Below are 43,296 nucleotides of genomic sequence, written 5' to 3' on the forward strand. Positions count from 1 at the left end.
CACGGAAAAGGTTATAAGTTGTTGGTGAGTTAGATCTAGTGGTAAAAGTTGGAATGTTGTAACGTTGAAATGTTCCGCATTATCGTCATTTTGAGCGAAGCGCTACGCAGTTGAGAAATCTATTTAATGTACCTTTCCAGCGTGTCGTCAATCCTGAACTTGTTTCATGATCTTTCAAGCGAGATTAGATCTCTCCGCTACGGTCGAGATGACGGGACGAATTAAATATACAAATCCTCCTGAATAGCAGGAATAATACCGCGTTCCTGGGCCAGTTTAAATAAAGTATCAACTGCTTTGCGACCTTCTTCACCAAGATTGATGCTGTATTTATTTACATATAATTCGATGTGTTTGTACATCACACTTTCTTCCATGGCTTGCGCATGCTGGCGGATGAAATCGATACCCGATTTTGGATGTGCAAACGCAAATTCAACAGATTGGCGGATCAGGCGGTTTACTTTTAACTGTATTTCGCGGTCTAAATTGCGATTAATTACAATACCTCCTAATGGAATGGCACATCCGGTAAGTTTTTCCCAATAATCGCCTAAATCAACAATTTTGGTTAAACCTTTATCCTGATAGGTAAACCTGTTTTCGTGAATGATCAGGCCTAAATCAATCTCCTCGTTAAGTAAAGCCGATTCAATCTCCGAGAACACAAGTTCTTGTTTGTTTTGTAAGTGGGGATAAGCGATCCCCAATAAGAAATTTGCTGTAGTATATTTCCCGGGTATCCCAATTTTGAGCGTATTATTTGGGCTTTGGAGTTGAGGGGCAGCTGCGCCTTCAAAATCATTTTTGCTGATCAATAGCGGGCCAACGCCAAAGCCCAGGGCACTACCGGCATCCAATAAAGCATACTGGCTGGCTACATAGGCAAATGCATGAAAACTTAACTTGGTAATGTCTAATTCGCCCCTAAGTGCTTTTTGGTTTAAGGTTTCAACATCGTCATAAAAAACTTCAAATGTTAATCCTTCCGTATCAATTTTATGGTGAATGAGTGCGTCGAAAATAAATGTATCGTTAGGGCAGGGAGAAAATCCAAGGGTAAGTTTCATCTATTAATTTTTTTGTTTTCAGTTGTTAGATGGAGCCTTTGACAATTAAAATAATTATTTTAATTGTGTTGGGTTCATAATTCAAAATTAAGTACTGCGGTAAACTAATCGGTCATAATCAGTTCATTTCTCCAATAAAGTCGATGGCCCAATCGTTTAAGTTTTTAATGGCAAGGCCAATTTTCCAATTGTCTTTATTTCTAGGTTCTACATAATTAGAGATACTTCTAATCTGTAAACTAGCTATGTTTAGCTGTTTGCAGGCATAAAAAACAGCAGCGCCTTCCATGCTTTCGGTGGTTGGATTTAACCTGCTGATTAAATTTTTGATGCTTTTCTCGCTTCCCGTTACACAGTTTACGGTAATGCCCTTTGCTATGGGCAGGTTAACACCCTGGGATGTTGTTGGGGTATAATGGCTCTCTCCAAAACCTAAATCATTTATGCTCAAAAATTCGGCTCCATTTTCGGCCCCCATTTCGGCAAAAGTATCTTCAGTAATATTTAGTACAGTACCTAAGGCCATATCCCGATTGAAGCTGCCGGCGATCCCTAAATTTAACACGAGGTTATATTTAGATGAAAGGTGTTTGCCTAGTGCAAAAGCTGTTGCTACCATTCCAACTCCGGTAATCAGCAGGTCGAAATTTTTACTTTCTACAAAATCACTGTCAGGTAAATTAAAGTGCTGATAAAAGAAGGTAAGTTCGGCTTTTGTAGCCGCAACAACTAAAGTTTTCATATTGTAAAGTTAGCAGATTATATATAAGGATTTCTTTTAGCTATGGTCTTTAGTCTTTAAGCTTAAACCTTTATCCGTATATTTGCATTTTATTTTATAGTAATGATTTACATAACGAGAAAAGCATCATTTAATGCGGCGCATAAATTGGCGCGTACCGATTGGGATGATGATAAAAATAATGAAGTTTATGGTAAATGTGCCAACCCCAACTGGCATGGCCATAACTATTGGTTATACGTTACCGTTAAAGGCGAAGTAAATCCGGAAACAGGTTTTCTGGTTGATTTGAAATGGCTTAAAGACGTAATGAATGACTATGTGGTGGATAAGGTTGATCATAAAAATTTAAATCTTGATGTAGATTTTATGAAAGGCAAACTGGCTTCTACCGAAAACCTGGCCATCGAAATCTGGAAACAACTTTGGGCTCCGATTGCAGAGAGCGGTGCGATTTTACACTGTGTAAAAATCTACGAAACCGAAAATAATTTTGTTGAATACTTTGGTTAAAAATCTAAATTAATGAGCAATAAAGACGTATTAAAAGGCGAATCGAGAGATGGTTATGTAAAAATAGACCGTTACAACGAGGATAAAATTGAAGCTGTAGCGGCACATTATAAAGATATTCTTGGTCAGTTGGGTGAAAATCCAGCGCGCGAAGGGTTACTAAAAACACCTGAACGTGTGGCTAAAGCATTGCAATATTTAACACATGGCTACGATCTAAAACCTGATGAAATCCTTAAGTCGGCCATGTTTGAAGAGGATTACAGCCAAATGGTAGTAGTTAAAGATATTGAAGTATATTCGATGTGCGAGCACCACATGCTACCATTTTTTGGCAAAGCACATATTGCTTATATTCCTAATGGACATATTGTGGGTTTAAGTAAAATTCCCCGTGTAGTTGATGCTTTTGCGCGCCGTTTACAGGTACAGGAACGTTTAACAAACGAAATTAGGGATTGTATCCAAAATACCCTGAGTCCAATGGGTGTTGCAGTAGTGATAGAATGCAGGCACTTATGCATGTCTATGCGTGGTGTGCAAAAACAAAACTCGGTAACCACAACGTCAGCCTTTACAGGAACTTTTTTAAGTAACGATAAAACAAGAGCGGAGTTTTTGAGGTTAATTACCGCGAGTTTAGACTAATTGGTATCGAGTATTTAGTATCAAGTAGGAAGAAGAAGTTTCTGGTAAAATAGTATTAAGTAGAAAGTATCAAGATAGGCATCTAGATAAAAACGCTAAACGCCAAACACGATACGCCAAACTAATTATAATGAAAGCATATATTTTTCCCGGACAGGGAGCACAGTTTGTAGGCATGGGTAAAGATCTTTACGAAAACCCAAAAGCTGCAGCATTATTTGAACAAGCCAATGAAATTATCGGTTTCCGCATTAGCGATATTATGTTTAGCGGAACAGATGAAGAACTGAAACAAACCAATGTAACCCAACCAGCCATTTTTTTGCATTCGGTTATATTAGCAAAAGTTTTGGGAGATAATTTTAAACCTGATATGGTTGCAGGCCATTCTTTAGGTGAGTTTTCGGCTTTAGTAGCGGCGAACGCATTAAGTTTTGAAGATGGATTAAGGCTGGTTATTGCTCGTGCAAATGCCATGCAAAAGGCATGTGAAGCACAACCATCAACCATGGCGGCTATTTTAGGGCTAGCTGATGATGTGGTTGAAAAAATCTGTGCAGAAATTGATGCCGTAGTGGTACCTGCAAATTACAACTGCCCTGGGCAATTGGTTATTTCGGGAAGTATAGAAGGGATTGATCTGGCTTGCGCCAAATTAACAGAAGCTGGCGCAAAAAGAGCATTGAAATTAAACGTAGGTGGTGCATTTCACTCCCCTTTAATGGAGCCTGCAAAAATCGAATTACAGGCTGCTATTGAAGCCACCAATATTGCATCGCCAATTTGTCCTGTTTATCAAAATGTTGATGCTAAGCCATATACAGATCCAGCTGAAATAAAAGCCAATTTAATTAAACAATTAACCGGTGCTGTGCGTTGGACACAGACGGTAGGCAACATGCTTGCCGATGGCGCAACTGAATTTGTAGAGGTTGGTCCGGGCAATGTGTTACAGGGATTGGTTAAAAAAGTAAGTCGCGAGGTACAGACAAGCAGTGCTGCTATAGTGTAATTTACTCAAATAGAATATTATTGCCAACGCCATAAACTCGAAGTTTATGGCGTTGTTTTTTATCAATATTTAATATCTTTATCCGTAGATGAAAATGAGCTTTGGCATAAAAATTAGATTTCTATTGCTTGTTTTGGGCTGTTGCCTTATTGCAACTTCTATTTCTTTAAGCAGGTTTACCACTAAAAGTGAACTGTTAGAACACGATGCAGCGGAAATCCAACAGAACGTTTTGCTCAAAGAAAAAACCGTTCAAACATTTTTGGCCAATAAGCAGGAGGTGGCCAAAGCCAAACATTTTCATCTAAATCCTAAAGATGCCATCGATTTTATTACCTCCTATCGCGAGAGCAATGGGATAAACCTATTAACCTTTCAAAATAACCAGCTTAAGTTTTGGAGTACTTACAAGGTTTCTGAAATAGATCCGAGTACCATAAAGGAAGGTAGTTCTGTGCTGTTCTTTTATAACGGCTGGTACGAGGTAATTAAAAGTACACAGGGCAATTTCAGTCTTGTTTTCCTAATCTCCATTCAATCCCAATATCCTTTTAAAGAAACAAAGTACTTTAAGAATGATATTGATCCTATTTTATCCAAAACAAAAATACTAACCTTTGCCTCTTTTACAGATAAAGACGTTTATGTTATAAAAAACCTCGAAAATAAGTTTTTATTCGGGCTAAAAGTAAAACCTGGGTATGCAGAAACCCATTATTCGGGTACGCAGTTGTGGTTGTTTGTGGCTGGCATGTTGTGCATCTGCATGTTTTTTAACTCTTTAAGTTCGTTTATTGCCAGGCGCGGACACATTGCCTGGGGTACTTTTTTGCTGTTGTTTTTCTTTCTGGCGTTTAGGCTAACAGACTTGTACTATGGTTGGTTTAACCATAGGTTTAGCTTAGATCTGTTTGATCCGAGGATATATGCAGATAATTTTCTGATGCCTTCTTTAGGCGATTTTCTGTTAAACGTAATTGCACTTACCTGGTTACTCTTGTTTATGTATAACCATAAGGAACAATATAAGTTTCCGGAATGGATTAAGCGGAGTAAAATAATCGGTATTGTTATTCAAGCTGGATTATTGGTGTTGATTGGTCGCATTGTTTGGGATACAGATGATATCTTTTTCGGATTGATCTTTAACTCAAAAATTAATTTTGATATCATTAATATCCTTAAGCTTAGCGGAACCAGTTGGGTAGGTATTGTAATTTTATGTTTGGCCTGGTTCCAGATTTACCTGGTAACTGTCGTCTCTGCAACAGTAAGCAATCAATTAAATGTAAGCAATAAAGAGCGGGTAATTATTTTCTTAATCGGTTTTGCAGGCGTTTTTGTATACAAATTGATGGTTGATTTTAATGCTTTTTTTATCGTTTTTGCACTGGTATTATTTATAGTAGGGAGGGCTGTTTATTTAAAAGAAAAGAATTTTTCAATCGGCATGTTCGCCATCGTATTTTTCTGTTTGGCTTTTAATACTTCTATTAAGTACACCAAGTATAAAGATATTAAAGAAAGAAGTTTGCGCGAACCTTTAGCAAGAAAAGTACAATCATCAGAAGATCCGAATGCGATTGTTGCCTTAGGTGCTTTAGGCGATGAAATTGTTAAAGATAGATTTCTGACAAGCTATTTTAGTCAAAACCGGAAAGGTAGTTATGCGGTGCTCAAAAACCATATCAAGGATTATTTGGATGGCTATTTAAGCCGATACGATTATCAGATTTATCCCTATGATAATATGGGCGAAGCGATAGAAAATGCTGATACACCACCGATTAGTAAATATAAAAATCTGGTAGAAGCAGGCTCGGTTAAAATAGATGGATCTAACTTTTTTTATCAGGTAAACAATACATTCGGTTATCAGGATTACTTTGGGATCATTTCGGTGGTAGGCAAGGGCAGTATACTCGGTACATTGGTGCTCGAACTCCGTTCTAAGCCATATAATTATAACAATCGGCTACCCGATCTTCTGGGTGATCAGAAATTGATCAAAGACGAAGATTTTAAGGGTTATTCTATCGCTTTTTATAATAATAACGAACTGCTTAATCAGTCTGGAAATTATACCTATCCTTTAAATGGAAGCATGTTTAAAGGTAAAAAAGATGATTTCATAACCAGTAACGATGATGAACTTCATTATAGCCATTTAATTTACAAGCCTTCTAATAGTAAAATGGTTGTGATTAGTAAAGAAAAAGTAGGTTATATAGAGCGCCTGGCCGCGCTATCTTTTTTCTTTCTAATATTTATCATTTTCTCCCTATTGCTTTATGGTTTGATATGGTTGATCAAAAACCTTGATGATGATACCGTGGGCTGGTTCAGTATCAATAGGTCTTTAATGATCAATGCCAATAAGATTCTATATAAAACGAGGATTCAGGTATCTATTGTATTAGTGGTAGTGGCCACGCTGGTTATTGTAGGTTGGGGAACTTATTATTATATGAACTACGAGTACCGCGGACAGCAAGATGCGATATTAAAAGATAAAATAAGGAAAGTACAGCAGAATTTTGAAAAGCAGGTTTTCAGGAATGGCATTATTGAAAATGATGAGAATGCGGCAGCAGATTTTAACAATTTTGCCGATATCAATAATGCTGATTTAAATTTATATGACCTGAGTGGCAACCTGATCATGACGACCTATCCAAAGCTCTACAATTACAAAATTATAGGAAAAAAAATGGGTCCCAAAGCTTTCTTTTCATTAGATGGCTTACACCGCTCAGAATATATCAACCTTAAAGAGAATATTGGGAGTTTAATTTATGCTGCTGCTTATGCCCCTATCAGAAATGCGCAGAACAAAACAATTGCTTATATTGGTTTGCCTAACTATTCTAACGAAGAGGAGTATAGCGATAAACTTGCACTTTTTGTAAGTAACCTGATAAATCTTTACGCACTGGTATTTGTGGCTGTAGGGGTATTGGCTGTATTTTTGGCCAATCAGATTACCAACCCCTTAACTTTTATTCAGGAAAGTATTAGTAAAACTAAAATAGGGCAAAAGAATGAACCTATTGTATGGCGTAGACATGATGAGATCGGCTCTTTAATCAGGGAATACAATCATATGATTGCTGCCCTGGAAGAGAGTGCAATAAAACTGGCCAGATCTGAACGGGAGAGCGCCTGGCGCGAAATGGCCAAACAAGTGGCTCACGAAATCAAGAATCCGCTAACGCCTTTAAAGTTAGGCGTTCAGTTATTGGAAAAATCTTGGAAAGAGAAAGATCCTAATTTCGAACTGAAGTTTAATAAGTTCAGCAAATCATTTATCGAACAGATTGATAGTCTTTCGAAAATTGCTTCCGAGTTTTCTAATTTCGCCAAAATGCCCGATACCAATCTGGAACGACTTTCTTTACTTCCAATTATTGAGCAGGCAAGAGAAGTGTTTAAAAGCAGTGAAAATGTGACCATTGATGTACTGAACAAAAGTGAGAAGGAGATCACCATCCTGGCAGACCATGATCAGCTGTTAAGGACATTTAATAACCTGCTTAAAAATGCGATAGAAGCTATAGACGAGGAATCGTTATGTTGCATTACCATTATTGTGTATGCTGATGTGAAGAGTGCATATATAGAAATAAAAGATAATGGAAAAGGTATACCGCCTGCACTGCAAGACAAAATATTCGTGCCTAATTTCACTACAAAAACATCAGGTACAGGTTTAGGTTTAGCTTTTGTTAAGCAGGCTGTAGAAAATGCTGGGGGGGCAGTTAAATTTACCTCAATAAGCGGTTTGGGAACAACGTTCTACCTGAACTTTCCGCTTGCTTAAAATTAAAAATAAGGGTTAGATGGGTTAATCAGATGATGGGCATTACCTCAACTCCACTTGTGCCTTGCCCATGGTATTGCCATCAGCATATAAAATTACGGTATATATGCCCTTTATAAATGGCTTAGGGTTTACCCAATCGATAACATAGGTGCTGTCATCATTATTGTAATCAATAAAAATAGAATGGCTGAACTGCATATCCTGTCCGTCAGCCTCGAAATGGTTTCCCTCATTAGCAAGCAGGTTTCCCGCCGGATCGAATACCCGAAGATAAATGTTATGATGTCCTTTTTCTGCTAACTGATTTGGCACAATGTTAAACCGTACGCTTAACTTTTCGGCAGTTGATGATTTCGTTACTTCGACTTTTTTGCCGCTTGATTTTGTTCTGAAAGCAATAATTTCTGCCGATTGCAGCTTTAAGGCTGCGGCCGTTTTCACTTTCGCGTTTAAATTGGAGTTTTCGCTCTCCAAATTCGAGGCCTTATTAGTTATATTTCTAAGTGTATTCTGTAAACTATCGCGGCTGTTTTTTAGAAAAATATTGTCTTTCTGTAGTTGAATAATCTGATCATTGTAGTTTTTTACAAATGTTTTCAGTTCATTGATCTTTGCATTGGCTTTATCGATTTCGGCCTGGGTAATCTGGTTTTTCTCTAAAGCCTGCTTTAGCTCTTCGATTTTTGTACGGGCAACCTTCTGTTCTTCAACAAGTTTCTCATTTAAATCCAGGTTCAGTGCATTGACCTTATCCAGTTCAACCTCAATCTTTTCTACTTCAAGCCGTAGTTTATCTTTCTCCGCACTAACGGTAACAGATCTGTCGCTTTGCTTTCGATCTTTAAAAATCAAATAGGCATTTGTGCCAATCAAAGCGGCAATAACGATGACCAGGAAGTAAATTTTGTTTCTATCACCCTTATTAATCTTTTGTGGTTCCATTTAATAACAATGTATCTTCTATAAATTAATATACTTTTGTTCTCCATAGGTAAATGGGGTACACAATTAATTTTAGCAGGGCGTAAATTAAATTTTTTAATAAACTTATAAGAGTTTTTAAAAAAAATCGTTTACTTGCTGATGTTCGATTTGTATTCAAATCTACACAAACACACAACCTGAATAAAAAATAAGACAAGAAATAATGCTTAAAAACTTCCTATACGCACTTTTATTGCTAACTGTAGTACCTTATATATTAAATGCACAACCTTTATCAAAAATTGCACCAAAAAGGGAGTTTAGAGGTGTTTGGGTAGCTACTGTTACCAATATAGATTGGCCATCAAGGCCGGGTTTAAGCATTGATCAGCAAAAGCAAGAGTTGATCGGTATTTTAGAAAGGCATAAAAGCCAGGGCATGAATGCCATTATTTTGCAGGTTAGGCCTGCAGCCGATGCATTTTACGCAAAATCCAGAGAGCCATGGAGCCAATGGTTAATGGGCAGGCAGGGTTTGGCGCCGGCACCTGGCTACGATCCTCTGGCTTTTGCCATCAAAGAAGCCCATTTCAGGGGAATGGAACTACATGCCTGGTTTAACCCATATAGAGCCAGCATGAGCAGTTCGACCGTATTAAGCGAAAACCATGCTTATCGTAAACATCCTGATTGGTTTTTTACCTATGGTGGTAAAAAGCAGTTTGATCCGGGCATTCCCGAGGTTAGGGAATATATCGTTCAGGTAATTTTAGATGTGGTAAAAGGCTATGATGTTGATGGAATCCACTTCGACGATTATTTTTATCCTTATAAATTAGAAGGGCAAACCATTAATGATAATAATACTTTTAGCAAATACCCTAATAATTTTTCAGACATAAGAGATTGGAGGCGCAATAATGTCGATCTGCTTATCAAGCAGCTTGACGATAGCATTCACCACTATAAAAAATGGGTTAAATTTGGTATCAGTCCTTTTGGTATCTGGAAAAATAAAAATGAAGATCCTGAAGGTTCTGCAACCAGTGGGCTATCTAATTATGCAGAACTTTTTGCCGATAGCCGTAAATGGGTTAGAGAAGGCTGGGTAGATTATATTAACCCCCAGATTTATTTTACGTTTACCAGAAGAGTAGCGCCATATGGTGTTTTGGTTGATTGGTGGAGCAATAATAACTTTGGCAGACATGTTTACATCGGGCAGGGTGCCTACCTGGTAAACTCGAGGGCTGAAGCCGCCTGGAAAAACCTGAGCGAGATACCCAAACAGATTAGATACCTCAGAGATAACAACAGGATTCAGGGCAGTGTGTTTTTTAGTTCCAAATCATTAAGTACGGTTGCTAAAGCAGTTGGCGATTCGTTAAAAAACGATCTTTACAAATACCCTGCTTTGCCACCACAGATGCCATGGCTGGATGAAGTACCGCCTAATGAGCCTCAGGCATTAACAGCTGATGCATTAAAAGATGGCGTACATTTAAAATGGCAGCTTCCATTGAAGGCTAAGGATGGAGAAACAGCTTCAGGATTTGTAGTTTACAGATTTAATGAAGGAGATAAAATTTCGATACTTGACCCAAAGAACATTGTGAAGATAAGCTTTGAAGATTATCTCTCATTCATTGATACCAGTGTAGAAAGTGGAAAACGGTACAGCTATCTTGTAACGGCATTGGATCGGTTAAAAAATGAAAGTGAGCCTAGTGGGCCGGTTGGTGTTGAAGTTCCTTTAGCAAAGGAATAAAGATTTCAACTGCTTTTATTTGTCGAATCTCTTTCTACGACCCCCGGATCAAGTACAATGTGTTCCATGTTGGCGTATGGGCTTTCCTGATTAATCATTTTCAAGAACATTTTAGCGCACTCTTGTCCCATTTGTGAGGCATGCTGATCAATAGTGGAAAGGTTGGGCGTAATGTATGCAGAGAAGGCTTCGTTCGCAAAACCAATTACACCTATTTTAGGTGGTGTTTCGTTTATTTCTTTTAACTTTTTAATTACGCCTAATGCTGTAAAATCATCGCCGGCAATAATTGCATCAGGTTTATTACTGCTGCGCATTAATTTGCCTGCACCAAATCGGCCATCTTTAATGGATAAACCGCCAAAAATTAGATGGTCTTCTATTATCGGAAGGCCATGATCTGCTAAAGCTGCTTTGTATCCTTCTAGCCGATCGTTAAATATTTTAATCTGGTGAACCGTGGTTACAAATGCAATTTTTTGGTAACCCTGATCGATCAAGTGTTTTGTTGCAATATAACCGGCCTTAAAATCATCGAGTGTAATGGTCGGGACTTTTAAATCTGTATTTACACGGTCAAATAATATCAGGGGCTTATTTTGCTTAATAATTTCTGAAAAATGCGAAATGTCTTTTGTTTCTAAAGACATTGAAGCCATGATGCCATCTACCTGTGCTTCCAATAAGGTTCTTACACCATTAATTTCATTCTCAACTGATTCATTGGATTGATAAATAATCACTCGGTAACCGCTATCTTTCAGGCCATCTTCTATACAATGGATAATAGATGCAAAAAAATGTGCCTGTACGCTGGGCACAATTACGCCAATGATATGGGTTTTTCCAGATTTTAATGCTGACGCAAGTTTATTTGGGCTATAATTTAATTTTTTAGCCATTTCAACAACAGCCTTTCTAGTCGTATCGCTTATTGCCGGAAAGCCACTGAGTGCCCTGGAAACAGTTGATACTGTAATGTCGAGCGCCTTGGCAATGTCGTATATGGTAGTTTTCTTTTTCAATTGAATTGGAGAGTGACAATCAATTATAGCGTTTTTTTACTAAACCTTAATGATAATGTTTTTTTTGTACATAAAATATAATAATACATAAAAACCAAGTACATAGGTGATGGCCCAAACCAGTGATGCATTTATTGGACTAAAAAAGGGCGTATAACAGGTTTCATAGAAGAGAACCAGGAGTCCTGTTTTGGTGCCGTCTGCTTTGGTAACCTGAATGAGGTTTAACACTCTTGGCATTAACCCTGCCAGAAAGAAAACTGTAATGGCATTTACACCATATACAACAAAAGGAGTGGTAAATTTTTTGTAGCCCTGCACATCAATGATCCAGTAGCAGAGTGCTAATCCGATAGCCGCCAGGCCACCTGCATATAACACATAGGAGCTGGTCCATAAGGATTTGTTAATCGGGAACTGCAGGTCCCAGAGTAAGCCTAAAATAACTGCTGAAATGCCTGTGGTAAATAACCACGCTACCTTGGTCGGGTTGTCTACATCTTTTCTGCGCATCCAAACGCCAACCAGGATGCCAAATAAACAGGTCCCAATTGCTGGTAATGTGCTTAAAACGCCTTCAGGGTCCCAGGTTTTTGATGAAGCCCAGGTATGTGCTTCTGTTAAAATGCCGCGATCTATCCAGGCCGCTAAATTGGTTTCCTTTTCCATATTGGGATATCCAACTCCGGGAACCGGGACAAAGCTCATTAGTGCCCAGTAAACGGCGAGTATTACAATTAATGTTTTAAATATGGTTTTGTTAGAAAACTTAACGAAAATGATGCTGCTAATGATGAAAACGATACCTATTCTTTGTAAAACGCCTAATAACCTTACAGTTTGAAAAGCTTCTATAATGGTGCTATCAGTTGTTAATGCACTGATTATTTTCCCAAAAATAGCCAGAAAGAAGCCCAGTAAATAAAGTATAATGCCACGTTTAATGGCTTTAATGATTGTTTTTTGATGTGTAGAGGGATCTGCTTTACTGCTACTCATCGCAAAAGCTATAGAAACGCCAACAATCCATAAAAAGAATGGAAAAATCAAGTCGGTAGGCGTGCAGCCGTTCCATTCTGCATGCTCCAAAGGTGCATAAATATGCCCCCAATCGCCGGGATTATTTACTAAGATCATCGCTGCTACGGTTAATCCTCTAAAAAAATCCAGAGATAGCAAGCGTTGTTTAGGTTCGGTCATGATGAGCTGGTTTGGGTTGAGCAAACTAATTTAGACTATTGTTTTTAGAATGAGAAATTACTTACGAAGTTTGGAGAAAATGATTTGTCATCCTGAACAACGTGAAGGATCTTTTACCAGGTTGGTTTTATATGGTAGTGGTTCTTCGTTAATAGATGCTTCGCTGCGCTCAGCATGACAGTTTTGGGGGAGATATTTATTTTTTGCCACGGAAGCTCAGAAACACGGAACTACGGAAGTCTATGGAAACTGGCCTTTAAGACTGCGGAGGATACTTCGGGAAGGCAAAAAAATCCTGCTTTGCGCTAACAAAGCAGGATTCGAGTATATTTTAAGCTAGTCTTCAAATTTCCAGCGAACAAAAGCTTCCATCGCTTCGTATTCAGCAAGTCCAAGCTCGTCATAAGCTTTCGCTGTATCACGGTTACGGTCTTCAGCCCGTTGCCAAAACTCTCTAGAGTCATCACCGGGGAAAACAGCTCTGTCTTTCTGACTTTGGTGTTTAAAGATCGCATTTCTCTTGCGTTCCAGTTCTTGCGGAGAAATTGGCACCGCCATTTCGATTTCATAAGTTTCAAATTCGTGCCATGCGCCGCGGTACATCCATAACCAGCAATCTTGTGCCCAGGCTTCAGTTTTACGTAAGCGTTTTAATGCTTCCAAGATGATCTTGAAACAAACAATATGTGTGCCGTGTGGATCTTCAAAATCGCCGGCAGCATAAACCTGTTGAGGTTTTACTTGCTGCAATAGGGCAATTGTAAGCTCTATATCGGCATCTGTAACCGGGTTTTTCTGAACTTTACCACTTTCATAGAAAGGAAGTGCCTGGAAATGGATATGGTCATCCGCTAAACCGCAATATCTTGCGCCGGCAATCGCTTCGCCTTTTCTGATCAGTCCTTTAACCGTTTGGATCTCAGGTGTATCAATCTGGTTTGGTTTTTTCTGCTCAATAAAGGCTCTCATTTTATCATAAAGATCTTTTAAGTGCGTATTATCCATGCCCATTTTCTCTGTAAAATCTACGTTAAATTCCACAAAACGAAGGGCATCGTCATCCCATACTGCAGTATTGCCCGAGGTTTGGTAAGCTACATGTACATTATGTCCCTGATCAACCAAACGTAAAAAAGTACCGCCCATGGAAATCACATCATCATCTGGGTGAGGGGAGAAGATAATAATATTTTTCTGTGCTGGTTCTGCCCTTTCCGGACGTTGAGAATCATCTGCATTTGGTTTGCCACCCGGCCAGCCTGTTATGGTATGTTGTAACTTATTAAAGATATGGATGTTGATGTTGTAAACCGGTCCTTTTTCAGTGGCCAGTTGCGCCATACCGTTGTTGTTGTAATCGTCTTCCGTTAATTTTAAGATTGGTTTTTTTAATGTATTGGCCAACCAGATCACTGCCTTGCGGATCAGGGCATCTGTCCAAATACAATCTTTAACCAGCCATGGCGTATCAAAACGGGTAAGTTCTGAAGCCGCAGGCGCATCAAGGATAAATTCTACATGATCAGAAAGCTGAAGGTATGTTGCCGGAACCTCGCCTGAAATTTCACCTTCAACAGCTTTTTTAATAATTGAAGCTTTTTTACGGCTCCAGGCCATTAATATTATTTCTCTTGCTTTGAAAATTGTACCGATACCCATGGTAATGGCCTTTGTTGGTACAAAAGTTTTTCCACCGAAATCGCGTGCCGCATCACGGCGTGTCAAATCATCTAAAGTAACTAAACGGGTACCCGAATTTGGTGCAGAGCCCGGTTCGTTAAACCCGATGTGACCGGTACGGCCAATTCCTAAAATCTGGATGTCAAGACCACCGAGGTCGCCAATTTTCTTTTCATACTCCACGCAGAAAGCTGGAATATCCTCTAGTGCAAGCGTACCATCAGGGATGTGGACATTTTTTTTGTCAATATCGATATGATTGAAAAGGTTTTCGTTCATAAACGTAACATAACTCTGCGCCGCAGTTGGCGCCATTGGATAATACTCATCCAGGTTAAAAGTAATTACGTTTTTAAAACTTAAGCCCTCTTCTTTGTGCAGCCTAACCAGTTCGGCGTAAACTGCAATTGGGGTAACACCTGTTGCTAAGCCCAGTACTGCAGGTGCGTTGTTTGCTTGTTTTGATTTAATGAGCTCGGCAATGCGATGTGCCACATTAATTGAAGCAATTTTTGGATTTTCGAACACGCTTACGGGTAATTTCTCGAAACGTGTCTCCTCCAGTAGATTTAATCTAGCCATTTTTTTTATATGGATTTTAATGTACGGAGCAGTAAATATAGAGAGTTATGCCCAATTTCTAACAAAGGTTATTTACATTTATTGCAAGTATTTACATAAAATTCACTAAAAGGGGCAAACAAACGCTTAATTTTTTAAGATAAATTAATATGAACAGGCAAATCCAAAACTTATATTCCAAAGCAGGCAAGTCAGAACGGTTGATTATTGGATTGATGAGTGGAACTTCTATGGATGGACTGGATATTGCCCTCTGTGCGGTTAAGAAAAGTGGCATAGAAACTGATATCAGGGTTTTAAAATTTAAAACCGGCGATTATACAATCGATTTCAGGGCTAAAATAAAAGCCATATTTTCTAAAAAGGAAGTTGATTTACAATTGGTTTGCCTGATGAACGAGCATATTGCAGACATCCATGCTCAATTGATTAATGAAGCTTTAGAAGAATGGGGTTATAAAAACGAGGATATCGATTTTATTGCCAGCCACGGACAAACCATTTTTCATGCGCCAAAATCTTTGCACCAATTGGCCGATTATCCAAATGGCACACTCCAGATTGGCGATGGAGACCACATAGCCATTAAGACCGGGATTATTACCCTTTCTGATTTTAGGCAGAAACATCTGGCTGCGGGAGGTGAGGGTGCGCCTCTTGCCGTATATGGAGATTATTTGATGTTTTCTAAAGCGGGAGAAGACCGGGTAATGTTGAATATTGGGGGAATAGCAAATTTCACTTACTTGCCAGGGAGTACAGATGCCAGCGAAATTTTTTCAACAGATGTTGGACCGGGTAATACCTTAATGGACCAGTACATGCAACAACATTTTAATCAATTCTATGATAAAAATGCAACTGTTGGGCTAAGTGGTCATTTAAATTCCAAACTATTGGCGGCATTACTTGACTGTGATTTCCTCACACTGGATTTTCCTAAAACCACAGGCCCTGAATTATTTAACCTGGGATATTTATTAAGGGCACAAGAACGATCTTCAACAACTAATCTAAGCAAAGAGGACGTCATGGCCACCCTGTGCCATTTTTCTGCAGAGACCATTGCCAACGCGATAAAACGTTGTTTTGGGCAGGATGCCAAAGTGCAGGTATTTATGAGTGGTGGCGGGATGCATAACCCTTTACTTGTTCAGCTTCTTCAAACACAATTGCATTTTTGCAAATTCCTGACTACTGAAGATTTAAATATTAATCCCGATGCAAAAGAAGCTGTTTTATTTGCTGTTTTGGCCAATGAAACGTTGTGTGGTGAGCCGATTAATTTTGGTAACCGGCAAGGCGTTCCATCGGTTTGCATGGGTAAAATCAGTTTGCCAGCTTAGGCAAGTACCATTTTGTAAATCTGCTTACAGCGGCTAAAAAATTTGCTTTGTGTGGTATTTTGTTAAATTTGCTTTTAACACTAATCTTCTAACAAAACCAAATTTTATGGAAAAAAGTTACCTAAAATGGTCACCGGGATTCTTCGCAATTTTGTTGATCCCATTTCTGCTGCTGTTTAAAGAGGCGGCCCAGGCGCAAAACAAGCGATATACCATAAGTGGTAAGATTACCGATGCCGGAAATAATGGAGCCATCCCAGGCGTTGTAGTTAAGATCCTTAGTACAAATTTAGTAACCAGTACCAATGCTAACGGCGGTTATACTTTTGCAGTAGATTTAGCCCCCGGCAAATACCAGATCCAGTTTTCTTACGTAGGTTACAAGAGTAAAATCCAGGCGGTTGATCTTGGTGGCAACGATCAGGTTCAGTTGAGTACATCCTTAAGTGCCGATGCTGTAGGCCTTGATGAAGTAATTGTTACGGGTACATCGCAGGGAACCACCAGAAAAGAACTGGGAAGTTATGTAAGCACCGTTAAAGGTGATGACCTTAACAAAGCACCCAGCGGAAACGTACTTTCATCACTGCAGGGCAAAACTGCAGGTGCACAGATCAGTCAGAACTCAGGCGATCCTGCTGGTGGATTATCTGTCCGTTTAAGAGGAATCAGCTCTGTTAACTCTTCATCAGAACCGCTTTACATTATTGATGGTGTAATTGTAAATAATTCTACCACACGGGTTACCAATACGTCATCTAATTACGATGGTGGAAACTTTGTGGGGAGTATTGGTCAGAATAGAATGGTTGATATTAACCCCGCCGATATTGAGCGTATTGAAGTGCTGAATGGAGCAGCTGCAGCGGCCATTTATGGTTCGAGGGCAAACTCAGGTGTTATCCAGATTTTTACCAAAAAAGGAGTAAGTGGTGCAGCTCAGGTGAATTTTAGCACCAGTTTAACGTTAAGCCATTTACGTAAACAGATTGAGGTAAACCAATCGCCGGTTAAGTTTGGTGGTTCAGTTAACACTTTTACCCAGGATGTGATACAAACAGCAGGTGATCCGGCAGTGCTGCTCACCAATACCACGCCTGTTACCCGGTATAATTATCAAGACTATATTTTCCAGTCGGCCACGGGTACTGATAATACCATATCTGTATCAGGAGGTAATGATAATACAAAGTATTATACTTCTGCAGCTTATTTCAGCAACCAGGGGATTATTAAAAATACCGATTTTACCCGTTATAATTTCAGGGCAAACGTCGATCAGAAAATTACGGAGTGGGCAAAATTGAGCGCAGGTTTAAACTATATCCGCAGTGCTGCGAATGAAAAACCTGATGGGAATTCGTTCTTTTCTCCAATGAATTCGGTTACCATTATCGGTAATTTCCATGATATTTTTGCAAGAGATGTAAATGGTAATTTATTGGCAGTTGGCGAACGTGGCCGGGTTAATCCGGTTTCAGTAATTGAAGACATCAAACAGCGACAGGAAACCAACCGCATTATTGCCAATGCCAATTTAAAATTGTACCCGGTTAAAAATCTGACTTTAGATTTTACATTAGGTGTTGATAATTCGGGCCAGAGCGGCTCAACTTATATTCCTCCTTTTGCATATAATGTAAATCCTGATTTTTTTGGCGGAGGTGCGGCGCTGGATGGTACTTTGAATGGCTATGCCAGTGCAGCTACCAATAATGCTTTTCAGTTTAACAATGAATTTAATGCAACCTATCAGGCTAAATTGTCTGATCTGATTTCATCAACAACACAGGTAGGTTATTCATTCCAGTATGAAAAAACCAGGTATCAGTTGGTAAACGGAAGAGGTTTGGCACCTCTAATTGAAACGGTAAATGCAGCTGCAACCCAATTGCCTAGTATTGACGGCCGTACCGAGCTTTCAGTAAGTGGAGGTTATGTTCAGCAAAACTTTAAATACAAAGATCATTTCTTTGTTACTGGTGCGCTAAGGGTAGATCAGTCATCGGTTTTCGGATCGGCTAACCGCACACAGGAATATTTAAAAGGGAGTTTAAGTTATGTGCTTTCTTCGGCCGATTACTGGAAAAACTTGGGTGTTTCTGGCTGGTGGGATGCTTTCAAAATCAGGGCTGCTTATGGTGAATCGGGTAATTTAACCGGTATTGGCGCTTACGATAGGATTAATGCTTATGCTACACAATCTTTTTTAGGCAGGGCATCTTTATTCTCTAGTGCAACCCTTGCTAACGAAAATGTGAAACCAGAGCGCCAGCGCGAACTGGAATTGGGAACCGATCTGTCTTTCTTTAAAAACCGCTTGGGCTTACAGTTTAACTGGTACAATAAAAAAGTGAGTGACTTGTTAATTGCCAGTGTACAGGCACCTTCAACCGGGTTTTCAAGCTTATTGGATAATATAGGTTCATTAAGGAATAAGGGGATAGAACTGGTGCTGAACGGAACGCCTGTTTCGGCCAAAGACTTTAAATGGAATACCTCGGTTATATTTAACAGAAACAGGAATACGGCGCTTGATGTAGGTGGTTTAAGATTGTTTAGTACCAATCCGGGTGCTCCTGTGGCGATTATAAATGGTGAAGCCATAGGTGTTTTTTATGGGACTTTTTTTGCACGTAATCCAGATGGTAGTCTGTTGACAAATGCTAATGGCATTCCCCAGATAGAAAAAGGAATTCAAAACTCTGCTACCACATTTACCCCTCAACGTGATGCTAACGGCATGCCAACCGGAACTACTTTGCGTAAAGTAATCGGTAATCCTAATCCAGATTATAATATGTCGTTTGTAAACGATTTTACTTATAAAAGGTTGAATTTACATGTGCAGTTGGATGCTGTACAGGGAGGAGATGTATGGAATGCAGACTGGAGAACCCGCCAGGGCGTTGGAAGTGGCAAAATAGCCGAGCAAGAACAAATGGGATTATTGCCGAGGGGTTATGTTGCCGGTGTTTATGCCATTGAAGAGTGGAGGATTGATGATGGCTCTTTTGTTAAGTTAAGGGAAATTTCTTTGAGCTATAATGTGGGTAAACTGAAATTTTTAAGAGACCTTACCGTAACCCTGAGCGGAAGAAATCTGATTTCGTGGGACAATTACAAAGGTTATGATCCAGAGTTAAATTCTGGCGGACAATCGACCATTTTAAGAAATATCGATTTCGGTTCGGTGCCTATTCCGCGTACTTTTAGTTTAGGTGTGTCAGTTAAATTATAATCGTTAAAGAAATTTTTATGAAAATTTTAAAAAATAATATTTCGACAAAAATAACCTGTTTAACCCTTTCGTTAGTGTTGTGCTTAGCTTCTTGCACGAAAGAATATCAGGACCCATCCAGAGCAAAAACCGACGTGGCTTTAGGTTCGCAACAAGGCTTAACCGCTGTGGCTATCGGTTTGCAACGGGTTTATACTTTAAGTAGAACTGGCGTAATGTTCAGTTCTATAGCTGCGAATGGCTTTGTAACCAACGAATTCAGGCTGCTTAATTCAGGGAATATTCCCGAATTGCAGTTAAGTACGGGGGGCAGTGCTGTTGATGGAACAAATACCATTTTGTTTAATCTTTGGGCAAGTGCCAATAAAATTGTTTATGATGCAGATCTGGTAATCAGCAATGCTAATAATTTGGGCGATAAAAGCTACGCTGCCGGATTAATCGCTTATTCGAGCATATTTAAAGCGCTGGCCATTGGCAATATGGCGCAATTTTGGGAGAAAATACCAGATGGTACAGGGAAAAATGTAGCTTATATTACACGTGCAGCAGGCTTTAATAAAGCTATTGCGGTGTTGGATAATGCTTTAACTGTTATTGCTGCAAATCCGATTTCTGCCAGTTTTTTAAACAATGTACCTGCAGATGTAAATATTATAAATACCATACATGCTTTAAAAGCAAGGTATGCACTGTTTTCGGGCAACTATACACTTGCTTTAACAGAAGCCAATGCAGTGGATTTAACAAAAGCTTCTTTTTTTAAATTTGATGCTACTTCGCCGAATATTCTGTTCAGTATTATTTCTTCCAATAATGTTTTTCAGCCTTTAAATGAGAACTTAGGCCTTACCGGAGCAAATGTTCCTGATGGGGCAGATAAAAGGATTCCATTTTATACCCTCACGGCAGGATCGCCGGCAACCTTACGGATGAATGGTTTTGCTGCGGCAACTGCAAGCCCTTTTCCGATTTACTTACCAGGTGAGATCATTTTAATCAAAGCTGAAGCACTTGCGCGACAGCCAGACCTGACCAGTTCATTAATTGAGTTGAACAAGGTGGTAACCAAAACGTCAGACCTTTTCGGGGTGGCCGCAGCATTGCCGCCATTAGTTGGCCCTTATACGCAACAACAATTACTGGATCTGATTTATAAACACCGTTCAATTGAACTGTATGCCTCAGGCTTAAAAATTGAAGATATGAGAAGGTTTAACCAGCCGCTAACCGATCGTAAACGGAATTTTTTTCCTTATCCATTTCAGGAACGCGATAATAATACCAATACCCCTGCTGATCCAACTTTTTAGCAGACATAGAGAGTCCTGTTTTATCGGGACTCTCTATAAAATATTCAGTTCCTTGGCGCGGTAACTGGTTAAAGACTCATGTCCGATTTCCAACTCTGTTATCAAATAACTAATACTTTCTATTGGGCAAACCCTTAGTCTTAAAGCAATATCCAATTTCTCTGAGATGCAAAGCACAGCTGTTTTTTTTGCACAGGCTAACATGGCCTTTTTAAGTTGATTGATTTCCCAGTAAGTATCCGTTAAACCTTCATCAGGGTGGATGGCGCTGGTTCCCATCAGGCATAAATCGGCTTTAATTTCCGATAGCTGAGTAATTACTTGTCCACCGTAAGTGACCTGCGAGTTTTTAGAAAATAAGCCGCCGATCAAAATCACTTCAATATTATTGTATTTTGCCAATTCTACTGCCACCAGCGGACTAATGGTAAAAAAAGTTGCTGATAAACCCTGAGGTAGCAGCTTTACAAACTCCAAAATCGTAGTTCCGCCACCTGTTAAAATCACCATGCCATCCTTTATTAGCCGAACAGCTTTTTTGCCGATGGCAATTTTACTGTCGCGCGCATATACCGTGCTGTCATCAAAAGAACTGTGGTATGATTTGGATAAAGCACCTCCGTGCACCTTATAGAGTAGGTTTTCGTCAACAAGTTCCTGTAAATCTCTTCTAATGGTATCTTCCGAGACATTGAGCAACTGCACCAGATCCGACGTTAATACACGGTTGTGCAAATTAATCTGTCGCATGATGAAGTCGTGGCGTTCTTTTTTCAGCATAGTGATGTTTGGTTTAAGCGAAAGTATAAAAGATTTTTAGATTTTCTATGTGTTGCGCGTTTTTGCGTGTTGATGCGGTTTAATGTTGTTAGTTGCTGGAAAATAGTTTGTTAAATTGTTTTTTTATTCCAAAACATTTATGATATTAGCATTAAAATGCGTTATTATGCGTGTTTTGGCAAACAACTACAACTAACTAAAACTAACAAATCAATCATTTCCTTAACAGGCAGTTTATGAAAAAAAAATTACTACTAATTTTTATTGGTACGTTTTTGTTGCTGGCCCATGCCTTTGCGCAACAAATAACCGTTACCGGTAAGGTGACGTCGGCCGACGGGCCTATTCCCGGTGTTTCTATCCGTGTGAAAGGGAGTACTGTGGTAGCACAAACCAGTGCAGATGGAAATTATTCCATCAAAGCCTTAAAAACAGATGTACTTGTTTTTACTTACATTGGTTATGCTACAGTTGAAAGAACAGTAGGAAATAGTACTTCTTTAAATGTAGTACTTCAGGGTAACGTCAATTCCCTTAATGAAGTCGTGGTGACGGCTTTAGGACAACAAGTTTCCAGAAAAGCGTTGGGAACTGCTCAACAACAAGTGAAAGGTCAGGATTTGGCCGATACCCAACGTGAGAATTTTGTTAATGCCCTGCAAGGACGTATTGCAGGTGTTGAAGTCACAAGTTCATCTGGTGTTCCGGGTGCATCTTCATCTATTACCATTAGGGGGGTAAGTTCTATCAGTGGAAGTAACCAGCCATTATTTGTGGTAGATGGTTTGCCTATTGATAATAAGACGCTAAATACAAGTGCATTTTATTCTGATAACAGTTCAACTACAGCATTTTCTAACAGAGGAGTCGATTTTACCAACCGGGCAGCTGATATCAATCCTGAAGATATTGAGAGCCTTGTGGTGTTAAAAGGGCCTGAGGCTGCGGCATTATACGGAATTGACGCAGCAAATGGCGCCATTGTAATTACTACCAAGCGCGGCAAATCGGGTAAAGGATCAATTAACTATAGCAATAGCTTTCGCTTAGAAAAAACCCGTGCTAAACCTGAAATACAAGGTGTTTATGGCTTAGGCACAAATGGTGTTTCTGGACCGGGAACGCTACAATATTTTGGACCTGCTTATGCGCCTGGCACTGTTTTGTACGATAATATTGACGGCTTCTTTCAGACTGCACTTACTCAAAAGCATAATCTATCTTTTGATGGTGGGGGCCAGGACATGAGCTATAGGATTTCTACATCTTATACAGCACAAAATGGTGTTGTACCCAACTCTAATTATGATCGGTTTACCTTAAATGGGTCTACAAATGGCAAGTTAAATGATTGGATGAAAGTTGATTTATCCATGACCTATACTTATGCCTTAAATAATCAGCCTTTTAAAGGATCTGGTGGTCCGCTAATTGGATTGCTTTTATGGCCACAGGAAGATGATGCGAGAAATTATCTTACTGCTGCCGGTACAAGAAGAAGATTTACAACCGCTACGGATTTAACATCTGAAATTGAAAATCCTTATTTTAACGTAAATAAGAACAAAATTAATTCTATCCAAAATAGGATAACTTCTAACTTTGGCTTTACCATTACACCGGTTAAATGGCTTAATTTAAAATCCAATATCGGTTTCGACGTATATTCAAACAAAAACTTACTGTTGAGTCATCCTGAAAGCTCAAGGGGATTTAATAAACAGGGTATTCTGGATGTTGCCAATGACAATACCAGAAATGTTAACATTCAGAACTTACTGAATTTAACCAAACAGAAAATAACCTCTGATTTATCTATTGATGCGACATTAGGTAATGCCATACAAGATTTAAGATCTAATATTGATGCGCAATACGGTGAAGGCTTTTTAGATCCAAACTTTATTTCTATCAATAATACCACTACAACGCTGAGGAATGCAAAATCGTCCATTTCGCAAAGAAGATTATTCAGTTTGTTTGGCCGTGCGACTTTAAATTACAAAGATTATCTCTACATCACCGCTACAGGCAGGAATGACTGGACATCAACTATTCCTATCGGAGCAAATTCGTTCTTTTATCCTTCTGTGTCTGGTAGTTTTGTATTTACAGAAGTTCCGGCTTTTAAAGAAGCCTTAAGTACAGTATTTACCTCAGGTAAGTTGAGGGCTGCATTTGCCAATGTGGGTAAAGATGCCAGACCTTATAGCTATGTTCCCTCATTGGAAAGTAAAGCTACCGTTGGTGGTGGATTTGGTTATGGTTTTACAGGACCAAACTTAGCCCTAAGACCTGAATTTGCAAGTTCTTATGAAGTTGGAACAGAATTGGCTTTCTTTAAAGATAGATTGGGATTAGATTTTACGACCTACCGCAAAGAAACCTCCGATCAGATTGTTAACGATATTAGGGGTAGTTACGCTACCGGATATATATTATTCAATTTAAATGGCGCTAAAACCAGAAGTGAAGGTATTGAAGTAACGCTGCGTGGAACACCGATTAAAACGAAAGATTTTAGCTGGAATGCCCTGGTAAACTTCGAAAGTGCAAGGGCGAGGGTTTTAAGTTTGCCAAATGAACTTCCTGAATCTTATGTTTCTGATACCAATGTATATGGCACCATTAGAAATGGTACAACACCAGGTTATTCAACAAGATCGCTAACCGGAACCTTCTATTTGAGGAATGATAGGGGAGATATCTTGATTAACCCGGTATCTGGATTGCCGGTTAGGTCGTCAGTGGTTATTCAAGGACCAGGAAAGGGATATGACAGACAGCCAGATTTCTCAATCGGTATTACCAATACTTTTACCTATAAAAACTTTGCATTATCATTCTTATTGGATATTAGAAAAGGTGGCGATGTGCTTAACGCTACGCAGAGTTATCTTACACAAAGAGGTTTAAGCACTATGACATTGGATAGGTTAACGCCTAGAATTGTAACCGGGGTTATCCAGGATGGTAAAGAGAACAGTGCAAATCCTACAATCAATAATATTGCTGTTACTCCATTTTATCAGAATACTTACTATACAAGTTTGAGTGAAGAGCTTTTTATTGAAAAGGATATTAACTGGATCAGGTTGAAGGATGTAACCTTACAATACAGATTACCTCAAACTGTTTTTAGCAAACAAAATTTCTTTAGAAGTGCCAGTATTTTTGTAACCGGTACCGATTTATTTTTGATTACCAATTACTCTGGATTAGATCCGGTTGTTAACGGAAATACAGCAGCGGTTGGCGGTTCTGGTTCTGCAGGAATAGATTACGGTAATTTTCCGGTACCAATAGGATTAAACTTTGGTGTTAAAATTGGCTTATAATAAGGAGAAAGAAGAAATGAAAAAATTATATGTACTATTAATATTAGGGAGTCTTATTTCTACAAGTGGATGTAAGAAATTCTTAGATGTAAATACAAATCCAAATGCACCACAGTCGGTAGAGGCTAATTTGTATTTATCGCCAATGTTGCATTGGATGGCTTCGGCACCACAGTTTGATGGAATTTATATTGGCCGTTACACGCAGAACCTGGCTTCTACAGCCACTCAGGATCTGTGGGAAAGACATGGTAATAACCAGGCTGGTACCGCTCCCGATCAAGGTGGCCAAATATGGAGAACCACATATTTTGATTTTGGGCAAAATTTAATCGACATGACCAGTAAAGCCGAAAGCCAGCAACGCTGGGATTTATTGGGGTTGGCACAGATTCTGAAAGCGTGGGGTTGGCTTACTGCTACAGACTGCAATGGCGAAATTATTATTAAAGAAGCGTTTGACCCTAATAAGACCTCTTTCAGGTATGATTCGCAAGAATTCGCTTATCAAGAAACATTGAGGTTAATAGATGCTGCAATTGCCAATTTAAATAGAACAGACGGTGCGGTAAATGAAGCTTATTTAGGTAAGACCGATTTTATTTATAGGGGAAAACGTGCTTCATGGATAAAATTTGCTTATGGTTTTAAAGCAATTGTTTTAAATCATTACGCTAATAAAACATCACTTTATAAGCCAGACGATGTTATTGCTGCAGTTGACGCCTCTTTTGCAGGAAATGTTGATGATGCTTTAATTCCATACGCAGGAACAGCTAACGATGATGCTAACTTTTTATCTGCAACCAGAAATAACATAGGTACCCTCAGGCAGACCAAATTTATCTTATCATTAATGGATGGTACCGTTTTTACAAGTGTTGTTGATCCAAGGATGAGCAGAATGCTGGCGCCATCTCCAGATGGTTTGTATAGAGGTTTAGAACCAACTTTAGGCGTGGGTGCATTAACTACAACTCAACAACCGCTAAACCTTTGGGGTTATGCTTCTCAGGCAGCAGCCAATGCTTCGGCAACTACCCCGGCAAGGTATTTATTTGCACGTAAAAATAAATTTCCAATCATTACTTATGCTCAATTACAGTTTATCAAAGCTGAAGCAGCATATAAAAAAGGAGATAAAGCAACAGCTTTAACTGCATATAAAAATGCTATTTCTGCTCATTTCGACTTTGTAAATGCAAGAAATACCGATGATGGGCAGACGCCAACGCAAATAAGTGCAACAGAAAAGAGCACATACCTTGCTTCGCCGCTTATTATACCTGTAAATCCGAATGATTTAACGCTTTCACAGATTATGTGTCAGAAATACATCGCACAATGGGCATGGGCCCATTTAGAACAATGGACAGATTTAAGAAGGTACCATTATACAGATAAAGATCCTGTTACCGCAAATCAGGTTTTTATAGGGTTTACTATTCCTACAGTGCTTTTCCCGGATAACCAAACCAAAGTAGTGCAGCGAATGCGCCCACGGTTTAATTCGGAATATATTTGGAATAGGGAAGGGCTTAATGCCATTGGTGGCCTTGCAACCGATTATCAAACTAAAGAAATGTGGATAACAACACCTCAATAATTTAATGATGAAAAGAAAATATATCATATTGGCAATACTACTGCTATCAACTATAATTTATTCTTGTAAGAAAAATGCTGTCCAGGAAATCTCAATGCCCGTAAGTGGTGCTCAATTAAAGTATTTTAATTTTGCACTCAATTCGCCCGTAGTAAACTTTTATGCTGGAAATACAAAAGTTACTGCTGCGAGTTCTACAACTGGTGTAGAAAGTGGAACTACAGGTGTAGCATTTGCAAGTGTTTACCCATCAACAAATGCATACTCAATTCTTGCTCCGGGTACATACGATTTTATGGCACAACGCCCCAGCACTGCAACGGCAGATCCTAACCTGGTTATTGCAACCCTAAACAAACAAGTAGCAGAAGGTAAAAATTATTCGATTTATTTATCGGGCCTATATAACACCACCACTAAAAAAACAGATGTTTTTGTGGTTGATGATGTGCTGCCTGCTATCGATACATCAGGTGCTTATGTGCGTTTTGTTCATGCCTCTTACAATGCAAATCCCTTTGATCTGGTATTGAAAAATACAACAAGTCTGGTTGAAACAACTGTAGCAACGAATGTTGCTTATAAAAGTGCTTCAAATTTTGCTAAAGTTCCACAGGGTGTTTACGATTTAATATTAAGGTACACGGGTACAGCAACTAATATTGTAATTAGAACTGCCGTAAGTGTTACAAAATCCAATACATATAGCTTCAGTTTAAGAGGAGATATCACATTGCCCTATACCGGTACTGCGGTTAACCGGCCTTTTATTGACAATACACCAAATCGATAAAAAAAGCAGCCAAAAGGCTGCTTTTTTTGTTTTAAATCCATTTTAAAATTGGGAAAAGCTATTCTAAACGAACAGGTTTGGTTTTCTAATATACAATGTTCTTCTATTTTTTTACTTTTCTGTAAAAAGGCTGAGATGCTTTCTTTTACCAGAGAATTATTAGTGATATTTAGAGGGATGCAGCATTAACTGCGATTTTTCATAGTAATTCAACCGTTTATAATTCTTAATTAATCATTTTATGAAAAAAAAACTACTATTCTTGTTTCTGGGAGTGTGTTTTTTTGCCGGGCAGGTATTTGCCCAACAAATAACCGTTTCTGGTAAAGTAACATCAGCAGATGATGGTACGCCCTTGCCTGGTGTTTCAGTAAAAGTAAAAGGGTCAGCCGCAGGGATCAGCACCGACACCGAAGGTCGCTATACCATTAAAGCCACCAGCGATCAGATTTTGGTTTTTAGCTACATCGGTTCCATAACCGAAGAGCGGCCAATTGGAGATAACAAGGTTATTAATGTTCAATTGAAACAGGATGCAAAAACACTAAATGAGGTAGCCGTAACGGCATTTGGGGTTAAGCAGGAGGTAAGAAGCTTAGGTTTCTCTACACAAAATGTTAAAGCCAAAGAAATTGTGGATTCGCAACAACCCAATCTGGTAAATGCCATGCAGGGGAAGGTGGCAGGGGTGCAGATCACCAACTCGAGTGGCGCACCTGGTTCTTCTGCTAATATTATGATCAGGGGAGGAAGCTCGTTAAGTGGAAACAACCAGCCATTGTTTGTAGTGGATGGTATACCAGTTGATAATACCACACCGGTAAGTCAGGCCGGGCTTGGCGCCAGTGTTGCCCCGGCCTCTAACCGTGCTATAGATATTAATCCTGAAGATATTGAGTCGTTAACCGTACTAAAAGGTCCTGCTGCTGCTGCACTTTATGGAATCAGGGCCGCTTCGGGTGCCATTGTCATTACCACTAAAAAAGGTTCAGGCGGTGCCGCAAAGGTTACCTATCAGAATACTTTTTCTTTAGATAATGTAAATCGGTTGCCAGAGCTGCAGGATAAATATAAACAAGGAGAGGCTGGTAACTTTAGTGCAACTGCACCAAACTCCTGGGGGCCTGAATTTGCGGCCAATGAAACCGTTTATGATAACCTGAACAATTTCTTTAAAACTGCTTTTGCGCAAAGTCATGATCTTTCGGTAAGTGGAAGTTCCGAAAAAAGCACCTTTTATACTTCTGCTTCACTTTTGGATCAAGGCTCTATTGTAGATAATGCTGATTTCAGAAGAAAATCATTTAGGGTAAATGCTGATACTAAAATTGGCGAGAAGCTTACTGTGGGTGGTTCAGCAAATTATGTGCGCACCGATCGTACTTCGGTGCCACAAGGGAGTGCAAATGGTACCATGGGGGCATTGTATTGGCCACGTAATGATGATATGACCAATTATCTCAACCCAAATGGCTCACAAAGGGTTTTTCCTGGCGGGAACGATAATCCATATTGGACTATCCAGAACAAACCCATTACCAGTGGTATCAACCGTTTTATAGGTATAGCCAATATTAATTATAATCCCTTTAGTTTTTTAAATTTAACCTATCGATTGGGTACTGATTTATATACCGAAAATTTTAAGGCAATACGCATGCCTGGTACTTTAGAAGCCGATGCGCTTAAAGGCGCAATTGCTCAAAATACGAATACCAATCAGATTACCACATCCACTTTTATTGCCACCGCAAAAAAAACTTTCTGGGATGACTACAACTTCAGCCTGGCTATTGGTAACAATATCGAAAATACGAGGGTACAAACCTTAACTGCTAATGCCATTAATTTTATCGATCCCACTTTTCCAAGTATAAATAATACTGTCGCTACCGATCGGTCTGTTTCTGAAACGTTAAACCGCAGAAGAATTGTAGGTGTATTTGGCGATTTTAATTTCGATTGGAAAAATATGATCTATGTGAACCTGAGGGCGCGCAACGATTGGACCTCTACTATACCAGTGGGTGATAATGCTTTCTTTTATCCCGCCATCAGTACCGCTGTGGTATTAACAGACTTATTGAAGGAGCTTAAGCTGAAATCTGACGATCAGATCTTTTCTTATGGAAAAATAAGAGCTGCTTATTCCAATGTAGGTAAAGATGCACCACCGCATGTAACCACTACTTCGCTTGCAGCGGTTACCAATACCTTTACCATTAACCCCCGTGGTTTTATTACCAATGCCAATAATCCATTTGGTAACCCAACATTGGTACCCGAATTTACCCGGGCATTTGAAGTAGGTGCAGATTTGAGATTTATTAAAAACCGATTTGGAATTGATTTTACTTACTACAGAAGTAAATCAGATAATCAGATTTTGGCAACCAGGGTTCCGCCATCTGCAGGGGCTTTTCTTACCTATCTTAACGGTGGCGCTATTCAGAATAAAGGAATAGAAATTGTGCTGAATGCTCAGGCCATTGTTAAAAAAGATTTCCGATGGACAATAGACATCAACTTTGCTCATAACAAATCCATAGTAAAAGCACTTCCAGGTGCTTTAGACCGGGTAGAACTATCTGATGCATGGGTAGCGGCCAATGTTGCCCAGGGTGCCGCATTCTTAAACGGAAGCTTATTTGGTATTAATGGTAATGTTTGGAAACGTAATGCCCAAGGACAATTGTTGCTAAGCAATACCGGTTACCCACAGGTACAAACGGCCTTTGCAAATATCGGAGATCGTAATCCTGATTTTACGTCGGGCATCACCAATACCTTTAATTATAAAAACTTTGCGTTATCATTTATGGTTGATGTGCGCGTAGGTGGAGATGTATTTAATGCGACTGAAAATTCATTGGTACGTTCGGGTCTGAGCACAAAAACATTAGATCGTGGCTCGAAAGTTTTTGATGGCATTATAGAATCCACAGGATTGCCAAATACCTTGTCAGTACCATTAAATCAAAACTATTATCAAAGCATTTATGCCAATCAGGGATATGATTTTGTGGAAAATGGAAGCTGGTACAGACTGAGATATGCCACTTTAACTTACAATATGCCAAATAGTTTTTTAGCTAAAACGAAGTTAAAAGGCCTGGCATTTACGGTAACAGGCAGAAACCTGATCTTGATTACAAAATATTCAGGGGTAGATCCTGAAGTTTCGGGCAGTGGTGCTGGTGTAGGTGGGTCGGGCTCTTTTGGGTTCGATAACCTGGGTATTCCTGCTACACGTGGAGTAGATATGGGTTTAAGATTAACTTTTTAATTGCGTTGTCATGAAAAATAAAATAATAATAGCATCATTAATCAGTGGGATGTTTCTAAGTACATCGTGTAAGAAGTATCTCGATGTAAATAAAGATCCAAATAACCCAACCAAAATTTCAGCAGCAAGCCGTTTGGTTGGTGCCATTACCACATCAAATGGCGCAGCCTTATGGAGAGGCACAAGAGAGGTTTCGGGGCTTGTACAGTATGGAACCACTAAATTACTTACGGGCACTAACCGTAATGCAGAACAATGGCGTTTTACGGCCAGCTATTTTCTTTGGCAAAACGCCTATGTATACACCATGCCCAATTGTGTTGATGTGATTAATCTTGGTGAAGAAGAAGGAAGCCCTTATTTTGTAGGTGCCGGAAAAACATTGTTAGCCATGAATTTTGGCTTGCTTACCGATCAATACGGGTCAATTGTGGTTGATGACTATTACAATGGAAAAACCCAGCTTAACCTCTTGCCAAAAATGCAGACGCAGCAAGAAGTTTATCAACGTATTGATAAATTGCTGGATGAGGCCATAGTTGCTTTTAGCAGTACAACCAATGCTACGGGACTTAATGCTAATGGTGGCGATATTATGTTTCAGGGCGATGTATCTAAATGGAAAAGGTTTGCATGGGCATTAAAAGCCAGGTATCTGAATCACTTATCTAAAAAGGGTACATTGTATAATGCTGCAAAAATTATCGAAGCTTGCAACAATGCCTTTAATGCAGACGGAATGGATGCGCAGTTTCCTTATCTATCGGGTGGTATCCAGACAGATGAAAACCCCTGGTATAGCTGGGGCGGTTTCGTACTGACTACAACGGATCCGAATAATTCACTTTACGATCCACGTTATTTTGCCTGGAGCCAGTTCTTTGTGAATATGTTGTCATCGTTCCCGGTTACCAATACCACTTTTCAAGATCCTAGAATAAGCAGGATTATGCAGCCTGCAGCTTCAGACGGGCAGTACCGGGGCATAAGGGCTGGGGCTGGTTTGGCGGGTGGTCAAGGATTGTTGGCTAACGGGCAGCCAGGTGATGCTGCTAAAACGAATGGAAATGATTATGGCCGGTTTAGTAATAGCGGATTTTACACAAAACAAACTTCGCCTATCCCTTTTATCACTTATTCCGAGGTTAAGTTGATTGAAGCTGAAGCCAGGTTGCGTACTAATGATATTGCCGGTGCACTCGCTGCTTACGAAGAGGGGGTTAAAGCTAACATGCGTAAATTAGGCGTTACCACTGCCGAAATTAATACTTACTGGGCAGCTCAGTTGGCAGATGGACTTGCGGTACACTTTGCAAACCTTACTCAAGGTTTAAGCCACATTATGCGGCAGAAGTATATTACATTATGCTTGAACCCTGAAACCTGGGTTGATATGCGCAGATCTGATTTTAGTCAGGCAATTTATGGCCCGTCTTTGGTTCGTCCTGTAAACCTGAATACGGTTGTTTTCGATGCCAATAATGCAAGCCAATGGATAAGAGGAATGGTTTATGAAAGCAACGAGCAAACCCGAAATCCTCAGGCAGTTGGAGATAATTCTGAGAAATACCGTTTGTTAACCCCGCTTTGGTGGGATACCAACTAAATTTTGATGTGAGGTTATTAATCAATCCAATTTGTTATGCTGAGTTCTGCCTCATGGATCAGTAATAGATTAAAGGCCACGAATTAGAACAAGCGCCAGATTATTTTAATCTGGCGCTTGTTCTTCAGCTTACAAAATCTTAAACCCTAAACTCAATTGAAACAAGTTAGGTTTTTGGCTGTATTTTTCACTTTTGCTGATGTTTGATAAACCAGCTTCATAGCGTAAATCAACCGAAATGTTACCCACATCTACACCTGCACCAGCCTGTAGGCCTAGCGCCTGGTTTTTGTAGTTATCGAAATCGGTAGCTTGTTGATAAGCAGAGCTAAAAGAAGAATTTTCATCCAGAATAAATGAAATAACTGGACCGGCCATTAAGCGGAAGTTTAAATTTTTAGCACCAAATTTTGTTCCCACTAAAACAGGAACATCCAAAGTGGTGAACCTTACTTTTCCTTCAGCAGATACTTCATTGCCATTATCCTGTTGAATGCTGATAAATTTATTTCCTTTGCTGCCAATGTAAGCCTCGGGCTGAACATATAAACTAGCGCCGCCAATACGTGCCCATGCACCAATCTGATAGCCTAAACGGTTTTCCTCACTTGCAAAATCTGCGTTTAACTTAGACAAGTTTACACCTGCTTTAACCCCCAGGTTAAAAGTTTGTGCCTTTGATGTTGCCCAACCCAAGGTTAGGAAAACAATGGAGAAGATGATTTTTTTCATGTTGTTTAATTCATTTTTTAAGTTAGTGATTCCATTTTTTGCTAAAATCTCGTTTTGTGTCATTTTTGCAGTTTCTGGTTTCATTAAAATTTACACCATATGGGTTTTGAACTGATTAAGTTTTATAACGCAGTTTTAACACAATTATCGTGCACTTCATAATCGCGAATCTCCACTTTTTTTATCACATCACATAAAAAGGCATCAACCTCAACAAATATTTTTTACTTTTGCATCAAATAAAATATGCCATGGCTAATTTTCAACTTACTTCTGAAACCGCATTTAAAGTTAAAACCAAGTTTTTAAGGAAATACCGCGATCTGGCGAACGAGCCTTTAGAATTTACGCCCGGCAAAGAAGATCAATTGGTTGAAGATTTAATGCGTTTGGTAAAACGCGACCGTACCTACATCGAATTTACGATCCAAAAAGCACTTGCCGATACTAAAGGAAACAGGCTTTAAGATTTTCATTTTTTTAAGCACAAAATTTTTGTTTAAGCTTTCTTTAGGCATTTAAATACATAAAATCTCTTCATGTATTTTGCCCCTGCTATGCAACGTAACTTTTTTATATTAGCATTCCTGTTTTGGTTAGTTGCGTTTACAGCAACGGCACAAAAACAGGTATTTAATGATATTTTCACAGATAGTTTAACTTCTGCGCAGACAAGAAAAGAGTTAAATGAGTTATCTGCCAGTGAATATCTGAAGCAAACTTTCAGTAAAGGAGACCAATCGATTAATTATAGATTGCTATTGCCAGCTGCGAACGGCAATCAGAAGAAATATCCCCTAGTTATTACATTTCATAACTCAACACGGATAGGCACAGACAATGAAAGGCAATTAGAACCATTAGCCAGGATCTGGCTACGACCAGATATACGCCAGAAATACCAGGCATTCGTTATTGCACCACAGTTTCAAACACGTTCATCAAATTATTATCCCGATTCAGTAAGAAATTGTTTAATCTCGAAACCGTCTGAAGATGTTCATTTATTATTGGATTTGATCCGTGAGGTAAAAAGTAAGTATCTGCAGATAGATACCAATCGCATTTATTTGGTCGGTTATTCTATGGGTGCATCTACGGCACAAAACCTAATGAATATTGCTCCGGAAACCTTTGCCGCCATGGTTTCTATTGCCGCGGTTCCCGATTTTGTTAATATAAAAGCAATCAGTCAAAAACCTATTTGGTTAATTCATGGCAGGCAGGATCATGAGAATCCTTACGAGGGGAGCGAGCATTTGTATCATGCCTTAAAAGGCAATCGTAATCTATTGTTTACCACTTATAATAAGTTAGATCATAACCAGATTCCAATCCCATTATTGCTTGCACCTCAAATACCAGCCTGGTTGTTTTCCCAGCATAAATAATAATATACTGCCTGGCCTTAAAGCTGGCATTTAAATAGCCTGTTGCGTAACACTCAATTTACGCATCACCCCCGATCGTTCATTTTTTATATTTACCGCTTTTTGTACATTTACATTGTATACAATTACTAAATAATCTTTCAAAAAGGCGATAATCTATTTATCTACAACATTGAAATTAAAATAAAAGGGGAATGAAGAAACTAAAATATGGTCTTTTAGCAGCAGGTTTAGGGGTGGCTGTTTTGTCTTTTTCATTTAAAGAAGATTTATTCCTGGTATCTAAAAACCTCGATATTTTTGCTTCGCTCTATAAAGAAATCAATATCAACTACGTTGATGATACCAATGCCCCCCAATTGATGAAAACCGGTATCGACGCCATGTTGGATAGTTTAGATCCTTATACCGAATATGTTCCCGAATCTGAAATTGAAGATTATAAACTAAAATATGTCAGTACACAATATGGCGGTATTGGTGCCAGCACTGTTTTTATTGATGGAAAGCTGTTTATTAACGATGTGAGTGAAGGTTATCCGGCAAATAAAAGCGAGCTTAAAGCTGGAGATCAGGTGGTGAGCATTAACGGAATTGCGGTAAAAGGAAAAAACCGTCAGGAAATTAGTCAGTTGCTGCGAGGGCCTAAAGGAACAGCGGTAGAATTGCTAATGGTTAGAGATGGTAAGGAAATGGCCAAAAAATTGGTTCGGGAGGAAATAAAACAGCCTAATGTTTCTTATTCAGGAATGGTGGGCGATGGGATCGGTTATATCAAACTCGATAAGTTTTTAGAAAATTCCGGACAGGAGGTTAAAGACGCCTTGTTAGCCATACAAAAAGAAAATCCAAAAGGTGTAGTTTTAGACTTAAGGAACAATGGCGGTGGTATTTTGCAGGAAGCAGTTAAAATTGTGAACCTCTTTGTAGATAAAGATCAGCTTATTGTAACCCAAAAAGGGAAAAATGCGGAGAAAACCATTGCTTACAAAACACTTTTAACCCCAGTTTCTACTTCAGTACCATTGGTGGTACTCGTGAATGGTAATTCGGCTTCAGCCTCAGAAATTGTTGCTGGTTCTCTGCAGGATTTAGACCGTGCCATTGTAATTGGTCAACGGAGTTACGGTAAAGGCTTGGTTCAGCAAACCTTCAACCTGCCTTATAATAGCCTCGTTAAAGTAACCGTTGCCAAATATTATACCCCTTCGGGCAGGTGCATCCAGAAATTGGATTATGCACATAAAAATGCCGATGGTGTAGCTGAGCGTTTTGCCGATTCTACGATGATGATGTATCCAACCAGGGCGGGCAGAAATGTATACAGCGGCAACGGCGTTTATCCCGATATTGTAGTAGATGCAGCCAAGTTAAGCCCGATTACCATTTCGATGATCAATAAGAGCCTTTTCTTTAATTATGCAAATCAGTACAGAAAAGAAAAGGCAACATTAGCTTCGGCCAAAACCTTCCAGTTATCTGATGCAGATTATGCCACTTTTTCTAGTAGCCTTGCCGATAAAGACCTGTCCTATCAAAGCCGTACCGAAAGGTTACTTTCTGATCTGCGTGCAGAGGCTGAAAAGGAAAATAAATCAGCAGAGGTAAAAACCGATCTCGAAAATCTTAAATATAAACTTACTTCGTCTAAAAAAACCGACCTGGTTAGCCATAAAGCAGAAATTAAAAGAGTTTTAGAAACACAGATTGTGAGCCGTTATTTTTACGAAAAAGGAAGGATTGAGCAGAGCTTTCAATACGATAAAGAATTGGCTGCGGCGAAAAATCTTTTTGCAAATCAATCACAAATGCTGGCTATTTTAAAAGGAGATGGGAATTATAAGGTAATTGGAAAACCAACAAAAGCTACTGCGTCAATAGATTAAACCCAAACAACATACACTCAACCTTATGAAGAAATTGACCTTAATAGGCCTTGTCCTATTAATTGCTTTACAGTTAAAGGCGCAGGATTACACACCTACAGCCGCTAATTTAAAACAAAGAGCATGGTTTAATAATGCCCGGTTTGGGTTATTTATCCACTGGGGACCTTTTAGTATACCAGGAAGCGGTGAATGGGTAATGAACGAAAGAAAGCTTACGGTTCATAATTATACCAACCTTAAAGATTTTTTTAACCCTTTTGAGTTTAATGCCGAACAATGGGTGAGTATGGCAAAAAATGCCGGAATGAAATATATCACACTCATTACCAGGCACCATGATGGCTTTAGTATGTGGGATACGAAATATTCTGATTTTAACATCATGAATACCCCATATAAAAAGGATATTGTAAAAATGATGGCTGACGAATGCCATAAACAGGGTATAAAGTTATATTTATATTACTCGTTGCTGGATTGGCGACGGGAAGATTATCCGCATCAAACCGGTCGGACAGGGCAGTATTCTGGTCGGACAGGTAAAGGCGATTATGCCAGTTATTTGCAGTTTATGAAAAATCAATTGACCGAGTTGTTGACCAATTATGGTGAAATTGGCGGAATCTGGTTTGATGGGCATTGGGACCAGACCGAACCCGAAGGATCAAAAGACAGAACCTCGCGGATTGATTGGAAATACAATGAAATTTATGGCTTAATCCACAAACTTCAGCCACAGTGCATGATTGGTAATAACCACCACTTAACACCATTTGCAGGCGAAGATTTCCAGATGTTTGAGCGCGATCTTCCTGGAGAAAATAAATCAGGTTTAAGTTTTCAGAAAGCATCAGATAAGCTCCCATTAGAAACCTGCGAAACCATTTCAAATTCTTGGGGATATAATTTGAGCGATACCTATTACAAATCAAATAAAGAACTGGTTCATATGTTGGTTAAAGCAGCAAGTTTGGGTTCCAATCTTTTACTGAACATTGGTCCGATGCCGAGTGGTAAAATTCAGCCGGAGTTTCAAGATCGTTTGGCGGGGTTGGGCGATTGGCTTAAAATTTATGGCGAAAGCATTTACGGTACTAAAGCAGGATTTATTAAACCACAGGCCTGGGGAAGCATTACGCAAAATGGTAATAAAATTTATATCCATATTGTTGACGGAAAAACAGCATCTCTTGAGCTGGAAAACGTTCCGGTAAGGAAAATTAAAAAGGCATATTTACTAAAAGATAAAAGCCCTGTAAACTATACCTTTAAAAAATCAAAATTAAGCATTAATACGACTTTAAATAACGCAGAACCCGATCAGGTGATTGTTTTGGAAGTAGGGTAAGAAAGCATGTATATATATGCTGTCATCCTGAACGCAGTGAAGGATCTTTTTTTTATCAAGTTTTAATGTATAAGCATTTAAGTTTACATAAGCTTAAATGCCCTTATTTCCTTATATATTAAAACACAACTATTTATTTAAAACCAATCATTTTTGCCATTAAAATCGTTATAATTAACAGCCAAGTCCTTCAATAAATGACTAATTTCAATGCTTTTACTTAATTTCAACATATTCTTTCCCCCTTTATAAGAAAATAAACGTAAAACGTTTTACTTTTAGATTTTTAAATCTATTGTAGGAAATTATAAGCACACATGCAGTTCAAGAAAATCTCTTCCATTCTATTTCTAACCGCCTCTCTATTCTCTCTTAATGCAGCTGCGCAGCAGAATCCCAAACTTACCCAATATGTAGATCCACTCATCGGATCAGCAAAACACGGTCACGTTTTTGTAGGTGCCAATGTTCCCTTTGGGGCTGTACAACTTGGGCCCAATAATATTTTTGAAGGATGGGACTGGTGCAGTGGTTACAATTATGCAAGTAATACCATTACTGGTTTTGCGCATACTCATTTAAGTGGTACTGGTATTGGCGATTTAGGCGATATTTCCATTATGCCTGCAACCGGTAAATTGCTGATCGAAAAAGGTAAAAAGGCCGACGATCAGGATGGTTATCTTTCTAAATTTTCTCATCAAAATGAAATTGCAAAAGCTGGTTTTTACAGTGTATGGTTAGATAAGTACAGTATTAAAGCTGAGCTAACCGCTACTGAAAGGGTTGGTTTTCATCAATACACTTTTAAAAAAGGTGCTGAAAATCCGCATCTTATTATCGATTTAATTGAAGGTATTGGTTGGGATGCGCCAGTATCTGCTTCAATTAAGCAGTTAGATGCCACAACACTGGTGGGGCATCGTAATTCGACAGGCTGGGCCAACGATCAAAGATTATATTTTGTAATTAAACTTTCGCAACCGCTTAAAAGCATTGCACTTTACGATAGCACCGTTGTTAAAAGCAGCACAACGTTATCGGGTAAAAAACTTAAGGCGGCGGTTAATTTTAATACCATTGATAACAACAAACTGCAGATTAAAGTAGCGCTATCTCCTGTAAGTATCGAAAATGCCATTTTAAACCTCAAAACAGAATTGCCAGGATGGGATTTTGCATCGACGGTTAAAAGTGCTGATGCAAAATGGGAGAAAGAACTATCAAAAGTTAAAATTGCAGCTTCTACCGTTACCAAAAAGGTTTTTTACACGGCTTTATACCACACCATGATTGCACCCTCTTTATTTAACGATGTAAATAAAGATTATCTTGGAACCGATAAAAAGGTGTATAAAAAGGCCAATTTCAATAATTTAACTACTTTTTCACTTTGGGATACTTATCGTGCAGCAAACCCATTGTTCACCATTCTCCACCCGGATAAAGTAAGTGATGTGGTAAATACCATGTTGGCCATTTACAAACAACAGGGTAAATTGCCAGTTTGGCATTTAATGGGTAATGAAACCAATACCATGGTGGGCTACCACGCTGTTCCGGTTATTGTAGACGCCTATTTAAAAGGATACCGTGGCTTCGATGTAAACCTGGCTTACGAAGCAATAAAACAATCGGCCATGCAGAAAACAGATGGTATTGATTACATCCAGCAATTAAAATATATTCCTGCGGATAAGGTTAATGAATCAGTAGGGAAAGCTTTGGAGTATGCCATTGACGATTATTGTATTGCGCAAATGGCCAAGTCGTTGAACAAAACAGCCGATTATACTTACTTTAGCAAAAGATCCAAAAGCTATAGTTTGTACTTCGATGCGAGTGTTCAGTTTATGCGCGGTAAACTTGCCAATGGAAACTGGAGAAGTCCTTTCGATCCATTTTCGTCTAAACACCGTGAAGATGACTACGTGGAAGGGAATGCATGGCAATATACCTGGTTAGTGCCTCATGATGTTGAAGGATTAATTAAACTTTTCGGTGGCGATAAACCTTTCACCAATAAGCTCGATTCGCTATTTACCCTGCCTTTAGATTTAGGAACCAACGGTTCACCAGATATTAGTGGCTTAATTGGAAATTACGCACAGGGAAATGAGCCTAATCACCATATTACCTATTTGTATACTTATGCTGGCCAGCCCTGGAAAACTGCCGATCTGATCCGTAAAATCGACAAAGATTTTTATTCATCTAAGCCTGATGGTTTGTGTGGTAATGAGGATGTTGGCCAAATGAGTGCCTGGTATATTTTTACGGCAATGGGTTTTTATCCGGTAAATCCGGCAAATGGTGCTTATGTTTTCGGTACACCTTTAATTAACAGTGCTAGCATTTCGCTGGCGGGGAACAAGAAATTCAATATTAAAGCTGTAAATAATAGTGCGGAGAATAAATACATCCAGAAAATTGTATTGAACGGCAAACCGTACACCAAATCGTATATTTTACATAAAACCATCACTACTGGTGGAAATATGCAGATTTACATGGGCGATAAACCATCGGCAAGCTGGGGTGTAAAACCTGAAGACAGGCCGGTATCCTTAAAATAACGCTAAACAAGTACAAAAGTCGAGATAAGTTTAACCGACTTTTGCATTTAAAATTAGCCACAACAATAATTATCAACTAAAAGATCTCAAATAAATGAAGAAAATATTTCTACTTCTTTTGTGCTGTTCTGCCTTCCTTGTAAATGCACAGCAGCGATACGAATTAAACTCGGGCTGGGTTTGTACCAATATTAAAGATGCGCAAGCTAATGGCTCGGAAATTTCTAAAACTGGTTTTTCGCTTAACAGCTGGATGCCTGCAACAGTACCTGGAACAGTTTTAACCACTTTGCTGAACAATAAAAAAGTTCCCGATCCATTTTATGGGATGAATAATGAAAAGATTCCTGATGTATATAAAACAGGGAATGATTACTATACCTATTGGTTTGTAAAAGATTTTGAAGAACGTGCTACAGGTAACGAACAGGTTTGGCTACAGTTTAGGGGAATAAACTATAAAGCCGAAATTTATTTAAACGGAAAAAAAGTTAATCCGAAAACTCAGGTAGGTATGCACCTAAGGGCGCAATATAACATCACCAAACTATTATCTGCCAATGGAAAAAACAGATTGGCTGTAATTGTTTATCCGCCAGATTTTCCAGGTAATCCTAATGGTGGCCAGGGTGGCGATGGAACGATTGCCAAAGGTTTGACCACTCAATATACTGCAGGTTGGGACTGGATCCAGCCTACGCGCGACCGTAATACGGGTATCTGGGATAAAGTAACTATTGAGAAAACCAAAAGCATCAATATTCTAAATCCGCATGTAATTACTTTGGTGCCGGGCAAACGTTTGCCAGAAGGTAAGCAGAACCCAGCTACAGTTAAAGTTTCGGTCGAGGTAGAAAATCCAACTAATCAGCCTGTTTCAGGTATTTTACAATATCAGATTGCCGGCAAGTGGATTAAACAATCAGCCACCATTGCGGCAAATAAAACTACTACAGTTAAATTTCCTGATTTACAGCTTGAGAACCCAAAATTATGGTGGCCAAGCGGTTATGGTGCGCAAAATCTATATGATGTGAAAATCGAATTTGTAGCGGCCAATCAGGTATTAGATCAGGAGCAGCTTAAAATAGGTGTCCGCCAGATTGACAACATCTGGAATGAACATACCAGGAGTATGGGCGCTTTTGTAAACGGACAAAAGATTTTTATTAAAGGCGGTAACTGGATTATCAGTGATGCAATGCTCCGTTTTAGCGATGCCCGCTATGATGCAGAGATCCGTTACCATAAAGATATGAACCTCAACCTGATCAGGATCTGGGGTGGCGCAATTCTGGAAAGACCTGAGTTTTACAATGCCTGTGATAAATATGGCTTGCTTGTTTTTCAGGATTTTTGGTTTAGTGGCGATTGTAATGGCCGTTGGGTAGACCCGATGAAGAAAGAAGACCAATGGACACGCAGAAATTATCCTGATGACCATAACCTTACTTTAATTGCTATTGAAGATCAGATCAAAATGATCAGAAACCATGCTTCGCTGGCTTTTTGGTGCGGTGGGAACGAAATTACCCCACCTGAAGATATTCTGGAGCCTCTAAAAAATGACATCCTTCCGCGTTTGGATGGCACCAGAAAACTTTTCGATTTCTCTAACAGCGACGAAATGTCGTTCAATTCAATCGGCGGTAACGGCGATGGACCTTATGGTATTCAGGACATTAAAACATTTTGGGGTACCAGAACATTTCCTTACAATTCTGAAGTGGGCTCAGTAGGGGTAGGTGATTACGTTTCCTTACTTCGTTTTATTCCGAAAGAAAACCTGGTTGCACCGCAATACAAGGCCAAGCCCGATTCGGTATGGGACTATCACAAATATATCTCTTACGAGCAATACCTGAATCCATATGGTAAGCCAAAAAGTGCGGAAGATTTTGCAATGAAGGCTCAACTGACCAATTATGATCAGTACCGGGCTTTGATGGAAGGTTTCTCTAACAAAATGTGGGATTGGTACACGGGGTCCATCATCTGGAAAACACAAAACCCCTGGACGGCGATGCGTGGGCAGATGTACGATTATTACCTTGATCCCAATGCTTGTTTATATGGCTTGAGGAAAGGTAGTGAACCGTTGCACGTGATGATGAATCCTTTAGATAGCATGGTTACCATTGTAAACAATGGATTTACCACCAAAAACAACCTGATGGTGCAGGCTAAAGCTTATGATATGGATGGGAAAGATTACTTCTACGCTCAGGCCTTCAATTCGGTTGGTCCATCTTCAGTGAGAAGGTTGTTTTCTATGAACGAGTTCTTAACCAAGCTGGATAAAAAAGAAGGTGTATTTGTTTCTTTGAGGATTTTAGATCAGAAGCAAAATATTTTAAGCGAGAATATCTATTGGCTGGCTGGAAAAGATGGCGAATATTCAGGCCTGAAAAACATCAAAAAGGTACCTTTAAAAGTTGAAGCTGCTGATCAGAAAAATGGTAAAGTAGCCGTAACCTTAAGCAATGCCGCCGGAAACCCTGTTGCATTTTTTAACCGTGTTGCGTTAATCAACGCGAATAGCAATGAGCGGATATTGCCAAGCTTTTATGATGATAATTATGTGAGTATTTTGCCGGGCGAAAGTAAAACGGTTACGGTAGAATATACCGGTAAACAAAGTAATTTGGCGGTAGAGGTATATGGCTGGAATGTAGAAAAGCAGAAAGTAACTATACAATAAGTTACCATCTAGACCTCGCAGGTTTTTAAAACCTGCGAGGTCTGTAACAAAAGAAAGATACTCCGTTAGGCAGGATTTGTAATCCCGTCTTTAGAACTAAGGATTTTAAACCTTTATAGAATAAATTATGCTGACACGAAGGTTTTGGAAATGTATGGTTCTGCTTCAATGGCGGGCTTAGTCCTGCTATCGCTGCAAGTCCTCGCTACGCTGTGGGCTTTACGCTTTATCAGGTTTAGGAACATGGGGCGTTGCATAAAATTCTAAAATTACCATAAATCCGCGTTAGGGATTGTAAGGGTTCAGTACCGATTAAGCATCTGTTTTTATTTAATCACGGTATGCTTGCTTGTTTCACAGGTT

The 43,296-nt window shown here is 39.2% G+C and carries 28 protein-coding genes (1 of these 28 only partly in view); 20 read left to right on the forward strand and 8 right to left on the reverse strand.

From position 1 onward, the window contains the following. Positions 1 to 33 carry the final stretch of a response regulator transcription factor gene (locus OQX63_RS09510; protein WP_265850635.1) on the forward strand. Its footprint begins 663 nt before the window's first position, so the window shows 33 of its 696 coding nt (coding positions 664-696); the start codon falls outside the window, past its left edge; the stop codon is at positions 31 to 33. 188 nt (positions 34 to 221) lie between these two features. On the opposite strand, the gene OQX63_RS09515 is transcribed toward OQX63_RS09510, so the two are convergent. Continuing rightward, a complete protein-coding gene (locus OQX63_RS09515; protein WP_265850636.1) occupies positions 222 to 1,070 on the reverse strand; it encodes a menaquinone biosynthesis family protein in 849 nt (282 codons plus the stop codon). A gap of 118 nt (positions 1,071 to 1,188) precedes the next feature. Then, a complete protein-coding gene (gene mqnB / locus OQX63_RS09520) occupies positions 1,189 to 1,812 on the reverse strand; it encodes a futalosine hydrolase (protein WP_265850637.1) in 624 nt (207 codons plus the stop codon). A gap of 102 nt (positions 1,813 to 1,914) precedes the next feature. On the opposite strand from mqnB, the gene OQX63_RS09525 reads away from it, so the two are divergent. From OQX63_RS09525 to OQX63_RS09540, 4 genes are all read left to right on the forward strand, one after another. Next, positions 1,915 to 2,325, forward strand: coding sequence for a 6-pyruvoyl trahydropterin synthase family protein (locus OQX63_RS09525; protein ID WP_090501570.1), 411 nt, complete (start codon positions 1,915 to 1,917; stop codon positions 2,323 to 2,325). A gap of 12 nt (positions 2,326 to 2,337) precedes the next feature. Further along, complete coding sequence (gene folE / locus OQX63_RS09530; RefSeq protein ID WP_265850638.1) at positions 2,338 to 2,973, forward strand: GTP cyclohydrolase I FolE; 636 nt, start codon at positions 2,338 to 2,340, stop codon at positions 2,971 to 2,973. Positions 2,974 to 3,103: 130 nt separating this feature from the next. Beyond that, complete coding sequence (fabD, locus tag OQX63_RS09535) at positions 3,104 to 3,985, forward strand: ACP S-malonyltransferase (protein ID WP_265850639.1); 882 nt, start codon at positions 3,104 to 3,106, stop codon at positions 3,983 to 3,985. A 94-nt stretch (positions 3,986 to 4,079) separates the two neighbouring features. Beyond that, the gene (locus OQX63_RS09540; RefSeq protein ID WP_265850640.1) at positions 4,080 to 7,805 is read left to right on the forward strand and encodes a sensor histidine kinase; all 3,726 of its coding nucleotides are present in this window, start codon (positions 4,080 to 4,082) and stop codon (positions 7,803 to 7,805) included. Between the two features lie 42 nt (positions 7,806 to 7,847). On the opposite strand, the gene OQX63_RS09545 is transcribed toward OQX63_RS09540, so the two are convergent. Then, on the reverse strand, positions 7,848 to 8,750 hold the full coding sequence (locus OQX63_RS09545) for a coiled-coil domain-containing protein (protein WP_265850641.1): 903 nt from the start codon (positions 8,748 to 8,750) through the stop codon (positions 7,848 to 7,850). Between the two features lie 205 nt (positions 8,751 to 8,955). Between OQX63_RS09545 and OQX63_RS09550 the strand changes: the two genes are divergently transcribed. Next, complete coding sequence (locus tag OQX63_RS09550; RefSeq protein ID WP_265850642.1) at positions 8,956 to 10,500, forward strand: glycoside hydrolase family 10 protein; 1,545 nt, start codon at positions 8,956 to 8,958, stop codon at positions 10,498 to 10,500. A 5-nt stretch (positions 10,501 to 10,505) separates the two neighbouring features. On the opposite strand, the gene OQX63_RS09555 is transcribed toward OQX63_RS09550, so the two are convergent. From OQX63_RS09555 to nagB, 3 genes are all read right to left on the reverse strand, one after another. Continuing rightward, positions 10,506 to 11,525: a LacI family DNA-binding transcriptional regulator gene (locus OQX63_RS09555; protein ID WP_265850643.1), complete on the reverse strand. Its 1,020-nt coding sequence runs from the start codon at positions 11,523 to 11,525 to the stop codon at positions 10,506 to 10,508. A gap of 39 nt (positions 11,526 to 11,564) precedes the next feature. Next, complete coding sequence (locus OQX63_RS09560; RefSeq protein ID WP_265850644.1) at positions 11,565 to 12,725, reverse strand: acyltransferase family protein; 1,161 nt, start codon at positions 12,723 to 12,725, stop codon at positions 11,565 to 11,567. Between the two features lie 336 nt (positions 12,726 to 13,061). After that, positions 13,062 to 14,987 (reverse strand): glucosamine-6-phosphate deaminase, encoded by a 1,926-nt coding sequence (gene nagB / locus OQX63_RS09565; protein WP_265850645.1) that lies wholly within the window; start codon positions 14,985 to 14,987, stop codon positions 13,062 to 13,064. Between the two features lie 149 nt (positions 14,988 to 15,136). On the opposite strand from nagB, the gene OQX63_RS09570 reads away from it, so the two are divergent. From OQX63_RS09570 to OQX63_RS09580, 3 genes are all read left to right on the forward strand, one after another. Then, on the forward strand, positions 15,137 to 16,333 hold the full coding sequence (locus OQX63_RS09570; protein WP_265850646.1) for an anhydro-N-acetylmuramic acid kinase: 1,197 nt from the start codon (positions 15,137 to 15,139) through the stop codon (positions 16,331 to 16,333). A 106-nt stretch (positions 16,334 to 16,439) separates the two neighbouring features. Next, positions 16,440 to 19,574, forward strand: coding sequence for a SusC/RagA family TonB-linked outer membrane protein (locus OQX63_RS09575; RefSeq protein WP_265850647.1), 3,135 nt, complete (start codon positions 16,440 to 16,442; stop codon positions 19,572 to 19,574). A 17-nt stretch (positions 19,575 to 19,591) separates the two neighbouring features. Continuing rightward, complete coding sequence (locus OQX63_RS09580; RefSeq protein WP_265850648.1) at positions 19,592 to 20,887, forward strand: RagB/SusD family nutrient uptake outer membrane protein; 1,296 nt, start codon at positions 19,592 to 19,594, stop codon at positions 20,885 to 20,887. A gap of 33 nt (positions 20,888 to 20,920) precedes the next feature. Here the strand turns inward: OQX63_RS09580 and OQX63_RS09585 are convergent, their stop codons facing one another. Continuing rightward, a complete protein-coding gene (locus OQX63_RS09585) occupies positions 20,921 to 21,667 on the reverse strand; it encodes a DeoR/GlpR family DNA-binding transcription regulator (protein ID WP_090501596.1) in 747 nt (248 codons plus the stop codon). A gap of 236 nt (positions 21,668 to 21,903) precedes the next feature. On the opposite strand from OQX63_RS09585, the gene OQX63_RS09590 reads away from it, so the two are divergent. The 5 genes from OQX63_RS09590 (at position 21,904) to OQX63_RS09610 (ending at position 32,296) form a co-directional block, all read left to right on the forward strand. Next, entirely contained in the window at positions 21,904 to 25,005 is a 3,102-nt protein-coding gene (locus OQX63_RS09590; protein ID WP_265850649.1) for a SusC/RagA family TonB-linked outer membrane protein, read from the forward strand. Between the two features lie 16 nt (positions 25,006 to 25,021). After that, positions 25,022 to 26,611 carry a RagB/SusD family nutrient uptake outer membrane protein gene (locus tag OQX63_RS09595; protein WP_265850650.1) on the forward strand — a complete coding sequence of 530 codons (1,590 nt, stop codon included), beginning with the start codon at positions 25,022 to 25,024 and terminating at the stop codon, positions 26,609 to 26,611. A gap of 4 nt (positions 26,612 to 26,615) precedes the next feature. Next, positions 26,616 to 27,404 (forward strand): DUF4397 domain-containing protein, encoded by a 789-nt coding sequence (locus OQX63_RS09600; RefSeq protein ID WP_265850651.1) that lies wholly within the window; start codon positions 26,616 to 26,618, stop codon positions 27,402 to 27,404. A gap of 241 nt (positions 27,405 to 27,645) precedes the next feature. Beyond that, positions 27,646 to 30,690: a SusC/RagA family TonB-linked outer membrane protein gene (locus OQX63_RS09605; protein ID WP_265850652.1), complete on the forward strand. Its 3,045-nt coding sequence runs from the start codon at positions 27,646 to 27,648 to the stop codon at positions 30,688 to 30,690. A gap of 10 nt (positions 30,691 to 30,700) precedes the next feature. Next, complete coding sequence (locus OQX63_RS09610; protein ID WP_265850654.1) at positions 30,701 to 32,296, forward strand: SusD/RagB family nutrient-binding outer membrane lipoprotein; 1,596 nt, start codon at positions 30,701 to 30,703, stop codon at positions 32,294 to 32,296. Between the two features lie 129 nt (positions 32,297 to 32,425). Here OQX63_RS09610 and OQX63_RS09615 read toward each other — a convergent pair whose 3' ends face one another. Beyond that, the gene (locus OQX63_RS09615; protein WP_090501608.1) at positions 32,426 to 33,028 is read right to left on the reverse strand and encodes a porin family protein; all 603 of its coding nucleotides are present in this window, start codon (positions 33,026 to 33,028) and stop codon (positions 32,426 to 32,428) included. A 251-nt stretch (positions 33,029 to 33,279) separates the two neighbouring features. Between OQX63_RS09615 and OQX63_RS09620 the strand changes: the two genes are divergently transcribed. The 6 genes from OQX63_RS09620 (at position 33,280) to OQX63_RS09645 (ending at position 42,933) form a co-directional block, all read left to right on the forward strand. Beyond that, positions 33,280 to 33,495, forward strand: coding sequence for a hypothetical protein (locus OQX63_RS09620; protein WP_010599278.1), 216 nt, complete (start codon positions 33,280 to 33,282; stop codon positions 33,493 to 33,495). A 72-nt stretch (positions 33,496 to 33,567) separates the two neighbouring features. Beyond that, positions 33,568 to 34,419 carry a dienelactone hydrolase family protein gene (locus tag OQX63_RS09625; RefSeq protein ID WP_265850655.1) on the forward strand — a complete coding sequence of 284 codons (852 nt, stop codon included), beginning with the start codon at positions 33,568 to 33,570 and terminating at the stop codon, positions 34,417 to 34,419. A gap of 194 nt (positions 34,420 to 34,613) precedes the next feature. Further along, positions 34,614 to 36,305 carry a S41 family peptidase gene (locus OQX63_RS09630; RefSeq protein WP_265850656.1) on the forward strand — a complete coding sequence of 564 codons (1,692 nt, stop codon included), beginning with the start codon at positions 34,614 to 34,616 and terminating at the stop codon, positions 36,303 to 36,305. A gap of 25 nt (positions 36,306 to 36,330) precedes the next feature. Next, positions 36,331 to 37,656, forward strand: coding sequence for an alpha-L-fucosidase (locus tag OQX63_RS09635; protein ID WP_265850657.1), 1,326 nt, complete (start codon positions 36,331 to 36,333; stop codon positions 37,654 to 37,656). Between the two features lie 317 nt (positions 37,657 to 37,973). Then, positions 37,974 to 40,232, forward strand: coding sequence for a GH92 family glycosyl hydrolase (locus OQX63_RS09640; protein ID WP_265850658.1), 2,259 nt, complete (start codon positions 37,974 to 37,976; stop codon positions 40,230 to 40,232). 94 nt (positions 40,233 to 40,326) lie between these two features. Further along, positions 40,327 to 42,933 (forward strand): glycoside hydrolase family 2 protein, encoded by a 2,607-nt coding sequence (locus OQX63_RS09645; RefSeq protein WP_265850659.1) that lies wholly within the window; start codon positions 40,327 to 40,329, stop codon positions 42,931 to 42,933. The last annotated feature ends 363 nt before the right edge of the window (positions 42,934 to 43,296 follow it).

Origin of the sequence: Pedobacter sp. PF22-3 (assembly GCF_026239555.1) — a bacterium.
Classification (GTDB): domain Bacteria; phylum Bacteroidota; class Bacteroidia; order Sphingobacteriales; family Sphingobacteriaceae; genus Pedobacter.

Bases quoted from the DNA above. Each gene is read 5' to 3' on its own strand.
- OQX63_RS09615 (WP_090501608.1), bottom strand. From the start codon at position 33,028: ATGAAAAAAATCATCTTCTCCATTGTTTTCCTAACCTTGGGTTGGGCA.
- OQX63_RS09585 (WP_090501596.1), bottom strand. From the start codon at position 21,667: ATGCTGAAAAAAGAACGCCACGACTTCATCATGCGACAGATTAATTTG.
- OQX63_RS09595 (WP_265850650.1), top strand. From the start codon at position 25,022: ATGAAAAAATTATATGTACTATTAATATTAGGGAGTCTTATTTCTACA.
- OQX63_RS09515 (WP_265850636.1), bottom strand. From the start codon at position 1,070: ATGAAACTTACCCTTGGATTTTCTCCCTGCCCTAACGATACATTTATT.
- OQX63_RS09525 (WP_090501570.1), top strand. From the start codon at position 1,915: ATGATTTACATAACGAGAAAAGCATCATTTAATGCGGCGCATAAATTG.
- OQX63_RS09620 (WP_010599278.1), top strand. From the start codon at position 33,280: ATGGCTAATTTTCAACTTACTTCTGAAACCGCATTTAAAGTTAAAACC.
- OQX63_RS09600 (WP_265850651.1), top strand. From the start codon at position 26,616: ATGATGAAAAGAAAATATATCATATTGGCAATACTACTGCTATCAACT.
- OQX63_RS09550 (WP_265850642.1), top strand. From the start codon at position 8,956: ATGCTTAAAAACTTCCTATACGCACTTTTATTGCTAACTGTAGTACCT.
- mqnB (WP_265850637.1), bottom strand. From the start codon at position 1,812: ATGAAAACTTTAGTTGTTGCGGCTACAAAAGCCGAACTTACCTTCTTT.
- OQX63_RS09575 (WP_265850647.1), top strand. From the start codon at position 16,440: ATGGAAAAAAGTTACCTAAAATGGTCACCGGGATTCTTCGCAATTTTG.
- OQX63_RS09545 (WP_265850641.1), bottom strand. From the start codon at position 8,750: ATGGAACCACAAAAGATTAATAAGGGTGATAGAAACAAAATTTACTTC.
- OQX63_RS09570 (WP_265850646.1), top strand. From the start codon at position 15,137: ATGAACAGGCAAATCCAAAACTTATATTCCAAAGCAGGCAAGTCAGAA.
- fabD (WP_265850639.1), top strand. From the start codon at position 3,104: ATGAAAGCATATATTTTTCCCGGACAGGGAGCACAGTTTGTAGGCATG.
- OQX63_RS09580 (WP_265850648.1), top strand. From the start codon at position 19,592: ATGAAAATTTTAAAAAATAATATTTCGACAAAAATAACCTGTTTAACC.
- folE (WP_265850638.1), top strand. From the start codon at position 2,338: ATGAGCAATAAAGACGTATTAAAAGGCGAATCGAGAGATGGTTATGTA.
- OQX63_RS09540 (WP_265850640.1), top strand. From the start codon at position 4,080: ATGAGCTTTGGCATAAAAATTAGATTTCTATTGCTTGTTTTGGGCTGT.
- OQX63_RS09640 (WP_265850658.1), top strand. From the start codon at position 37,974: ATGCAGTTCAAGAAAATCTCTTCCATTCTATTTCTAACCGCCTCTCTA.
- OQX63_RS09610 (WP_265850654.1), top strand. From the start codon at position 30,701: ATGAAAAATAAAATAATAATAGCATCATTAATCAGTGGGATGTTTCTA.
- OQX63_RS09560 (WP_265850644.1), bottom strand. From the start codon at position 12,725: ATGACCGAACCTAAACAACGCTTGCTATCTCTGGATTTTTTTAGAGGA.
- OQX63_RS09645 (WP_265850659.1), top strand. From the start codon at position 40,327: ATGAAGAAAATATTTCTACTTCTTTTGTGCTGTTCTGCCTTCCTTGTA.
- OQX63_RS09625 (WP_265850655.1), top strand. From the start codon at position 33,568: ATGTATTTTGCCCCTGCTATGCAACGTAACTTTTTTATATTAGCATTC.
- OQX63_RS09635 (WP_265850657.1), top strand. From the start codon at position 36,331: ATGAAGAAATTGACCTTAATAGGCCTTGTCCTATTAATTGCTTTACAG.
- OQX63_RS09605 (WP_265850652.1), top strand. From the start codon at position 27,646: ATGAAAAAAAAACTACTATTCTTGTTTCTGGGAGTGTGTTTTTTTGCC.
- OQX63_RS09590 (WP_265850649.1), top strand. From the start codon at position 21,904: ATGAAAAAAAAATTACTACTAATTTTTATTGGTACGTTTTTGTTGCTG.
- OQX63_RS09630 (WP_265850656.1), top strand. From the start codon at position 34,614: ATGAAGAAACTAAAATATGGTCTTTTAGCAGCAGGTTTAGGGGTGGCT.
- nagB (WP_265850645.1), bottom strand. From the start codon at position 14,987: ATGGCTAGATTAAATCTACTGGAGGAGACACGTTTCGAGAAATTACCC.